The 56268-nt window shown below is 64.5% G+C and carries 54 protein-coding genes and 1 pseudogene (2 of these 55 running past the window's edge); 29 read left to right on the top strand and 26 right to left on the bottom strand.

Annotated elements, in window-relative coordinates; genetic code table 11:
- The 5 genes from FG91_RS14170 to FG91_RS14190 all read left to right on the top strand — a co-directional run.
- A protein-coding gene (locus tag FG91_RS14170) for a TonB-dependent receptor domain-containing protein (protein WP_081940612.1) crosses the window boundary here: on the top strand, positions 1–4 show its final stretch. 3089 nt of this gene lie to the left of the window's left edge; 4 of the gene's 3093 nt are visible here — the last part of the coding sequence; the start codon falls outside the window, past its left edge; the stop codon is at positions 2–4.
- Between the two features lies 1 nt (position 5).
- Positions 6–935 carry an SGNH/GDSL hydrolase family protein gene (locus FG91_RS14175; RefSeq protein WP_037516026.1) on the top strand — a complete coding sequence of 310 codons (930 nt, stop codon included), beginning with the start codon at positions 6–8 and terminating at the stop codon, positions 933–935.
- 218 nt (positions 936–1153) lie between these two features.
- A complete protein-coding gene (locus FG91_RS14180) occupies positions 1154–1579 on the top strand; it encodes a hypothetical protein (protein ID WP_235212048.1) in 426 nt (141 codons plus the stop codon).
- Between the two features lie 94 nt (positions 1580–1673).
- Positions 1674–2252: a hypothetical protein gene (locus FG91_RS14185; RefSeq protein ID WP_037516030.1), complete on the top strand. Its 579-nt coding sequence runs from the start codon at positions 1674–1676 to the stop codon at positions 2250–2252.
- Positions 2252–2734 (top strand): DUF421 domain-containing protein, encoded by a 483-nt coding sequence (locus FG91_RS14190; protein ID WP_037516032.1) that lies wholly within the window; start codon positions 2252–2254, stop codon positions 2732–2734. The genes FG91_RS14185 and FG91_RS14190 overlap by 1 nt, the downstream gene beginning before the upstream one ends.
- Here the strand turns inward: FG91_RS14190 and FG91_RS14195 are convergent.
- Entirely contained in the window at positions 2731–4656 is a 1926-nt protein-coding gene (locus FG91_RS14195; protein WP_037516034.1) for a patatin-like phospholipase family protein, read from the bottom strand. The genes FG91_RS14190 and FG91_RS14195 overlap by 4 nt on opposite strands.
- Before the next feature lie 149 nt (positions 4657–4805).
- On the opposite strand from FG91_RS14195, the gene FG91_RS14200 reads away from it, so the two are divergent.
- A complete protein-coding gene (locus FG91_RS14200) occupies positions 4806–6872 on the top strand; it encodes a transglycosylase domain-containing protein (RefSeq protein ID WP_081940600.1) in 2067 nt (688 codons plus the stop codon).
- An 18-nt stretch (positions 6873–6890) separates the two neighbouring features.
- Here FG91_RS14200 and FG91_RS14205 read toward each other — a convergent pair whose 3' ends face one another.
- From FG91_RS14205 to FG91_RS14220, 4 genes are read right to left on the bottom strand one after another with little or no spacing between them, the layout of a single operon-like run.
- Complete coding sequence (locus FG91_RS14205) at positions 6891–8000, bottom strand: DNA alkylation repair protein (protein WP_037516035.1); 1110 nt, start codon at positions 7998–8000, stop codon at positions 6891–6893.
- A gap of 18 nt (positions 8001–8018) precedes the next feature.
- Positions 8019–9419 (bottom strand): efflux transporter outer membrane subunit, encoded by a 1401-nt coding sequence (locus FG91_RS14210; protein WP_081940601.1) that lies wholly within the window; start codon positions 9417–9419, stop codon positions 8019–8021.
- The gene (locus FG91_RS14215) at positions 9412–12576 is read right to left on the bottom strand and encodes an efflux RND transporter permease subunit (protein ID WP_037516037.1); all 3165 of its coding nucleotides are present in this window, start codon (positions 12574–12576) and stop codon (positions 9412–9414) included. Before FG91_RS14215 ends, FG91_RS14210 begins: the two co-directional genes overlap by 8 nt.
- A gap of 6 nt (positions 12577–12582) precedes the next feature.
- Positions 12583–13737 carry an efflux RND transporter periplasmic adaptor subunit gene (locus FG91_RS14220; protein ID WP_037516040.1) on the bottom strand — a complete coding sequence of 385 codons (1155 nt, stop codon included), beginning with the start codon at positions 13735–13737 and terminating at the stop codon, positions 12583–12585.
- Positions 13738–13877: 140 nt separating this feature from the next.
- On the opposite strand from FG91_RS14220, the gene FG91_RS14225 reads away from it, so the two are divergent.
- The 7 genes from FG91_RS14225 to rplA all read left to right on the top strand — a co-directional run bounded on the left by FG91_RS14225 (position 13878) and on the right by rplA (position 19113).
- Positions 13878–14483, top strand: a complete 606-nt coding sequence (locus tag FG91_RS14225) for a TetR/AcrR family transcriptional regulator (protein WP_037516043.1) — start codon at positions 13878–13880, stop codon at positions 14481–14483.
- A gap of 85 nt (positions 14484–14568) precedes the next feature.
- Positions 14569–15885, top strand: a complete 1317-nt coding sequence (locus FG91_RS14230) for an MFS transporter (protein ID WP_152568118.1) — start codon at positions 14569–14571, stop codon at positions 15883–15885.
- A 185-nt stretch (positions 15886–16070) separates the two neighbouring features.
- On the top strand, positions 16071–16268 hold the full coding sequence (secE, locus tag FG91_RS14235) for a preprotein translocase subunit SecE (protein ID WP_037516049.1): 198 nt from the start codon (positions 16071–16073) through the stop codon (positions 16266–16268).
- Positions 16269–16302: 34 nt separating this feature from the next.
- Positions 16303–16839 carry a transcription termination/antitermination protein NusG gene (gene nusG, locus FG91_RS14240; RefSeq protein ID WP_037516051.1) on the top strand — a complete coding sequence of 179 codons (537 nt, stop codon included), beginning with the start codon at positions 16303–16305 and terminating at the stop codon, positions 16837–16839.
- Between the two features lie 48 nt (positions 16840–16887).
- Positions 16888–17823 (top strand): acyl-CoA thioesterase, encoded by a 936-nt coding sequence (locus FG91_RS14245; RefSeq protein ID WP_081940603.1) that lies wholly within the window; start codon positions 16888–16890, stop codon positions 17821–17823.
- Positions 17824–17978: 155 nt separating this feature from the next.
- Entirely contained in the window at positions 17979–18410 is a 432-nt protein-coding gene (rplK, locus tag FG91_RS14250; RefSeq protein ID WP_037516054.1) for a 50S ribosomal protein L11, read from the top strand.
- Between the two features lie 4 nt (positions 18411–18414).
- The gene (gene rplA / locus FG91_RS14255) at positions 18415–19113 is read left to right on the top strand and encodes a 50S ribosomal protein L1 (RefSeq protein ID WP_037516057.1); all 699 of its coding nucleotides are present in this window, start codon (positions 18415–18417) and stop codon (positions 19111–19113) included.
- A gap of 221 nt (positions 19114–19334) precedes the next feature.
- Here the strand turns inward: rplA and FG91_RS14260 are convergent, their stop codons facing one another.
- From FG91_RS14260 to FG91_RS14270, 4 genes and pseudogenes are all read right to left on the bottom strand, one after another.
- Positions 19335–19745: a VOC family protein gene (locus FG91_RS14260; RefSeq protein WP_037516060.1), complete on the bottom strand. Its 411-nt coding sequence runs from the start codon at positions 19743–19745 to the stop codon at positions 19335–19337.
- Positions 19745–20389, bottom strand: a pseudogene (locus tag FG91_RS21495) (heme exporter protein CcmB); the annotation flags it as partial. The pseudogene FG91_RS21495 and the gene FG91_RS14260, both read right to left, overlap by 1 nt.
- Entirely contained in the window at positions 20386–20970 is a 585-nt protein-coding gene (gene ccmA / locus FG91_RS14265) for a heme ABC exporter ATP-binding protein CcmA (RefSeq protein ID WP_037516063.1), read from the bottom strand. The pseudogene FG91_RS21495 and the gene ccmA, both read right to left, overlap by 4 nt.
- The gene (locus FG91_RS14270; protein ID WP_037516066.1) at positions 20967–21395 is read right to left on the bottom strand and encodes a metallopeptidase family protein; all 429 of its coding nucleotides are present in this window, start codon (positions 21393–21395) and stop codon (positions 20967–20969) included. Before FG91_RS14270 ends, ccmA begins: the two co-directional genes overlap by 4 nt.
- Positions 21396–21446: 51 nt before the next feature.
- Here FG91_RS14270 and FG91_RS14275 point away from each other — a divergent pair, with 51 nt between their 5' ends.
- Entirely contained in the window at positions 21447–21734 is a 288-nt protein-coding gene (locus FG91_RS14275) for a 4a-hydroxytetrahydrobiopterin dehydratase (protein WP_037516068.1), read from the top strand.
- Between the two features lie 91 nt (positions 21735–21825).
- Positions 21826–23226 carry an amino acid permease gene (locus FG91_RS14280; protein ID WP_037516070.1) on the top strand — a complete coding sequence of 467 codons (1401 nt, stop codon included), beginning with the start codon at positions 21826–21828 and terminating at the stop codon, positions 23224–23226.
- A 2-nt stretch (positions 23227–23228) separates the two neighbouring features.
- Here FG91_RS14280 and FG91_RS14285 read toward each other — a convergent pair whose 3' ends face one another.
- The 6 genes from FG91_RS14285 to FG91_RS14310 form a co-directional block, all read right to left on the bottom strand.
- Complete coding sequence (locus FG91_RS14285) at positions 23229–23537, bottom strand: TFIIB-type zinc ribbon-containing protein (RefSeq protein WP_268746381.1); 309 nt, start codon at positions 23535–23537, stop codon at positions 23229–23231.
- 139 nt (positions 23538–23676) lie between these two features.
- Positions 23677–23886, bottom strand: a complete 210-nt coding sequence (locus FG91_RS14290) for a helix-turn-helix domain-containing protein (protein ID WP_037516075.1) — start codon at positions 23884–23886, stop codon at positions 23677–23679.
- Positions 23886–24410, bottom strand: coding sequence for a DUF2975 domain-containing protein (locus tag FG91_RS21065; RefSeq protein WP_052187621.1), 525 nt, complete (start codon positions 24408–24410; stop codon positions 23886–23888). Before FG91_RS21065 ends, FG91_RS14290 begins: the two co-directional genes overlap by 1 nt.
- Positions 24411–24627: 217 nt before the next feature.
- Positions 24628–24945, bottom strand: coding sequence for a DUF2218 domain-containing protein (locus FG91_RS14300; protein WP_037516078.1), 318 nt, complete (start codon positions 24943–24945; stop codon positions 24628–24630).
- Complete coding sequence (locus tag FG91_RS14305) at positions 24945–25538, bottom strand: PadR family transcriptional regulator (protein ID WP_235212049.1); 594 nt, start codon at positions 25536–25538, stop codon at positions 24945–24947. Before FG91_RS14305 ends, FG91_RS14300 begins: the two co-directional genes overlap by 1 nt.
- Before the next feature lie 100 nt (positions 25539–25638).
- Positions 25639–26082 (bottom strand): acetyltransferase, encoded by a 444-nt coding sequence (locus FG91_RS14310; protein WP_037516084.1) that lies wholly within the window; start codon positions 26080–26082, stop codon positions 25639–25641.
- 369 nt (positions 26083–26451) lie between these two features.
- Between FG91_RS14310 and rplJ the strand changes: the two genes are divergently transcribed.
- Both rplJ and rplL read left to right on the top strand, forming a co-directional pair.
- Entirely contained in the window at positions 26452–26967 is a 516-nt protein-coding gene (gene rplJ, locus FG91_RS14315) for a 50S ribosomal protein L10 (protein ID WP_037516086.1), read from the top strand.
- Between the two features lie 59 nt (positions 26968–27026).
- Entirely contained in the window at positions 27027–27398 is a 372-nt protein-coding gene (gene rplL / locus FG91_RS14320; RefSeq protein WP_037516187.1) for a 50S ribosomal protein L7/L12, read from the top strand.
- A gap of 123 nt (positions 27399–27521) precedes the next feature.
- Here the strand turns inward: rplL and FG91_RS21070 are convergent, their stop codons facing one another.
- Positions 27522–28526, bottom strand: coding sequence for a hypothetical protein (locus tag FG91_RS21070; protein ID WP_052187622.1), 1005 nt, complete (start codon positions 28524–28526; stop codon positions 27522–27524).
- 319 nt (positions 28527–28845) lie between these two features.
- Here FG91_RS21070 and FG91_RS14330 point away from each other — a divergent pair, with 319 nt between their 5' ends.
- The gene (locus FG91_RS14330) at positions 28846–29874 is read left to right on the top strand and encodes a D-alanine--D-alanine ligase family protein (RefSeq protein WP_052187623.1); all 1029 of its coding nucleotides are present in this window, start codon (positions 28846–28848) and stop codon (positions 29872–29874) included.
- Positions 29871–30731 carry a nucleotidyltransferase family protein gene (locus tag FG91_RS14335; protein ID WP_081940604.1) on the top strand — a complete coding sequence of 287 codons (861 nt, stop codon included), beginning with the start codon at positions 29871–29873 and terminating at the stop codon, positions 30729–30731. Before FG91_RS14330 ends, FG91_RS14335 begins: the two co-directional genes overlap by 4 nt.
- On the opposite strand, the gene FG91_RS14340 is transcribed toward FG91_RS14335, so the two are convergent.
- Positions 30652–32091 (bottom strand): 8'-apo-carotenoid 13,14-cleaving dioxygenase, encoded by a 1440-nt coding sequence (locus FG91_RS14340; RefSeq protein ID WP_037516088.1) that lies wholly within the window; start codon positions 32089–32091, stop codon positions 30652–30654. The genes FG91_RS14335 and FG91_RS14340 overlap by 80 nt on opposite strands.
- Positions 32092–32176: 85 nt before the next feature.
- Here FG91_RS14340 and FG91_RS14345 point away from each other — a divergent pair, with 85 nt between their 5' ends.
- The 5 genes from FG91_RS14345 to rpoC all read left to right on the top strand — a co-directional run bounded on the left by FG91_RS14345 (position 32177) and on the right by rpoC (position 44246).
- Complete coding sequence (locus FG91_RS14345) at positions 32177–32788, top strand: TetR/AcrR family transcriptional regulator (RefSeq protein WP_037516090.1); 612 nt, start codon at positions 32177–32179, stop codon at positions 32786–32788.
- Positions 32789–32877: 89 nt separating this feature from the next.
- Positions 32878–34662 carry a sensor domain-containing diguanylate cyclase gene (locus tag FG91_RS14350; RefSeq protein WP_037516093.1) on the top strand — a complete coding sequence of 595 codons (1785 nt, stop codon included), beginning with the start codon at positions 32878–32880 and terminating at the stop codon, positions 34660–34662.
- 169 nt (positions 34663–34831) lie between these two features.
- Positions 34832–35500: a DUF4197 domain-containing protein gene (locus FG91_RS14355; RefSeq protein ID WP_037516096.1), complete on the top strand. Its 669-nt coding sequence runs from the start codon at positions 34832–34834 to the stop codon at positions 35498–35500.
- Positions 35501–35728: 228 nt separating this feature from the next.
- A complete protein-coding gene (rpoB, locus tag FG91_RS14360; RefSeq protein WP_037516099.1) occupies positions 35729–39907 on the top strand; it encodes a DNA-directed RNA polymerase subunit beta in 4179 nt (1392 codons plus the stop codon).
- A gap of 55 nt (positions 39908–39962) precedes the next feature.
- Positions 39963–44246, top strand: coding sequence for a DNA-directed RNA polymerase subunit beta' (gene rpoC, locus FG91_RS14365; RefSeq protein WP_037516101.1), 4284 nt, complete (start codon positions 39963–39965; stop codon positions 44244–44246).
- A 327-nt stretch (positions 44247–44573) separates the two neighbouring features.
- Here the strand turns inward: rpoC and FG91_RS14370 are convergent, their stop codons facing one another.
- Positions 44574–44753: a PspC domain-containing protein gene (locus FG91_RS14370; RefSeq protein WP_037516195.1), complete on the bottom strand. Its 180-nt coding sequence runs from the start codon at positions 44751–44753 to the stop codon at positions 44574–44576.
- 58 nt (positions 44754–44811) lie between these two features.
- Positions 44812–44940 carry a hypothetical protein gene (locus FG91_RS22510; RefSeq protein WP_268746382.1) on the bottom strand — a complete coding sequence of 43 codons (129 nt, stop codon included), beginning with the start codon at positions 44938–44940 and terminating at the stop codon, positions 44812–44814.
- Between the two features lie 242 nt (positions 44941–45182).
- Here FG91_RS22510 and recF point away from each other — a divergent pair, with 242 nt between their 5' ends.
- Positions 45183–46292, top strand: coding sequence for a DNA replication/repair protein RecF (recF, locus tag FG91_RS14375; RefSeq protein ID WP_037516103.1), 1110 nt, complete (start codon positions 45183–45185; stop codon positions 46290–46292).
- Here the strand turns inward: recF and arsC are convergent.
- Positions 46289–46633 (bottom strand): arsenate reductase (glutaredoxin), encoded by a 345-nt coding sequence (gene arsC, locus FG91_RS14380; protein WP_037516104.1) that lies wholly within the window; start codon positions 46631–46633, stop codon positions 46289–46291. The genes recF and arsC overlap by 4 nt on opposite strands.
- 226 nt (positions 46634–46859) lie before the next feature.
- Here arsC and FG91_RS14385 point away from each other — a divergent pair, with 226 nt between their 5' ends.
- Positions 46860–47549 carry a murein L,D-transpeptidase catalytic domain family protein gene (locus FG91_RS14385; protein ID WP_235212050.1) on the top strand — a complete coding sequence of 230 codons (690 nt, stop codon included), beginning with the start codon at positions 46860–46862 and terminating at the stop codon, positions 47547–47549.
- Positions 47550–47716: 167 nt separating this feature from the next.
- On the opposite strand, the gene FG91_RS22130 is transcribed toward FG91_RS14385, so the two are convergent.
- From FG91_RS22130 to FG91_RS14415, 6 genes are all read right to left on the bottom strand, one after another.
- Entirely contained in the window at positions 47717–49321 is a 1605-nt protein-coding gene (locus FG91_RS22130) for a transferrin-binding protein-like solute binding protein (RefSeq protein WP_037516106.1), read from the bottom strand.
- 349 nt (positions 49322–49670) lie between these two features.
- Positions 49671–50990, bottom strand: coding sequence for a surface lipoprotein assembly modifier (locus FG91_RS14395; RefSeq protein WP_235212051.1), 1320 nt, complete (start codon positions 50988–50990; stop codon positions 49671–49673).
- A 247-nt stretch (positions 50991–51237) separates the two neighbouring features.
- A complete protein-coding gene (locus FG91_RS14400; protein WP_081940606.1) occupies positions 51238–52602 on the bottom strand; it encodes a L,D-transpeptidase family protein in 1365 nt (454 codons plus the stop codon).
- 72 nt (positions 52603–52674) lie between these two features.
- A complete protein-coding gene (gene accC, locus FG91_RS14405; RefSeq protein WP_037516108.1) occupies positions 52675–54036 on the bottom strand; it encodes an acetyl-CoA carboxylase biotin carboxylase subunit in 1362 nt (453 codons plus the stop codon).
- Positions 54037–54046: 10 nt separating this feature from the next.
- Positions 54047–54526, bottom strand: a complete 480-nt coding sequence (gene accB, locus FG91_RS14410; RefSeq protein WP_037516109.1) for an acetyl-CoA carboxylase biotin carboxyl carrier protein — start codon at positions 54524–54526, stop codon at positions 54047–54049.
- Between the two features lie 69 nt (positions 54527–54595).
- A complete protein-coding gene (locus FG91_RS14415) occupies positions 54596–55048 on the bottom strand; it encodes a type II 3-dehydroquinate dehydratase (protein WP_037516113.1) in 453 nt (150 codons plus the stop codon).
- Between the two features lie 81 nt (positions 55049–55129).
- Here FG91_RS14415 and thiS point away from each other — a divergent pair, with 81 nt between their 5' ends.
- The 3 genes in view from thiS to FG91_RS14430 are tightly spaced (at most 2 nt apart) and all read left to right on the top strand, a layout consistent with a single transcriptional unit that may run on beyond the window.
- Positions 55130–55330, top strand: a complete 201-nt coding sequence (gene thiS / locus FG91_RS14420; protein ID WP_081940607.1) for a sulfur carrier protein ThiS — start codon at positions 55130–55132, stop codon at positions 55328–55330.
- Entirely contained in the window at positions 55330–55680 is a 351-nt protein-coding gene (locus tag FG91_RS14425; protein WP_037516116.1) for a VOC family protein, read from the top strand. The genes thiS and FG91_RS14425 overlap by 1 nt, the downstream gene beginning before the upstream one ends.
- Before the next feature lie 2 nt (positions 55681–55682).
- On the top strand, positions 55683–56268 hold the 5' portion of the coding sequence (locus FG91_RS14430) for a bifunctional sulfur carrier protein/thiazole synthase protein (RefSeq protein WP_327195839.1). Its footprint extends 191 nt past the window's final position; only the first 586 of its 777 coding nucleotides appear in the window; it begins with the start codon at positions 55683–55685; the stop codon falls past the right edge of the window.

Below are 56268 nucleotides of genomic sequence, written 5' to 3' on the forward strand. Positions count from 1 at the left end.
CTGATATGAAACACGGGCACGGCATCTGGTTCCTGATCGGCGCTGCCGCGCTCGCCGTCGCGCCGGCGGCAACGGCAAAGGAGAGCGCGCCCGCGCCGACTGCCGCCGGCGCGACTTCCTCTGTCCCAACGAAAGCGGCGCCGAAGACGATCCTGTTCATCGGCAACAGCTTTACGCAGGGGGCGCATTCGGCGGCGCGCAACTGGCGCGCGGGGACGGTCACCGACCTCAATAATGCGGGCTATGGCGGCGTGCCCGCGCTGTTCAAGCTGTTCGCCGAGCAGGCGGGGCTCGACTATCGGGTCAGCCTCGAAACGCAGGGCGGCAAGTCGCTGGGCTTTCACTATGACGAGCGGCGCCAGCTCTTCGACCGGTCGTGGGACATCGTCGTGCTGCAGGAATTCAGCACGCTCGACCGCGCAAAGCCCGGCGATCCCACGGACTATATGCGCAATGTCGGCCGGCTCGCCGCGCTGTTCAAGGCGCGTAATCCGGCGGTCGATATCCGCCTCGCGGCGGCATGGACGCGCGCCGACCAGACCTATAAGTCCGGGGGCCATTGGTACGGAAAGCCGGTGACGGCGATGGCCGATGACCTCCGCGCCGCGGCCGACCGCGCACGATCCGTTAATCCGTCCGTGGCGGGTGTCGTGCCGGTCGGCCAGGCATGGAACCGCGCGATGGCGGACGGCGTCGCCGATCCCAATCCCTATGACGGGATCGGTTACGGCCAGCTCGATCTTTGGGCTTACGACCATTATCACGCCAGCGTCGCGGGCTATTATCTCTCGGCGCTCGTGACCTTCGGCGCGATCACGGGCATCGATCCCACGACGCTCGGGCCTAAGGAAAAGGGTGCCGACGAACTCGGGCTTTCGGACGCCCAGGCCGCCGCGCTCCAACGCGTCGCGCGCGATACGCTCGCGAACGGATAACCGGGTTTCAGGAAAACGGGGGCTCGGCAAGCCCCTCGGCCGCCAATTGGCCGGTGGGCGAGGGGCTTGCCGAGGCGTTCGTTTCGGGCCGCGGTCGAAGGATGACTCGCCCATCCCCGGTTCCGATGGCAAGCTCGGCTCCACACGCTTCGGCCGGTGGCTCAAACGTCGCGCGCCGCTGAAGAAACAGCCGTCAGCGATCCAAGGGGGAGACTATAATGCTCAAGTCGATTTGTATCTGGACCGCCGTCATCCTCGGCATCGGCGCCGACGCGAACGCGCTTTTCATGCTCTGGTCGCCCGCCGACTGGTATCTCGCGGTCCCGGGCGTCACGACGACCGGCCCGTTCAATCAGCATTTCATCCGCGACATCGGGCTCATCTACCTTTTCGTCGGCACGGCGCTCCTCGTCGGCGCCTTTCGCCCGCAATATCGTGTGCTGCTGTGGATGAGTGCGACGCTCTGGCTCTGCGGCCATGCGCTCTTCCACTTCTGGGAGGTCGCGGTCGGCATCTGCGGTCCTTCGGCCCTCGCGCGCGATTTCGCGGGGGTCACCTTGCCCGCGATTCTGACAGCATTGCTGAGCATCTGGGCCGTCGCCGACGCGCGGCAGGAGCGGACGCGCTCCGCCTCCCTATTATAATCCTCGCAGGAAACCCGGGCAACGCCTTCGCGGGGCATAGCCAGGCTGGCGGAACGAACCGCCGCTCCAAGCGTCCAATAGGCGCCCGTTTCTGATGGAGGCGGGCGTGCTCGGCTATTGCGGCCGCAGGACATTTGCGATCAGGCCGGAGGATCGGATGCAGGCGCTGGAAGGACTCGACGCCAAGCCATCGCACCAACGTCTGTGGGATAGGCACGCAAGCCCGATCTCGATCCTCGTCCTTGGCGGCCTGTTGCTGGCGGCGGGCCTAGGCCTCGCCGGTGGGCAGCCAAGCCCGCCGCGTACCGTCGATTTCGGCGATGCGCGCCTGACGGTGAAAACGCCGACGACTATCCGCAACGGCGAGTTTTTCGAAACTGACATCACTTTGACCGCGGACGCTCCGCTCGATGACGCGGTGGTGGCGGTAACTCCAGCGCTCTGGCACGACATGACCGTCAACACGATGATCCCGGCGCCCGCCGAAGAAAGCTTTGAGGACGGCCGCTTTCATTTTTCTTATGGCCCGCTGGACGCCGGCGATAGCCTTCACATCAAGATCGATGGCCAGATCAACCCGCCGCTGTTCGCGGGGACCACAGGTGACATTGCGGTCTTCGACGGCAAGCGGCGCATTGGCACAATGCCGCTTTCGATCCAGGTGCTGCCCTGATGGATATCGTCCTTCGCGCCACGGTGATGTTCTTCATCCTGTTCCTGCTGATCCGGCTGCTCGGCAAGCGCGAGCTCGGCCAGATGACGCCGTTCGAATTCGTCGTGCTCGTCGTCCTCGGCGACCTGATCCAGCAGGGTGTGACGCACAACGACTTCAGCCTGACTGGCGCGACGCTCGCCATCTGTACCTTCGCCTTCTGGGCGCTGGTGCTTAGCTGGACCGCCTATCTGTTTCCGCGTGCCAAGGATTTGCTCGAAGGCGCGCCGCGCGTGATCGTGCGCGACGGCGAAATCGTGACCGAAAATCTGCGGCGTGACCGGCTGACGCGCGACGAGATATTGTCCGAAATGCGGCTCGCGGGGATTGGGCGGATGGCCGACGTCGCATGGGCGATCCTCGAGCCGCAAGGCAAGATGAGCTTCATCAAGAAGAAAGACGGCGCGTCGCCGCAGCAGGATCGCGAGGACCCCGCGAACTAATAGATCGGGGTGATCTGCATTAGCGGAAGCGGGCGCGGCGTCCCGTCGCTGAGGTCGGGGCCAAGGTCGTCCCATTCCTCGCCGCGCGACACCAGGTCGGCGAACAGATTCTGAGCGGCGGTTTGCGTCTCGGCCGACCGGAATTTATACGAAACCGGTGGCGGCGTTCCCGTGCGCACCGTCGCAAAGGCCGCCTCATAGGCCGGGATCGGGGGCACGACTTTCGCGCTCGCCGCAATCCGGATCGTATAACGCTGCAGTCCCGAGGCGACGTTCCGCCATCGCACCCAATAATGATTGTCGAACGAGAATTGGTAGAGGCGTTCGCCGGCGACCGTGCCTTTCAGCGAAATGCTGTCCAATATGTCCTGCGACATGTCGAGGTTCATGCCGCCCTCGACCTTGTCGAGCGCGACATGGACGATCCGGTCGCGTTGGCCGGGCGCGCGCGATTGCAACAGGTCGCGCCAGTTCTGCATCGTGCTGATGATCCCGAACACGAAGCCGGACACTTCGGCCAGCGCGAGCGGCCGGGCGATCGAGCTATAGCTGCGTTGCCAGCCGCGATTGTTGTGCAGCGGAAGCCACACCGCGGCCTCGGCCTCGTCCCGCGGATTGCGGGGTTCGGGGTTCTCGACCTGCGGATCGTCGCTGCTTTGGGGATAGACGAGGTTGATCGCGAACGTCGGCCAGCGCGGCAGTGGCGCGTCGAACAGGTGGAGCGGAAAATTGCTCGAAACGCCGCCGTCGGAAAACCAGCAGATGCGAAAGCCCTCGATCAGCGACAGCGGCGCCTCGCCGCCGGTGGCCAGACTGTCGGTGCTCTGGCTCAGCGTCGTCTCCTTGGCGTCCCCGCCGTCATCGAGCGTTTCTCCTTCGGTCTCGCTGCGGAGCGTTCGCTTCCCGACGGGCTCGTGGAGCGGCACCGCGCTGATCAGCAGCGGAAAGCTGAGGCTCATCCGCATCGCCACCAGCACGGGCATCCGGCCCTTGCCGGGCAGGCGGAAGTAATCCTTCTCCCCGACCCGATCGGGCGACCCCGCCATCGCCACCATCGCGTCCACGACTGGCTTGGGGAACAGCAGGTCGAACTCCTCGCGCAGGAACCAGAAGGACGCGTCGGTAAAGGGCAGTGTCCGCGGCTCGTGATGCGAGACACCCGTCGTGATCATCTGGAGCGAGATCGCCGTTTCGGTGTTCGGCTCACCGGGGTAGCGCGGCGCGGCCCAGAGATCGTCGAACAGCAGGGGCTTGGCGATGTCCTTGCCCGACAGCGATTGCAGGACCTCGTGCAGCCATTCGGTCAGCGCCGGCTTGCTATCCTTCCGCACGCTCAGGCCCGAACAAAGCCCGAGCAGATTGCGCCGCGTGACGCGCGCAACACGCAAAACGGCGGCAATCGCGGCGCCGAGATAGGCGCATATCGCCGACGGCAATAGCACCGCGGCAATTCCGGGCGCGCCCGCAAGCCAGTAACCGCCCGTAAGGAACAGGCCGAGCAGAAGCAGCGCTTCGAGGGGCGCGATCGCCACCACGGCTACCGCAGCCGCCAAGGCTTTCCGCAGCATGCTCGCATTCCCGGCGAGGGTAACGATCAGGCGATAGGCGTTCCGCCCGCCACGCGCGGGCTGGAAGAGGCCGAAGATGAAGCCCTCTGACGAAAGTTGCGCCGCTATGCGCTCAAGACCGGCAAAACCGAGCGTTGGGGGGCAGGGTGCCGTCGATCCCGATGCGACATGCTTGCGGTCGCCCAGCGCCGCCGCCGCGGTGGCAGCCGCGGCGATCGCGCCGGCCGACGTCCCACCGATATTCTTGAACCGGAAATCGCGCGCGAGCGCCAGGACGGCGTTGGGATAGACGATCCCGCTCGTGATGCCGCCCTTCATCACCAGGTCGCAATAGCGGGTGGCTGTTTGGCTCATGTCATCGCTCTCCGGATGGGCGGGCTTTTCCCTTTATTACCCCGGCGCGCCAGTCAAGTCGCTGTCCTTCTTGATGAATAGGTCCGATCGAGCGCACCAGATAACGCAATTGCTTATGCTGTGTTGGGGTTGTAATACGGGCGCTGCGCATGAAATGGTTCCGTAAACCCGAAGGCCCCGATCCCACCCTCGCCGCGACGCCGGGTGGCCCGTTCGCCGATATAGCAGCCCCGCCGCCGCCCATTGAACCCGAGACACGCGGGCGCAAATGGATGCGCCGCATCTCGCGCGGCTTTGCGATCTTCGCCGTGGCTTTCATCCTGCTCGTCGGCTGGCTCGCGCTCACCGCACCGCTCTCGAAATCGCTCGAGCCGATCGCGCCGCCGCAAATCACCTTGCTCGCATCTGACGGCACCCCGATCGCGCGCATCGGGGCGATCGTCGACACACCCGTGAAGGCGGCGGATTTGCCTAAGCATGTGACCGGCGCCTTCCTCGCGATCGAGGACCGGCGCTTCTATACGCATTGGGGCGTCGATCCGCGCAGCATCGAGCGCGCCGTCTGGAGTAACCTCACCGGCGGGCGCACGCAGGGCGGCAGCACGATCACGCAGCAGCTCGCGAAATTCACCTTCCTGACGCCCAAACGCACGCTCGGTCGCAAAGCGCGCGAGGCGCTGATCGCCTTCTGGCTCGAAGCTTGGCTCAGCAAGGACGAGATCCTCGAACGCTATCTTTCGAACGCCTATTTCGGCGACAACACCTATGGCCTGCGCGCCGCCTCGCTCCATTATTTCTATCGCCAGCCCGAGAAGCTGACCCCGGCGCAAGCGGCGATGCTCGCGGGACTGGTACAGGCGCCGTCGCGCCTCGCGCCGACCAAAAATCCCGACCTCGCCGAAAAGCGCATGAAGCTGGTGCTGAACGCGATGGTCACGACGGGCTATCTCACCGAGCAGGAGCGGAAGGCGCTGCGCACCCCGCGCATCGACGTGCGCAGCCGCAACACGCTGCCCACCGGCACCTATTTCGCCGACTGGGCGCTGCCCGCGGCGCGGAAATTGAGCGACGTCGGCTATTCGCGCCAGACGATCGCGACGACGCTCGACGCGCGGTTGCAAGGCGTCGCGCGCCGCGTGACGGGGCGCGCGGGGCTGGGCAAGGCGCAAGTCGCGCTCGTCGCGATGCGCCCGAATGGCGAGGTCGTCGCGATGATCGGCGGCAAGGATTATGCCGCATCGCCCTTCAACCGCGCGACGCAGGCGCGGCGCCAACCCGGTTCGACCTTCAAGCTCTTCGTCTATCTTGCCGCGCTGCGCGCCGGTTGGGACCCCGACGACATGATCGACAACAGCGCGATCGAGACCGGCTCCTATCGCCCCAAAAATTCGGGCGGCGCCTATTCGAAGGAAATCAGCCTCGAAGACGCCTTCGCCTCGTCGAGCAATGTCGCTGCGGTCCGCCTGCTCCGCGAAATCGGCGACGACAAGGTCATCGACATGGCGCGCGACCTCGGCGTCACCGCGCCGATGGCCAAGGGCGATCCCAGCCTCGCGCTCGGCACGTCGAGCATGACCTTGCTCGAACTCACCGCTGCCTATGCCGCGGTTGCGGCGAACAGCTATCCGGTCGAACCGCACGCGTTCGAGGCCGAGGAAAAGGGCTGGTTCGAAAATCTGATCTCAGGCCCGTCGAGCTTCGGGTCGCGCGAGCATGAGGATATCGAGCAAATGCTGCGCGCCGCGGTCAATCGCGGCACCGGCCGCGCCGCGCGGCTGCCGCAGGCCAATTTTGGCAAGACGGGCACCAGCCAGGACAATCGCGACGCGCTGTTCGTCGGTTACGCCAACGGCCTCGTCGTCGGGGTGTGGATCGGCAATGACGACAATACGCCGCTTCAGGGCATTTCGGGCGGCGGGCTGCCGGCGCGCATCTGGCGCGACTTTATGACCGAGGCATCGGGCAAAAAGGCCGCGCCGCGGCCGAAGAAGGTGGTCGATCCGACCGGTCCCGTCGAGCCGCTCGATATTCCCGACATCGGCGACATCCCGATCGGCGACCGGACGCGCATCGGCATCGAGGGTGACAATGCCGTCATCTCGACCGAAATCAACGGCAGCCGAATCGACCTGCGCCTGCCGATGCCGGAGGGGCGCCCGACGATCCAGGAAGGGCGCCCGCCGCCCGAGGCGGCCACCGTGCCGCCACCGGGATAGGCCAACTCATCGCCGGGATCAGGCGGCCGACAGGATCTCGAACGCTGCGGTCGCCATCGTCTGCCCGTTGACGATCAACTCGACTTCGTGCCTCCCCGGATGATGGCGGCGGGTGCTGAAGTCGCGGATCGTCTGGCTGATGCCGAGCGACGCGGTCTCTCCCGCCGCAAGTTCGAACGTTTTCAGCTTGAAGACCTTGGCGGCGCTCTTGCCGCCCGCGCGTGCATAATGGACGCGATAATCGACCACCAGTCGCTGATTTTCCGATGAATCCGATGCGAGGTTGGCCGTGATGGCAATCCGGTCGCCAAGATGGACGGCCGACGGCGCAATGCTGAAATCGCGTACGCTTACCGCGGCCCCATGGCCGACCCCAATCAGCGCCAAGGCGGCGGGATCGCCCTTCTTGATCAGCGTGCGCAGCGCGTGGCGGACGATCCAGACCGTGCGTGCATTGTCCTGCGGCCACGTCGCGAGGCGATCCAGCAACCAGTCGGGCCGGTCCTTGGCGATATCATTCAGATGGTTCGCGACCGATTTGCGAACATACAGGCTCGGATCGGCTTTCAGTATTTCGAGGATCGGCGCCGCCAGTGTCGGGTCGGACTTCAGCGCCGGGATGCGCGCCGCCCACGGCAAGCGCGGCCGCGCGCCTTCGCTCGCGAGCCGGCGGACATGCTCGTCCTCGTTGCTGGCCCATCGCGCCATGACGGTCAGCGCGCGGCGCGTATCCGCGGCCAGAAACGGGCGGATCGCAAATTCGGCCGAGCCGAAGCGCGTCAGGTCGGCGAGGGCGTCCATCGACGGGTCGAAATCATCGAGGCCATAGCGCGCAACATATTCGGTGACCGCCATCGCCTGAAAAGCGTGGGTGAGCCGCGGCGCCATCGCGCGGACGACATCGAGCGCCGCCGCATAATCACCGGGCAGCGCCGCATGGAGCGCGTCGGCGATATGGCGCACACGTTCCATGATCGACAGTGCATCGAGTCCGTCCGACGCCGCGGACAAAAAGGCGGCGTGATCGAAATGTCGCGACGCCGCCACCCCCGCATCGCCGATCGTTTCGAGCGCTTGCGGGCCGAGAATATCCTTGAGCAGGGCAGGGGACGCGGCCTCGTTCGTCATGCAGTTTTGCTTGGCGCCTTAGCGTCGCTCGACCAGTCCGCCGCCCAGCGCGACATAGAGCGTCACCAGATTGTCGACCTGCGCACGCCTCAGCTCGATCAGCGCCTGTTCGGCGGCGAACAGATTGCGTTCGGCGTCGAGCACTTCGAGATAGGTCGAGACCCCCTCGCGGTACCGCTTGCGCGCCAGATCGGCGATCTGCCGGGTCGCGAGCGTGCCGCGCTCCTGCGCTTCGACCTGCTCGGCGAGGTGGCGGCGTCCGGCGAGCGCGTCGGCAACTTCGCGGAATGCGCCCTGCACGGTGCGTTCATAGGTCGCGACCGCGATATTCTCGCGCGCCTCGGCAACCGTAAGATTGCCCTTGTTGCGCCCGAAGTCGAAGATCGGCAGGCTGATCGAGGGGCCGAAGCTCCACGTCATACCGTTGTCGCTGAACAGATTGTCGAGCGACCCCGAGGCGAAACCGAAATTGCCGGTCAGCGAGATCGACGGGAAGAAGGCGGCGCGCGCGGCGCCGACATTGGCGCGCGCGGCACGCAGCCGCTCTTCGGCCGCCACCACATCGGGCCGCGCGACGAGCAGGTCCGACGGCAGACCAGCAGTCAGCGTCGGCGACTGGCTCTGCGCGACGAGCGGTAGCGGCGCGGGCAGGGGGCCGGTCACCGGTCCGCCGGTCAGCACGGCGAGGAAATTGTCGGCCTGCGCCTTGCCGAGCTTCAGGCTGGCAAGTTGCGTTTCGGCCTGCGTCAGCAGCGTCTCCGACTGGCGATAGTCGAGCGCCGAGGTGACTCCCGCGTCGAGGCGGCGCTTTGCGATCCGCAGCCCTTCCTTGCGGCTCGTCACCGTGGCTTCGGCGAGCTTGATCTGCTCCTCGGCGCCGCGCGACGCGAAATAGGAGGAGGCGACGTCGCGGACGAGCGCGAGACGGAAGGCGCGTTCGGCCGCCTCGGTCGCGAGATACTGGCTGCGCGCGGCTTCGGAGAGATTCTTGACGCGGCCCCAGAAATCGAGCTCGAACGAGGTCACGCCCACACCGACCGAATAGCGATTGGACGTGTCGGTGCCGGGGCCGGTCAGCGAGGCGCCACGCGTGCGTGTCGCGGCGGCGCTGGCGCCCACGGTCGGCAGGCGATCGGCGTCCTGGATGCGGTACAGCCCGCGCGCTTCCTCGATTTGCGCGACCGCGACGGCGAGGTCACGATTGCGCTCGATCGCCTGCGCGATCAGCACTTCGAGCTGCGGATCGGCAAAGAAGTCCTGCCACGACACTTCGGTCGCCCGCTGCCCCAGCGTCACATCGCCCGCGAACTCGGCCGGATAGGCGGGCGCGGTGGGTAGCGCCGGGCGCTCGTGCTTCGGCGCCATATTGACGCATCCGGCGAGCGTCGTCGCTGCGAGCAGCGCGATCAGATTACGCATGACCGGGTTCCTCATGATGTCCTTTTTCGGCGGGTGCGGGCGGCCGCTTGCGGCTGATCCACTTGCGCACCGAGAGATAGAAAAGCGGGATGAAGAAGATGCCGAGCAAGGTCGCCGCGATCATCCCGCCCATCACGCCCGACCCGACCGCGATGCGGCTGGCGGCGCCGGCTCCGCTCGCGATGACGAGCGGCACCATGCCCAGGATGAAAGCGAGGCTGGTCATGATGATCGGCCTGAGGCGCAGCTTCACCGCTTCCATCACCGCGTCGAGCGTCGATTTGCCCTCGGCCTCCTGTTCGATCGCGAATTCGACGATCAGGATCGCATTCTTGGCGGCCAGCCCGATGATCGTGATCAGGCCGACGTTGAAATAAATGTCCGCCGACAGCCCGCGCAGCATCGAGAAGAGCACCGCGCCGAGCACGCCGAGCGGCACCACGAGCAGCACCGCGACGGGCACCGACCAGCTTTCATAAAGCGCCGCGAGCAGCAGGAAGACGACGACGAGCGACAGGCCGAGCAGCATGCCGATCTGGCCCGCCGACTGCTTTTCTTCATAGGAGATGCCGGTCCATTCGAAGGAGAAGCCGGCGGGCAGCGTCTGCGCCAGCCGCTCCATTTCGGCCATCGCTTCGCCGGTCGACTGGCCGGGTGCGGGTTCGCCTGAAATCGTCATCGCGGGATAGCCGTTATAGCGCTGGAGCTGCGGGGCTTCGGCCGACCATTCGGCGGTGCTGAACGATCCGAAGGGCACCATGTTCCCTGCCGCGCTGCGCACGCGCAGGTCGAGCACGTCCTGCGGCGTCATGCGGCTCGCGGCATCGGCCTGGAGCAGCACGCGCAGCACGCGGCCTTCGCGGGTGAAGTCGTTGGCGTAGGCGCTGCCGAAGCTGATCGCGAGCGTCGCGTTGACGTCGCCGATCGACAGGCCGAGCGCGCGTGCCTGAATCCGGTCGATATCGACCTTCAGCACGGGTGCATCTTCCTGCCCTTCGGGGCGAACGTTGGCGAGCAGCTTGCTCTGCATCGCGCCGCCGAGCATCTGATTGCGCGCGGCGATCAGCGCGTCGCGCCCGTTGCCGCCGCGGTCCTGCAGCTTGAAGGTGAAGCCGCTCGACGTACCGAGTTCGGGGATCGACGGCGGGCTCAGCGAGAAGGCGAAGGCTTCCTTGATGTTCGCATAGGTGCCCATAGCCTTGCCCGCGATCGCGTCGGCGCTGTCGCCTTCGCCCTTGCGTTCTTCCCAAGGCTTCAGCGGGGTGAACATGATTGCGTTCGCCTGTCCCTGTCCAAAGAAGCTGAATCCGTTGACCGTCACGACATTGGCGACCTGCGGCTGCTCGGCGAAGAAGGCCTTCACCTGCTTGGTCGCTTCGTTGGTGCGCTGTGTCGTCGCGCCCGGGGGCGCCTGGATCACGGTCACCAGATAGCCCTGGTCTTCCTGCGGCAGGAACGAGCCCGGCAGGCGGGTGAAGAGCAATGCGGTGATCGCGACCATCGCGACGAACACGCCGAGCCAGCGCAGCGGCGTCGCCAGCATCTTGCCGACGCCGCCTTGATAGCGGTCGGTCGTGCGCCCGAACCATTCATTGAACCGGCCGAAGAAGCGGTCGAAGAATGCGCCGATGCGGCCCTTGCGCGCGGTCTGGTCGTGCGGCTTCAGCAGCGTCGCGCACAGCGCAGGCGTCAGCGTCAGCGCGAGCAGCGCCGAGAAGGCGATCGAGATCGCGAGCGTCATCGAGAATTGACGATAAATGCCGCCGGTCGACCCGGGGAAGAAGGCCATGGGGATGAACACCGCGATCAGCACCAGCGTGATGCCGACGATCGCCGAGGTGATCTGGCTCATCGCCTTCACCGTCGCGTCATAGGGCGACAGATGCTCCTCGTTCATGATGCGCTCGACATTCTCGATCACGACGATCGCGTCGTCGACGAGAATGCCGATCGCGAGCACCATGCCGAACAGGGTCAGCACGTTGATCGAGAAACCGAACATCCAGAGGCCGAGGCATGCGCCCGCGAGCGCGATGGGAACCACGACGGTGGGGATGACGGTCGCGCGCCAGTTCTGGAGGAACAGGAACATCACGAGGAAGACGAGCAGCATCGCTTCGCCCAGCGTCTTCACCACTTCTTCGATCGACAGGCTGATGAAGGGCGTTGTGTCGTAGGGGATTGACCAGGTGATGTCGGGCGGGAAGCCCTTCGACAGCTCGTCCATGCGGTCGCGAATGCCCTGGGCCGTCGACAGCGCGTTTGCGCCGGGGGTCAGCTGGACCGCGAGGCCCGCCATCGGCTTGCCGTTGAGTTCGGACGAAAAGAGATAGCTCGCTGCGCCCAGTTCGACGCGCCCGACATCGCCGAGCGTGACCGCCGACCCGTCGGGGTTGGCGCGCAGGATGATGCTTTCGAACTGCTCGGGCTTGGTAAAGCGGCCTTGCGTCGTGATCACGGCGTTGAGCTGCGCGCCCTTGGCGATAGGTTGATCGCCAAGCTGGCCGCCCGGCGTCTGGCTATTCTGTTCCTGCACCGCGCCGAGCGCTTCGGCCGCCGACAGATTGTAGGAGGCGAGCTTTTGCGGATCGAGCCAGATGCGCATCGCATATTCGGGCGCAAAGGCCTGAACGTTGCCGACGCCGTTCACACGCCGCAGCTCGTCGAGCACGCGCGTGTTCGCGAAGTTGTTGACCTCCATCGGGTCGGTGTTGCCGCTCTTCGACGTGATCGCGACGATCAGCAGGAAGCCCGAATTGGCCTCGGTGACCGAAATGCCCTGGCGGCGCACATCTTCGGGCAAACGCTGCTCGACGCGGCGCAGGCGGTTCTGCACCTCCATCTGCGCATTATCGATGTCGGTCCCCGCCTCGAAGGTCAGGTTGATCGACGCGGTGCCGTTCGATTCGCTGGTCGAGGCCATGTAGAGGAAGCCCTCGACCCCGTTCAGTTCCTGCTCGATGACCTGCGTGACATTCTGCTCGAGCGTCTTGGCGTCGGCGCCCGGATAGGTGACGCCGATCGTCAGCGACGGCGGCGCCACCGACGGATATTGCTCCACGGGAAGCCCGCGCAGCGCGATGATGCCCGACAACAGGATGCCGATAGCGATGACCCACGAAAAGATGGGCCGGTCGATGAAGAAGCGGGGTGTCATATCAGGTCAGCGCTTTGTCGTCGGCGCGGACTGCGCCCCTTTTGCCGGTGCGACGCGCACCGGCTGGCCCGGCTGGACCTTTTGCAGCCCGTCGACGATCACCCGGTCGCCGGGTTTCAGCCCGTCGAGGATCGCCCACTGGCCCGCGACCATCGTGCCCAGCTTCACCGGGCGCGGGGTCGCGATATTCTTGGCATCGAGCACCATGACGCTGGCATTGTCGGCGGCCAGCTTGACCGCGCGCTGGGGGATCAGGACGCCGCCGGCACGGTCGCCCGCAAAGATGCGCGCGCGAACGAACTGGCCGGGCAGCAGCGCCGCGTTCGGGTTCGGGAATTCGGCGCGCAGCGCCGCGGTGCCCGTCGCCTCGTCGATCGACAGGTCGAGGAAGTCGAGATGGCCGACGACCGGAAAGGCGGTGCCGTCCTCGAGGATCAGCTGGACTTCGACGCGTTCGAGTTGCGGCACGCTGACCTTGCCCGATCCCATCTCGCGGCGTGTCGCGAGCAGGTCCGAACTCGACTGGCCGAAATTGACATAGACGCGGTCGATCTGTTCGATCGTCGTCAGCAGGGTGCCCGCACCCGCGCTGACGAGTGCGCCCTCGGTCACTTCGGCGCGCCGCGCGCGGCCCGAAATCGGTGCGGTGACCATCGAATAGCCAAGATTGAGCCGCGCCGATTCCAGATTGGCCTGTGCCGCCGCGACGTCGGCCTCGGCGGTACGCTGCGCGGCAACCGCGGCGTCATATTCCTGCTTGCCGATCGCCTGGTCGGCGAGCAGCGGCTGGTAACGGCCGACGACCTGCCGCGCATTGGCGGCGGTCGCCTGCGCACGGGCGAGCTGCGCGCGCGCCGCGTTGGCCGTGGCGGTCAGCTGGCGCGGATCGATGCGGAACAGGGCCGTACCGGCTTGCACGAAGCTGCCTTCGTTGAACAGACGGCGTTCGACGATGCCGTCGACGCGGGCGCGGACTTCGGACGTGCGATACGCCTGAACGCGGCCAGGCAATTCGATCACATTCGGTACGGCCTGCGTGCGGACCGTCACGATATTGACCTCGGGCGGCGGCGGCGCGGGCGGCGCCTCGGACGAGCAGGAAGCCAGCAATAGGGCCAGCGCAGCGCCGGCGGCGCAGCTGAGAGGACGAGAGCGACTCATAGGGACCCCTGAAAAAATCGCAGTTGTGCGGGATTTGTTTATACGCAAAAGCTTGCGTTGGGACGTCATGTAATTTAAATTACAAAAAAGCGCAAGGGAGGGGGGAAATTTTGAGCATGTCGGAATCGGCCTTATGTCAAATGGATAGGCTATCGCCACGCGAACGGCGGCAGAATGCGATCCTCGATGCCGCCGAGGCGCTGTTCCTCGAACAGGGGTATGAGCGCACGAGTCTCGCCGAAATCGTCAAGCGTTCGGGCGGCTCGCTCGCGACGCTCTATGAATTGTTCGGCAACAAGCAGGGGCTGCTTCGCGCGATCGCAACGCGGTGGTGCGACGAAGCGATGCTGCGGTCGCTCGACGACGACGCGACCCGGGGGTTGTCGACCGTCGAAATTCTGAAGAGTTACGCGCATCGCCAAAGCGAACTGATGGAATCGCCGCACGCCGTCGCGCTGATGCGCATGCTGATATCCGAGAGCCTGCGCGACCATGAATTCGCGATGCAGATATACCGCGACCTGCACGTGCCCGCGCTCGAGGAACTGATCGAGCTGTTCGCGGAATGGGCGGCGACCGGTAAGGCCGACATCGACCGCCCGGAAGCAGCCGCGCGCCTCTTTTTCGATATCGTCGTCGGCGATTCGATGCTGAGCACGCTGATGGGGATCGAGGACGAATGGCTCGACCCGGAAGAGATTGACTGGCGGCTCCAGCCGTTCCTGTCCCATTTCAATATCCGCTAGCGCCGCCCAGCGGGCAGCGGCGATCTGTTGACATGGCTGTCAATAACTGAAAGCGTGCCGGCTCCTGTTTCGGGAGCATCGCGCCTTGGCCAGTACCGCCCTGCCTTCGGCCGCCCGCGCCGACGAAACCCCGGCATTGCGGCCACGGACGGTCGCCGCCTATGCCGCGACGGCAGGGCCGACGGTTATGCTGGGCTTGCCATTCAGCGTCTACTTGCCGCCCTATATCGCCGAGGGCGGCGTCATTTCGGTGGCGCTGGTCGGGCTGCTCTTCTCGCTCACGACGATATGGGACGGCGTCGTCGACCCGCTGATCGGCACGATGGTCGACCGCGTGCGCACCGGGCTCGGCGCGCACCGGCGCTGGATGCTGCTCGCGATCGTGCCGCTGGCGCTGCTACTGCTCGCGCTTGTGACCGTCGGCGACCGGCTGCCCTTCGCAGCGCTCTTCCTGATGATGATATTCTTTTATTCGAGCTACAGCCTCTACGAGGTCGCGCAATTGTCGTGGGGGTCGGCGCTGGTGCGCACGCCCGCCGACAGCGCGCTTCTCTATGGGATGCGCGACTGGTTCGCGAAGATCGCGCTGATCTGCGCCTTTGCCGCGCCCGCAGCGGCGCAGCTCCTGATTCCGGGGATCAGCCTGCAGGGACGGATCATGGCCTATGCCAGCCTTTTCCTGCTCATGGCGCCGGTCGCGCTCTTTGCGATCCGTCTCGTCCCGCCGCGTGCCGTGGTGGCGGAAGCGGGTATCGGCTGGCGGCACGAGATTCGCGCGTCCTTCTCCTTCCCGCCGCTGATGCTGCTGCTCGGCGTGCAGTTCCTCAACAGCTTCGCGTTCGGGTCGCTGACCGCGCTGTTCGTCTTCTTCGCCGCCGCGGTGCTCGATCTCGACGCGCAGAGCGCGGTGCTGCTCTTCGCCAGCTTCCTTGGCGGGGCCTTCGCGTCGCCCGTCTGGACCTTCCTTGCGCGCCGCTTCGGCAAGCCGCCGATGATGATCGCGATGGGGCTCCTGATATCCAGCCTGCTTGTTGCGACCTTGTTCCAGCAGCCCCGTGGTCTTGCGCAGGCCGTCGGCTTCTCGCTGATGCTCGGGACGGGGTTCGTCGGATTGCTCTTCACTTACTCGATGCTCGCCGACCTGATCCCGCAGGATGCCCGCCGCTGCGGCCGCAACCGATCGGCCTTTCTCTTCGCGCTGCTCAACCTGATGCAGAAATTCGGCGTCGCCGCCGCGATCGCGGTCAGCTATCTCTTGCTCGACCTCGTCGGCTTCGATCCGCAGAACGGTGAGGCCGCGGCTCGCGAACTGCACCTGCTCTTCGCGCTACAACCGACACTCAGCTGGATTGTCATGGCGGGGTTGCTGCTCGGGATGCAGCGCGCGCTGTCCCGCCTTTGACTTGCAATCGCCGCAACGCCCAAGTAAAGGCCGCGTTCATTCGGACAGATGCGCCGTTTTCCTTCCGCCTTTCGCCGACACGCTCGGGGAGGGTGGGCGGACTATTGCCCCAAGCGCGCTTGACGCGTGGGGGGCGGCAACCCATCTGGCCCGGATCATTGACGTAAAAAGACAGGACGATCGACATGGCGAAGACCAGCCCGGCTGAGTTCATCAATCAGGTACGCGCCGAAGCCCGCAAGATCGTGTGGCCGACCAGCCGCGAAACGGTGCAGACGACGATCATGGTGCTGATCATGACGACGATCCTTTCGCTGTTCTTTTTCGGCGTCGACACGGTTTTCAACGCGATCGTCAGCTGGCTGACGTCGCTCGCGCGCTAACGCCCGCGGTTACAGGGACAGGATACGGATACACATGGCGCGCTGGTACATCATTCACGCCTATTCGGGTTTCGAGAACAAGGTTCGCGATTCGGTGCTTTCCGAAGCCGAACGCATGGGCCTGACCGATTTCGTCGAAGCTGTCGAAGTGCCGGTCGAAACCGTCACCGAGGTGAAGCGCGGCAAGAAGGTCCAGGCCGAGCGTAAATTCTTCCCGGGCTACGTCCTCGCCAAGCTGACGATGACCGACGATGTCTATCACCTCGTCAAGAACACGCCGAAGGTCACGGGCTTCCTCGGTTCGATGGGCAAGCCGCAGGCTATCAGCGAAGCCGAAGCCGCGCGCATCCTGAACAGCAAGGAAGAGGCCGCGGCTCGTCCGAAGCAGGAAATCCGCGTCGATTACGAAATCGGCGACCAGGTCAAGGTGCTCGACGGTCCTTTCGCCAGCTTCAACGGGCTGGTCGAGGAACTCGATTTCGAAAAGGCGCGCGTCAAGGTTTCGGTGTCGATCTTCGGTCGCGCCACTCCGGTCGAACTCGACTTCGAACAGGTCGAACGCTTCAAATAACATCGCGGCGCGCCTTTGCGGGTGCGTCCCAGCCAACGGATCAAAACTATGAGCCTCACTCCCGAAGAGATGCAGGCTCGGCTTGATCGCGTGCGCGAAATTCAGGCGAGCTTTTCACCGGAAAAGGTTGTTCGCGGGGTGACCCGGCTGTTCGACCTCGTCCCGGCCGACGAGCCCGACGAATTCACCTTTCCAGCGTTCGACAAGCCGACCCGCCAGCGCATCTTTGGCGGGCAGGTGATCGCGCAGGCGCTGGTGGCCGCCGCGCGCACCGTCGATTCCGGCAAGACGGCGCATTCGCTTCATGCCTATTTTCTGCGCGGGGGCGACGAGGCGAAGCCGCTCCATTTCCGTGTCCACCGCGATTTCGACGGACGCAGCTTTGCAAACCGCCGCGTCGTCGTACGGCAGGACGGCAAGGTCATCTTCAACTTGACCGCCTCGTTCCACGCGCCCGAGCCCGGCGCGGCGCACCAAGCCCCGATGCCCGACGTGCTGCCGCCCGAGGAATGCGCCGAGCTGGTCGAAAATCTGGCGGCCGATCCGAACGTCAGCGATGCGCAGCTTGAGCGGATGGCGCGGCTGCGGCCGTTCGAGACGCGCAATTTCCGCCCATCTTCGACCGAGCGAGGCACGACGCACTATCAATGGTATCGGCTCGCGGCGCCGATCGGCGACGATCCGCTGCTCCACCGTGCTTTCCTGGCCTATGTGTCGGACATGGGGCTGTTGTCCTCGTCGCTGCTGCCGCACGGCTTCACCTGGTCGACGCCGGGGCTGTTCTCGACCAGCCTCGACCATGCGATGTGGTTCCACGACGACATTCGCGTCGATGACTGGTTCGTCTATGTGATGGACAGCGACTGGACGGGCGGCAGCCGCGGGATCAACCGCGGGCTGATCTATCGCCGGGACGGCACGTTGATCGCCTCGGCGATGCAGGAAGGGCTGCTGCGCATCACGCCACCTGCGCCCGGCGCATAAGGCTTGTTTTCTGCGGCGTTTGCGCTTATGCGCGGCGCTTCGCGTCAGATAAGGGCGTGATTCCGCGCGGGAGGAAGGGGTGATGCCCTTCTGTTCGACCGCTAATTTTGAGTCCCGGATCGAGGTCCGGGGCGACAGAAAGACAGGAGGCCATCATGGCTAAGAAGATTAGCGGCTACATCAAGCTGCAGGTGCCCGCCGGCACCGCCAACCCGTCGCCGCCGCTTGGGCCGGCATTGGGTCAGCGCGGCGTCAACATCATGGAATTCTGCAAGGCGTTCAACGCCGCGACCGACGGTATGGAAAAGGGTACGCCTACCCCGACCATCATCACCGTGTTCGCCGACAAGAGCTTTTCGTTCGTCACGAAGACGCCGCCGGCAACCTACCTGATCAAGAAGGCCGCGAACCTGAAGTCGGGTTCGAAGGAGCCGGGCAAAATCAGCGGTGGCAAGATCGCGCGCTCGAAGCTCGCCGAAATCGCCGAGATCAAGATGAAGGATCTCAACGCGAACGACATCGAACAGGCAACGAAGATCATCGAGGGCAGCGCGCGCTCGATGGGCCTCGAAGTGACGGAGGGCTGAACCGATGGCAAAGCTGACCAAGAAGCAGAAGGCCCTCGAGGGCAAGGTTGACAGCCTCAAGCTGCACACCGTCGACGAAGCGCTGAAGACCGTTCGTGAACTGGCCTCGGCCAAGTTCGACGAAACGCTCGAAATCGCGATGAACCTTGGTGTCGATCCGCGCCACGCCGACCAGATGGTCCGCGGCGTCGTGACGCTGCCCGCCGGCACCGGCAAGGACGTCAAGGTTGCCGTGTTCGCGCGCGGCGACAACGCCGACAAGGCGCTGGCCGCCGGCGCCGACAAGGTCGGTGCCGAAGACCTGATGGAAGACATGCTCGCGGGTAACCTCGACTATGGCCGCGTCATCGCGACGCCGGACATGATGGGCATCGTCGGCCGCCTGGGCAAGACGCTGGGTCCGAAGGGCCTGATGCCGAACCCGAAGCTGGGCACCGTGACCCCGAACGTCGCCGAAGCCGTGAAGGCCGCCAAGGGCGGTCAGATCGAATTCCGCGTCGAAAAGGTCGGCATCATCCACGCCGGCCTCGGCAAGCTGTCGTTCGGCGAGGAAAAGCTCCGCCAGAACTTCGACGCCTTTGTCGACGCGATCGTCAAGGCGAAGCCGGCCGGCGCGAAGGGCAAATATGTCCGCAAGATCGCGCTGTCGTCGTCGATGGGCCCCGGCGTGAAGGTCGATACGGCCGACGTGACCGGCGCCTGATTGGCACGCCACTGAATTAGGGAAGGGCCGGGGGAAACTCCGGCCCTTTTCTTATGTCTGCCTTGGTGTGGGGAGCGGACGTCAGCTCAATTCCCTTCGGCACCCCGGACTTGATCCGGGGTCCCGCTTGAAATCGAAGGCGGTGAGTGGGTCAAAAAGCGGGATCCCGGATCAAGTCCGGGATGACGATGAAAGATAGGGCAGCTTCCGGTCGCTAGCGGTCACTCCGCCCGCCGAAACTCGATCAAATCCCATTTGTTGCCGTAGAGATCGAGGAACACTGCGACGGTGCCATATTCCGCCTCCAGCGGCTCGCGCTCGATCCGCACGCCTTTGTCGAGCAGGCGCTGATAGTCGCAGGCGAAATCGTCGGTCTCGAGGAACAGAAAGACGCGGCCCCCCGCCTGGTCGCCGATATACTTGACCTGTTCTTCATTGGAAGCCCGCGCCAGCAGGATCGTCGCCCCGCCCGGCGGGTTGCCCGGTGGTGCGACGAGTACCCAGCGCTTGCCCTGCGCCGGCTGATACTCGTCGGCAACGAGCGTGAAGCCCAAGGTCCCGACGTAAAAGTCGATCGCCTCGTCATACTCGCGCACGACGAGCGCGATATGGGCGAGCGATTGGCGGGGCATTCGCGGGGGGCGCGCCGCGCCGCGCCCGCCGCGAATGGCCCGATCATGGTGAGGAGCAGGCTCGTCGCCGCCAGCAGCTTGATCGCGCCGCGCCCTGACGGATCGAGCATGCCTGCGCCGAAGATCAGCATTGGTACCGCCAGCGGCAGGACGAGCAGTCCGCCGATCGCACTGCCGCCCTTGTGGTTCGCGGTCAGCGCGGCGCTTAATACAGCCAGCGAGGCCAGCGCCGGAATGGCGATGGCGATCCCGGTCGCGAGCAGTCCGAGGCGCTCCGCGTCCTGCGCCAGCAGCGCCGCCGCGGGGAACAGGGCGATCATCAGCGGCAGCCCGAAACCGATGGCATGCGCGCCGATCTTCATCGCTGCGATCACCTCGTCGGCAAAACCGCGCACCGCAAGCTGGTCGAGCACGCCCGCGTCCTTGTCGGGACGCACCAGTCGGTCGATCGGCAGCAGCGCCGCGAGCAGCGCCGCGACCCACACCATCCCGCCGCCGGCGCGCCGCAGCAACGGTGCGTCGGGACCCACGGCGAACGGGAAGGCGGTCGCGACGAGCAGGAAGAACAGCACCGGCAACCACAGTGCCCCGCTGCCCCACGCACGGCGGAGGTCGCGCCAGAAGAGGGCGATGAGCGCAGTCAAGCAAGCGCCCCCATGTCGAGCTCCGCCAGATCGGGGATGCCGAGCGCAAAGTGCGAGGCGAGCAGCACCGCGCCGCCGTTACTGCGGTGCTTTGCGATCGCTGCGACCAGCCGCGCCTGCGCCGCATCGTCCATCCCGTTCGCGGGCTCGTCGAGCAGCCAGATCGGCGCGCCGCTGGCGATCACGCGCACCATCGCCGCGCGCTTGCGCTGGCCGGTCGAGAGCATCGACACCGGCACCTCGGCGAGCGGCGCGAGCGCCATCTCATCCATTGCGCGGTCGACCGTGTGGCCGTCGACGGTGTCGACCCGCGCCCAGAAGTCGAGCGCGCGGCGCAGCGGCAGTTCGGTGTCGAGCGCCGATGCTTCGTCGATCAGTGCAATGCGTTCGCGGCGCTCGACGGTTCCGGCAGCGGGGCGCAGCAGTCCCGCGACGAGGCGGATCAGGCTCGACTTGCCCGCGCCATTGGGGCCGCGCAGCCACAGCGCGTCACCGCGGTTCAGCACCAGCGACAAATTCTCGAACAGCAGCCGGTCGCCGCGAATGCACGCTACGTTGTCCAGCCGCAGCAGTTCGGTCACGCCATATCCTCGAGCGCGTGCATATCGTCGTCGGAGAAGCCGAAATGATGGCCGATTTCATGGATCAGCACATGACGCACGAGCGTGTCGAGCCGTTCGCCGGTCTCGATCCATTCGACGAGGATCGGGATGCGATAGAGCGTCACCCGATCGGGCATCCCCCCGCTTTCGCCGATGCTCCGCTCGGTGAGCGGGCGACCCTCGTAGAGCCCCGTGAGCTCGTAGGGATGCTCGATGTCGAGCGAGGCGAGCACTTCGTCGTCGGCGAATTCCTCGATCGAGACGACCACTCCCTCGATATGCGGGACAAAGACCGCGGGCATATTCGCCAGCGCCGCCTCGGCCATCGCGAACAGTGCGTCGGCGTCGGGAGGACCGCCGGTCCATCCGGCAGGCAAATCGGGCAGGGCAGACTTGTCGCTCATCGCGCCCTTCCTTATGGCGGCGGCACGATATTGACCAGCGGGAGAAAGAAGATGGTGCAGAAACTCGACGATGCAGCGCGCGGCGCGCTGCTGGCCCGCTTTCCCGAATGGACGCACGAACCGGTGCGCGACGCGATCACGCGCCAGTTTAAATTCGCCGATTTCGCGCAGGCGTTCGGTTTCATGGCGAGCGTCGCGATCATCGCCGAGAAGATGGACCATCACCCCGAATGGTCGAATGTCTATAATCGCGTCGATATTCTGCTCACGACGCACGACGCCGACGGATTGTCGGACCGCGACGCGAAGCTCGCCGAGGCGATCGAGGCGCTACTGTAACCCGCCTGTGATTGTTGTTATCTTGCGCTGACGCCTCATGTCCTTACAAGCGGCGCAAAGCACAGCATAACACCCCAGGGGAGCCCACCGCATGACCGATAGCCTGTTCCGCCGCAAACCGATCGTTCCGGAACGGCGGGAGGGTGAGCAGGTGCTGGCGCGGACGCTGGGCTGGCCGCATCTGATCGCGCTCGGCGTCGGGGCGATCGTCGGCACGGGCATCCTGACCCTCATCGGCGTCGGCGCCGACAAGGCGGGGCCTGCGGTCATCCTGTCCTTCGGTATCGCGGGGCTGATCTGTGCCTGCGCCGCGCTTGCCTATGCCGAAATGGCGACGATGATCCCCGCCTCGGGCAGCGCCTATACCTACTCCTATGTCGTGATCGGCGAATTGCTCGCGTGGATCGTCGGGTGGAGCCTGATCCTCGAATATTCACTGGTGGTGAGCGCAGTCGCGGTCGGCTGGTCGGGCTATGCCGCGCCCTTGCTACAGGCGTGGGCGGGCTTCCCGATGGCGCTGATGCAGGGACCCGAACTCGGCGGCATCGTCAACCTGCCCGCGATCGCAATCATCGCGGTGGTCGCGGGGCTGCTGCTCGTCGGCACGCGCGAAAGCGCAACGCTCAATGCGATCCTCGTGCTGGTGAAGATCGTCGCGCTTGTCGTATTCGTCGCGGTTGCGCTGCCCGCCTTCAACGCCGCCAATCTCGAACCCTTCAGCCCCTATGGCTTTGCCAAGCATATGGGTCCTGATGGCGTCGAGCGCGGCGTGATGGCCGCGGCGGCGATCATCTTCTTCGCCTTCTACGGCTTCGACGCGATCGCGACGGCGGCCGAGGAAGCCAAGAATCCCGACCGCGATCTCAAGATCGGGATCGTCGGGTCGATGTTCGCCTGCGTGATCATCTATATCGCCGTCGCGGTCGCCGCGGTCGGCGCCATCGCCTACACGCGCTTTGCCAACAGCCCCGAGCCGCTCGCGCTGATCCTGCGCGAACTCGGCAGTCCGCTCGCGGCGCAATATCTCGCCGTTTCGGCGATCATCGCGCTGCCGACGGTCATCCTTGCCTTCTTCTATGGGCAGAGCCGTATCTTCTTCACGATGGCGCGCGACGGGCTGCTGCCCGCCAGCCTCGCCAAGCTGTCGTCGCGTGGGACGCCGGTGCGGATCACCATCTTCACCGCGCTCGTCGTCGCGGTGCTCGCGGGCTTCATCCCGCTCGGTGAACTCGCCGCGCTCGCCAATGCGGGGACGCTCGCGGCCTTCACCGCGGTGTCGATCTGCATGCTCATCATGCGCCGCCGCGCGCCCGATGCGCCGCGGACCTTCCGCGCGCCAATGCCGTGGGTGGTCGGCGGCATCGCGGTTCTCGGCTGTATCTACCTCTTCTTCAGCCTGCCGGTGCAGACGCAGTTCTGGTTCCTCGTGTGGAATGTCGGCGGGCTGGCCGTCTATTTCCTCTACGCCCGCCGACACGCCATCGTCGGTTAGTCCTAGTCGAACAATTCGCTGAGGAAGCTCTTCTTATAGTGCTTCTTGTACGGCTTGCCGCCGTAATGGCGGTCATCATAGCCGTGTTCGCGATATTGCGGCTGTGACGGCGGCGGGGGCGGGGCCGACGCGCGCGGCGCGGGAGCAGGCGCGCTGGCGGCTTCGCTGCGCTCGATGATCTTGTCGAGTTCGCCGCGATCGAGCCATACGCCGCGGCATTGGGGGCAATAGTCGATCTCGATTCCCTGCCGTTCCGACATGGTCAGGTTCACGCGGCAGGTCGGGCAAAGCAGCCCTTGGGCATCGGACACGAAATTTCCTTTCATCGCAAAGGCGACCGGGTGAGCCGCCGTCCCTCTAACGTGTCATGGCTATGGTGCGTTCCGCAAACAGAAAAGGCCCCGCTCCGACCGGGGAGGCGGAGCGGGGCCGAGTTTTGCCGTGCTCTGTTCAGCTGTCGGCTTCGAACGCCAGCAAGTCGCCGGGCTGGCATTCGAGTTCGGTGCAGATCGCCTCGAGCGTCGAGAAGCGCATCGCCTTCGCTTTGCCGGTCTTGAGGATCGACAAATTGGCGAGCGTGATGCCGATGCGGTCGGACAGGTCGGTCAGCGTCATCCGCTTCGCGTAGAGCAGGTCATCCAGTTTCACGACGATCGCCATCACACGGTCCCTTCCAGCTCGTCGCGCATCGCGGTGCCCTGTTCGAACACCGCCGCGAGGACGAAGGCGAGCAGGATCGCGAGCAAATTGCCGAGCGAGATGCCACCCATGTCGGCGAACGCGCTGCCCGCTTTCGCGATGCTGCTGGCGGTCCAGTGCAGCGGGATCGCCAGCAACTGGACGGCAACGAGCGCCCAGCCGACCCGGCGCAGCCGGGTCGCGTTCGCAGCGATGAAGGGATCGCGCGCCGCGCTAGCCACGAGCGCCTGAAACTGACGGATTATGTAAGCCGCCCCGGCGAGGATGGCGAAGAGCAGCCCCAGCAGCAGGCCAACCGGGAGCCGAAGCGTCGTGACATCGACGAATTCGGGGCTGTCGCGGAATCCGGCCATGACTTCGGGCCAGGCGACGACCAGCGCGACCGCGATGCCGGCGACGAGCAGCGCGGACGCCACGATCAGCCCGAGGATCAGCCAGAGCAGCCCGCGCGTCGCGCCGAGCAGGGTGTAGTTGGGAACAGGCATATCGTTCTCCGATAGATTGCTTATCGAAGAACAATATATCAAGTCCGACTTATCGTCAATCGATATTATCGAAAAACGATAACTGGCCGCCCTGGCGACCAGCCGTACCTCCCCCCTTCATCACTCCGGACTTGATCCGGGGTCCATGACGGCATGTGCCGTGCTTCCGATCGAGGGCGTTGTGGATCCCGGATCAAGTCCGGGATGACGAAGGGGGTCAAGCCGCCTGCCAGTCGAACGCCAGCGGCGCTTCGCGAAAGGCGAAGCGGTCGAGGTGGCGCGCCACCACGCCCTTCATCGCCTCGACATGGTCGGCGCTGCTGGCGTCGATGCGGACCGACAGCGCGTCGGGTCCGGCATCGAACGTCACCAGCGCATCGCCCGCCCATGTCGCGCCGCGTGCGTCCTTGGGGAAGGCCACGGTGCCGTGGTCGGGTGTGAATTCGACCGCGAGATTATGCTGCCAATGCTTGCACAGTTGCTGGAGATATTTGCTCGCGTGCGCCGTGGGCACGTTGGCGACAGCGCTGCCCATCACAGCCGCTCGATCTTTTGCGCCGCCTCGTCGATCAGCGCGACGATGTCGTGCAGCGCCGCATTGTCGAGGTCGCGGTCGCCGAGCCGGTTCATCAGGACCTGGCGCAGGTTGCCCATCGCGCGGCGCACCGATGCCGAGTCCGTCCGCTGCGTTTCCTCGCCGACCGCGGTCAGGCGGGTGATCGCGGCGTCGACGATCTCGCTATTCGCTTCGAGTTCGGCGCGTCCCGCATCGGTGATCGCGAACAGCTTTTTCGCGCCGTCGCTCTCTTGCGCTTCGATCAGGCCCATGTCGTCGAGCATCGTCAGCGTTGGATAGATGACGCCGGGGCTCGGCGCATAGCTGCCGCCGGTGAGTTCCTCGATGTGGCGGATCAGGTCGTAACCGTGGCGCGGTTCGTCGGCGATCAGCTTGAGCAATACGAGCCGAAGCTCGCCGCCGTCGAACATCCGCCGTCGCTCGCCCCGGCCACCGCCACGACGGCCACCGCCAAAGCCATGCCCGAACCCGTGGCCAAAGCCGCGACCGCCGCGATGCATCGCATGCCGCCCGCCGCAACCGTGGCCTTCCATTTTCGCATAGAATATCATTTTTCGTTCCTTAGAGTGATTCTAGATGCGTCTAAGATATATCTTAAGATGCGATATGCAAGAGGCTTCAGGAAAAATTCTCGACGGAAATGCGGGGCGATCAGCCTTGGCGTGCGAAGCGCAAGTGAATCAGCGGATAGGCCCGCTCTTGGCCATCGCGCTCCGACCGGCCGGTGGGTACGAAGCCCAAGCGCTCGTAAAAGCCGACGGCTTGCCCATTCTGTTCGTTCACTTCGGTCGTCAGCGTCGGATGGTGTTCCAGCGCATGCGCGACCAGCGCTCGCCCGACACCGGCACCGCGATATGCGGGATCGATGAACAGCGCCTCCATGCTCGATCCGTCGAGCAGCATGAAGCCGATCGGCCGATCATCGGCATCGACCGCGAGCCAGAGCGATGCTGCGGGAAGGAATGACTGGACTTCGGCTTCGATTGCGACGCGATCCTCGGCCGTCAGAAAGTCGTGCGTCGCATCGACGGCGTCGCGCCAGATCTCGACAGCGCGGTCGCCGTCGGCGGGCGTCGATTGTCGGATCCGTATCATGACCGGGGCTTTAGTCGATCGCGACAAGGCTCGCCAAGTCCGAAGGCGACCGAAATCCCGCCATCGGCCTTGACTCTGCGCCCATCGACGCTATTAGCACCCCCGTGTTGTCCCGGTCTCGGCCGTGGCAATTCCGTCCGAGACAGTTGGTGAAGGGGATTTGCCCTTCTTAATTTCCAGCCGAGACGGGGAACAGTCTTTTTCGGTCGCCCGCCTGTATTCAGGCGACGCGTCTTGACCGACCCCATCGGACATCGTTGCGCAAATGCAGGCGAGCCTTGGCTCGCGTCTGTCTTTGCGTGTGTTAGCCGCCCGGCGGCGCATGCGTTTCGGCGTGGGCGCATCCGGGCAGATGAGTGGAGTATAGGCATGGATCGTACGGAAAAGGCCGAAGCCGTATCCTCGCTGAACGCTACGCTGGGATCAGCTGCTGCTGTTGTGGTCGTCCGCAACCTCGGCATGACCGTCGCTCAGTCGACGGTGCTGCGCCAGCAGATGCGCGATGCAGGGGCCGACTTTCGCGTCACGAAGAACCGTCTTGCCAAAATCGCGCTCGATGGCACGTCCTACACCGGTATCGGCGAACTGCTGACCGGTCCCACGGCCCTCGCAACCTCGACCGATCCGGTCTCGGCTGCGAAGATCGCCGTGGAATTTGCCAAGACCAACGACAAGCTTGAAATCGTTGGTGGCGGCATGGGCGACGTGGTCCTCGACGTAGATGGCGTGAAGGCGCTTGCTTCGCTTCCCTCGCTCGACGAGCTCCGCGCCAAGATCATCGGTCTGGTGCAGGCTCCGGCCACCAAGGTTGCGCAGATTGCCGCAGCCCCGGCGGGCCAGTTGGCGCGGGTTTTTGGCGCATATGCCGCCAAAGAAGCAGCGTGATTTCGAACTAACCCTTTAAACTTACTACCGGGATATCCCGGTTCTGATGGAGAATGAACATGGCTGATCTTGCAAAGATCGTTGAAGAACTGTCGGCGCTGACCGTCCTCGAAGCGGCTGACCTGTCGAAGCTGCTCGAAGAAAAGTGGGGCGTTTCGGCTGCCGCTGCTGTTGCTGCCGCTCCGGCTGCTGCCGCTGCTGGCCCGGCTGCTGAAGAGCAGACCGAATTCGACGTCATCCTGACGGGTGACGGCGGCAACAAGATCAACGTGATTAAGGAAGTCCGTGCGATCACCGGTCTGGGTCTGGGCGAAGCCAAGGCACTCGTCGAAGGCGCACCGAAGGCCATCAAGGAAGGCGTGAACAAGGCAGAAGCTGAAGAGCTGAAGGCCAAGATTCTCGCTGCCGGCGGCACCGTCGAACTGAAGTAATTCGGTTGGATGGGTTCCGGCCGGATCATCCGGCCGGGTTCCAGCGAAAAAGAATAAGGGCGGCGCCGCGAGGCACCGCCCTTTTTCTATGCGGTGAGGGGACCACCGCGGATGATCGGGCGCTCAGCTCTTGGAATAGCCCGGGCGGAAGCTGGTCGACGTGCGGACACGCGCGGGTTCGGGGCGGCGCACATCCTGTTCCTGCGTCGCGGGGGCAGGGCGCTGGGCGATTTCCCAAGCGCTGACCGGCTTGCGGGTCATGTCCTTCTGCGCGCCGAGCGTCTCGTCATAGACGGTGCGTTCCTGGCGATCGAGGAAACGCGCATGCTTCAGCCGCTTGCTGAGCGTCGCAAAGGGATTGTCGTCGGTCGGCCCGGCCATCGCCATCGCTTCGTGACGACCCATGCTTCCGCTCGGCGCGGCGACGAAGGCCGGAACCGTTCGCGGCGCGACTTCTTCCTCTTCGGGCGGGGCATAGGCGGGCGTGATCCACGGCTGCGTCTCGCCGGTCACCGGCTCGGCTGCGGCAACGGACGCGGGCTCATATTCATACGCCGTGGCTTCCGCACCGACCGCGCGGCGGCGGCGAGCGAAGGCCAATCCGGCGCCGCCGATGATCAGCAGCGCGGCTGCGCCGCCGGCGATCTCCCACGGGAACGCATCGCCGGTCGTGCTCGCGGTTTCGGCGGGCAGCGGTGCCGGTTCGGCGATCGGTTCGGCCGGCGCTGCCATCGGTGCGGCGATCGGCGTGGCTTCCTCGATCAAGGGAGCCTCGGCGGCCGGTGCCGCGACAGGGGTGGCAGCCGCTGCGACGGGCGCCGCGGGGCGCGCACGCGGCGCCGCGCGTTCGGCGCGCGCCGGAGCGGGCGCTGCGGCGCGTTCTGCGGTCTTGGGTGCGGGTGCAGTCTTTTCGGCGGGGATGTCCAGCGGGACGCGGATGACCGGGGCGGGCGCGGCAGGCTGTGCGGTCTGCGGGGTTGCGACCGGGGCGGTGGTGCTCGGTTCGGGGACCGTCGGCGGGGTCTGCGGCGTCGGCGCCGCGACCGGCGGAGTCATCGTAACGGTCGGGGCTTCCTGCGCAAAAGCGCCGGGGGTGGACAGAACCAGGAACGCGGCAATCGCGCTCATGGCGGGGCGGGAGAGGGCGATATTTCTTGTCATAGTGAAGCACGAACGAGCCACTCGCCGAAAATGCTGCTCGGACAACGCGGTTTCCGGGATGAGCCGTGGCTGCCGAACGGCGCGGCGAGGATTCCGGTGCGGCTGGTCGTGCCGTCACACCATTTTTGCGATCGGGCGGACCGGTGCGATCGATCGCCCGGGCCGGGTCCGCGAGCACGCATTCCCAGGGACGTGCGCTTCAATATGACAGGGGTTTTGCGTTTTGGTGTCGGCCGGGTCACCAATCCGTCATTCGCGCGCAACCTTGCCGTGATCAACGCCGCACATGGAAACCACCGACCTTGCCCCGACCCGGCTGCCGAACCAGCTGCGCGAAACGCAGCGGCTGCTGTTCATCGCCAAGCATGCACGCTGGACCGGCGGGCTGCATGCCGATGACGGCAATCACGCGCTTTATCACCGCGAAATGCGCGAGACGCTCGAAGCGATCGGCATCGAACTGCTGATCGCCGATAGCTACGCCGCGCTGTTCGACCGGCCTGCCGCCGATTTCGTCTTCCCGCTGCTCAATCGCGGCGGCTTCTTCAATTCCGAAATGCTGCTGCCCTTGCTCTGCAACCAGCATGGCCTGCCCTACCTTGGCGCCTCGCCGATCGTGCGCGGCCTGTCCGACGACAAGCATCTGACCAAGCTCGAGGCCGCGGCGCGCGGCGTGCCGACCGCGCCCTGGGCGCTGTTCCGCCGCGGCGCGCCGGTCGACGTGTCGCGCTGCCCGCCGGCGCGGCGCTGGGTGATCAAGCCGAACAACAGCTCGGCCTCGTGGGGCGTCCGCGACGCGCACGACCGGGTGCAACTTGCGCAGGCGGTCACCGAAATCCATGCGCTCGACCATGATGCGCTCGTCGAGCCCTTTATCGACGGCAGCGATATCGAGGTGCCCGTGATCACGCTCGATGGCGAACCCGCGATGCTGCCGATGATGATTTTCGAGCAGGACGATCCGACCCAGCTTCGTACCTATCAGGAAAAGCGCGACCTCGTCGGCAACGTCGGATATTGCATCAAGCGGTTCGGCGATCCGGCGATTGCGGCACGGATTATCGACTATACGAAGCGGATGGCCGATATCTTCCGCCCGTTCGATTATGGCCGGTTCGAGTTTCGCGTCGATCACACGACCGGCGACGTCCGGCTGCTCGAGGTCAATCTCAACTGCAATCTGTGGTCCGAAAAACTGTTCTCGCGCTCCGCCGTCGCGGCGGGCTTCACCCACGCGGCGCTGATCGAAACGATCGTCGCCGAAAGCATGATCCGTCAGATTGCGCCCGCCGCGGCGCGGCGGAGCGCCGCATGAGCGGGTCGATCCTGATCCTTGCCGGGCGCCGCGCCGGGGCCATCGATGCGCTCGCCGAGGCATCTGGCGTCGGCGACAAATGCCTTGTGCCGGTCGCGGGGCGGCCGATGATCGCGCATGTTCTGGAAAGCGCGGCCGATAGCAGTGCGCGGCAGGTGTTCGTTTCGACGCATCACGCGGCGCTGCTCGCCGAATTGAACGACCCGGTCGTCGATCTGCTCGGCGACCGGCTGATCATCGTACCTGCGGCCGATAATCTGGCGGATTCGGTTCTCGCGGTCGCGGTCGTGGCCAGCTTCCCGCTGCTCGTCACGACCGCAGATAATTGCTTGCTGACCTCCGCGACGATCGCCGAGATCGAAACCGAGGCGGAACGGCTCGGCGCCGATGCCGGGGTCGCGCTGGCGCGGCGCGAGGATGTGCTGGCGGTCCATCCCGAAGGCCAGCGGCGCTTTTACGAGTTTTCCGACGTAGCGGTATCGAACTGCAATGCCTATTGGATCGGGCATCCGAACGCGCTCCGCGCGGCCGAGGCGTTTCGCGGCGGCGGCCAGTTCGTCAAGAAGCCGTTTCGCGTGATGCAGGCGTTCGGCCTGATCAACCTGCTCCGTTTCCGCTTCGGGCTCGGTCCGATCCACCACATCTTCCAGCGCATTTCGCGCCATCTGGACGTCGAAATCGCCCCGCTGCTGGTGAGCAACGGGGCGACGGCGATCGATGTCGACAATGAAAGGTCGCTGCGCGTGACCGAGGCGCTGATGAAGCGCCCCGACATCGTCAATCCGCGACCCAGTTCCCGTGAAAGCCGGGGGGAACCCGGTGCGGCAGATGCACGACAGCTTGCGGTGACCCGGTAAAGTCGTCGGCGTTGAGGATGACGAGCGCGGTCGTCTCGTCATTCATGTTCACGACCAGCCCGATCAGCCAGCCGTCGTCTTCTGCACCATCGTCGCTACGCGGGACAAACACGAACTCGCCCGGATGGCGGCCGGGGCCGAAGTCATGGATGTCGGTTGAGGCCTTTGCGAGGTCGTGACGGAACAGCCGGGTGTCGGCCATCGCCCATTCGATGCTCTCGCCGTCGGGCATCGCGACGCTGTAGACATAGCGATAAGGCTTGGTGGTCAGCCGTTCGTCATAGCGAGGAAATTCCTGCGCATGATCGTGGATCACCGAGCGGACCGTCGTTTTCGTCACCGGGTCAATCGTCCAGCGTTCCATGCGCGACTTTTCGCTATCCGGGCCGCGCGTTGAATGGGCGAACATCGTGTCGTGCACGACCACGTCGACGATCACCTTGCCATCCGCGGTTTCAAACGCGTTGGCGGGGTGGAAGACATAGCAGGGTTCGACGGGAACCCAGATGACTTCGTCACCGCGGCCCTTACGGGGGAGCAGGCCGACGCGTGCCTGATGCGCGTCGTTCCACGCATAGGGGAAACGATAGCCCGCGAGCAGCATCTTCATCGAGAAGGTGACAGGCAGGTCGAAGATAAGGGCATAGCTTGCAGTGATCGCGCAATCGTGGATCGACGGGCCGTCGCTGACTGCCACCGCTTCTTCGCGGACGACATGTGCTTGGCTGTCGAGCACGACGTGCCAGACCTTGTTCGGTTCGTCGCCGCGATAGGTGATCGCGTGCATTTCGTCGGTAAGCGGGTCGTGATGCGGGTGCGCGGTGTAGGCGCCGGCCAATGTGCCGTCGAACGGGTTGTGCGCGATCGTGTTCAGTTCATAGCCGAGCTCGACGGGCTTGCCGCCGGCTTCGACGATCGCGAAGGTGCGGCCCGCGAGGCCGACGACATTGGTGTTTGGCGCGTCGCTGGTTTCGCGCGGCCCCGGGGGCAGTTCCTCGCCGAGCACGGCGCATGCCTCGCTGCCGCGGACCCAGCGATTGCGATACCAGTCGGCCTTGCCGCCTTCGATGCGGAGGCCGTGGACCATGCCGGCGCCGGTGAACCAGTGGTAGCTGGCGGGATCGGGGGCGGCCGCGGGGTTCGGCCCGTTGCGCAGGTAGCGGCCGGTCAGCGCCGCGGGGATTTCGCCCTCGACGCGCAATTGCTCCAGCGTGACCTCTTCGGTCATCGGTTTGTGGATGCCCGTCAGGAACGGGTGCGCGTCGGTGGGGCGGGGGAGGCGCTTGCGGTTGAAGTCGGCGACCTTGCCGATGCCTTTGACAACCGCGCCGCGGATCAGGGTTTCGACGTTGCTTGCCATGATATTGCTCCTTACGGATGTTGGCGAAAGTACCGCGTGGCGGGGGCTTGTGCGGACGACTCGATATGTTTACAGTGACAACATGATGGCAAGCAAAGATAACAGTGTCAACATAAAAAGCGACGGCGCGAAGGCGGCGGGCGCTTATCATCATGGCGACCTGCGCGCGGCGGTGATCGCGGCGGGGCTGAAGCGGCTGGAGGAAGGCGACAGCGCCGAACTCGGCCTACGCGCGCTGGCGCGCGACGTCGGGGTGAGCGCGACGGCGCTTTACCGGCACTTCCCCGACAAGGAGGCGCTGCTCGACGCGCTCGCCGACGAGGGGTTGCGGCGGCTCGGGGCGCTTCAGGCCCAGGCGTGGCTGAAAGCGGGGGGCGCGGTTGCGGGCTTCAAGGCGACCGGCATTGCCTATGTCCGCTTCGCCCACGACGAGCCGGCGCTGTTTCGGCTGAGCTTCACGCGCCAGATGTCCGAACGCTGTCCCGACGGCAGCAACGACGGCGGCGACGTTGCATATAATCTGCTCCGCGCCGGGGTCGGCGAGGCGCTGCCCGGCGTCGAAGACCCCGATACCGCGGCGCTCCACGCGTGGGCGCTGGTGCATGGCCTCGCGATGCTGATCCTCGACCGGCGCATCGAATGGGACGAGGCGAAGGTCGCCGAAGTGGTCGGGCTGACCTTTGGCGGGGTCGGCTGAAGGGTCGCGAGATATATTGGCGCGACCGGGCGCAGACACAGTCGGCATAATTTAGCGGTTTCTTTTCTTGTTTTTGGTTATCTGGCCGCATGACCCGATCGCTGCCCCCCAGAGTCGAAGCGATCTTTTGGCTCCTTCTGACCGCAACGGGATATTTCCTGCTGGCCAGCCTGTCGCTGTATGCGACGAAGGGAGCAGACAATATCGCTGCGGTGTGGCCGCCCAGCGGATATTTCCTTGCCCTTCTCCTGATGATGCCCGCGCGCGGGCGGATCGCGTCCTTCACCGGCATGGCGGTGTCCAGCATGGTCGCAAACATGCTCGGCGGCACGGCGTTCGCGATGTCGGCGGCCTTCGTTCTCGCCAATGCCGTCGAGGCTGCCGTCGCGCTGTGGCTGTTGCGTCGGCGCGAACCGGCCGAGCTATCTTTTACGACGCCGCGCGATGTTGTGCGTTTCTGCGGCGCCGCGCTGGCTGCAAGTTTCGTCGGCGCGGGAATAGCGACACTATTTGCCGGCACGGGCTTCGATTTTTTCCTGTCCTGGCTGACGACGGTCGCGCTCGGCATATTGATTGTCACGCCGCCGATTGTCATGCTCGCGCGGCTCATCGTGTCGAATGCGTTCAGCAATGCGCCGGCCGGCATGAAAACCGAAGCGACGGCGATATTGACGGGTGCCGCCGCGATCACGGCTATCTGTTTTTCGCAATCGCAGTTTCCGGTCAATTTCCTGCCCTATGTGGCGGTCATTGTCGCATCCTACCGCTTAGGGCCTTTTGGCGCCGCCGCCGGCATATTGATTGTCACGATCATCGCTTCGTTGCTGACAGCTCAGGGTTTTGGCCCGATCGCGGCCATCGACGGTGAACCGAAGGTCAAGATATTCTTCCTGCAATTCTACCTGCTGTCGATGCTGGTCGTCGCGCTGCCGCTCGCCGCGTTGCTCGTTGTGCAGCGGCGGCTTTCGAGACGGCTCGAGCAAAGCAACCGCTGGCTGCTCCAAGCCGAGGCCGCGGCGCTGGTCGGGCATTGGCGCGTCGACTTGGTCCATTGGACGATCACCTGGTCGGACCAAAGCTATCGCATCCACGGGTTGGAGCCCGGTATGCCGGTCGACGTCAACTATAGCGTCAAACAATATGTGGCCGAGGACCGGTTGGCGGTGCGCAAGATTTTGGCGGAGGCCGTGCGGACCGGCCAGCCTTTCGAATTTCAGGGACGGATATTGCGCGCCGACGGCAAGATCCGGCATGTCAAATCGCACGGCTCGATCGAAATGGGGCGCGGAGGCAAGGCGGCCGCGATTTTCGGCACAGTCCAGGACGTGAGTGAGACGGTCGAGAATGCCCGGATCCTCGAGGCCGCGCGCAGCGCCGCTGAACGCGTCGCCAACACCGATATGCTCACCGGGCTGCCCAACCGCCGCCATACGCTCGCGTTTCTCGAAAAGGCACTGACCGGCGCGCGCGACCATGGTGCGCCGCTCGCCGTCGCGATTTTCGATATCGACCATTTCAAGCGGATCAACGACGCGCATGGTCATGTGGTCGGTGACGATGTGATCCGCCGCGTCGCCCAGCGCGCCAAGGCGGCGCTTCGCGACGCGGACATGCTCGGCCGCATCGGCGGCGAGGAGTTCGTCTGCATCCTCCAGCGATCGAGCGCGCAGGCCGCCGAAATCGTTGCCGAGCGCGTCCGCAAGGCGGTCGAGACCGGGACCGCCGCTGAAGACGATCTCCCGAACGCGACGATCAGCGTCGGCCTCGCGATCTATGACGGCGAGGCTGATATCGAGGAACTGCTTCACCGCGCCGACAAGGCGCTCTATGTCGCCAAGCGCGAAGGACGGAACCGGCTACGCAGCGCGGCGTGACATGATCGAGTGCCGGCTAACGACCGGAAGTTGCCGCTATCCCTTCTTACTTCGCCATTCCCGCGAAAGCGGGGCATGGCAGCTCACCACCCCAAACACCCGTTGCGCTTTGGCGTCGACGGTTTTGCTGATAGGCTCGGCATCGGTCACGGGCAGGGAAGGTCGCATCATGGAATCGGACGAAGCAATGATGGCGCGGCGGGTGCTGCTCGCGGGCGCGATCGGGACGCTCGCGTTGATCCACGCGCCGTGGGCGGTAGCGAAGCTGCCGAAGAGCGGGGTGAAGGGACTGATCGCGGGTGCATCCGATGGCGCGCTCGACAAGCTCGCAGAGCCCGGCGCCTTTTATCGCGATACCGCAGTGCGCATCCTGCTGCCCGGTGCGGGCGGAAAGCTCGCCTCGAAACTCTTTGGCATGGGCGACAAGCTGGGGCTCACGACCAATCTGACCAAAAGCCTGAACGACGCGGGCGGCAAGGCCGCGGGCGAGGCGAAGCCGGTGTTTCGCGCCGCGATCGACAATCTGCGCTGGACCGACGCACCGGGGCTGGTGACGCAGAACGACGGCGCGACGCGTTATCTCCAGTCGAGCGCGGGCAGCGTGCTATTTACCAAGGTGACGCCTCTGATCGGATCGGCGCTGGAGAATGTCGGCGCCTATCGCCAGCTTGACCAGCTGTCGAAGGGCAATCAACTGATGGCGTCGGCCGGGCTGACGCGCGACGGTCTGACACGGTCGGTGACCGAACAGGCGCTCAAAGGCATCTTTCATTATATGGCAGGTGAAGAGGCAGCGCTGCGCCGGAACCCCGCGAACCTCCTGAAAGGTATTTTCTAGGATCTCAATCGGGTGCTCCCGTTGACACCGTGCCCCCCAAATCCTATATCCCCGGCATACCCCTTCGTCCGAGATAGAGCCTGACTTTGCGCAGCGGGCTGTACGGATAGGGCGGCGGGGATTTCGACAGCGTTGAAAAGCTGCGGTAAACCGGCAACGGTTGGCCTGCGGCTTTTTTCGCGTCGATGCGCTCGCGACCTGATTTTTCTTAAGGCGAGACAATCACTTATGGCGACCAAGGCGAAGTCGGTGGGCAAGGCCCTCGAAGCAACCGCAAGCAAGCGAATCCGTAAGCTGTTCGGCAACATCCACGAAGCGGTGGACATGCCCAACCTCATCGAGGTGCAGCGCGAATCCTATGAACAATTCCTGCGGTCCGACCCCTCGGTCGGCTATGTTTCGGGCCTCGAAAAAACGCTGCGCAGCGTGTTCCCGATCCGCGATTTCGCCGGCACCGCCGAGCTCGACTTCGTCCATTACGAACTCGAAGCGCCGAAGTATGACGTCGAGGAATGCCGTCAGCGCGGCATCACCTATGCGGCGCCGATGAAGGTCACGCTCCGCCTGATCGTCTTTGAAGTCGACAGCGAAACCGACACCCGTTCGGTCCTTGATATCAAGGAGCAGGACGTTTACATGGGCGACATGCCGCTCATGACCGAGAACGGCACCTTCTTCGTCAACGGCACCGAGCGCGTTATCGTGTCGCAGATGCACCGTTCGCCGGGTGTGCTCTTCGACCATGACCGCGGCAAGACCCACTCGTCGGGCAAGTTCCTGTTCGCCGCGCGCGTGATCCCGTATCGCGGTTCGTGGCTCGACTTCGAATTCGACGCCAAGGACATCGTCAACGTCCGTATCGACCGCAAGCGCAAGCTGCCGGTCACCAGCCTGCTCTACGCGCTGGGCATGTCGGGCGAGGAAATCCTCAACCACTTCTATGACCGCCTGGTCTTCGAGCGCGCCGAAAACGGCTGGCGCGTGCCCTTCATGGTCGAGAACTGGCGCGGTGCGAAGCCGGCGTTCGACGTCGTCGACGCCAAGACCGGCGAAGTCGTCTTCGCCGCCGGCCACAAGATCAGCCCGCGCCTTGCCAACAAGGCGGCGAAGGACGGTCTCGACACGCTGCTGATCCCGACCGAGGAAATCTTCGGCCGCTACAGCGCCTATGACCTCATCAACGAGTCGACCGGCGAGATCTACATCGAAGCCGGCGACGAAGTGAGCGCCGACAATCTCGAGAAGATCGACGGGGCCGGTATCGACAAGCTCGTCCTGCTCGACATCGACCACAACAACACCGGTCCCTGGATCCGCAACACGCTGAAGGCCGACAAGGCCGAAGACCGCGACCAGGCGCTTTCGGACATCTACCGCGTCATGCGTCCCGGCGAACCGCCGACGCGCGAAACCGCGGAAGCGCTGTTCGGCGGCCTGTTCTTCGACGCCGAGCGCTACGATCTGTCGGCCGTCGGCCGCGTGAAATTGAACATGCGCCTTGGCCTCGACGCCGAGGACACGGTCACCACGCTGCGCAGCGAGGACATCCTCGCCGTCGTCAAGGAACTGGTGAACCTGAAGGACGGCAAGGGCGAAATCGACGATATCGACAACCTCGGTAACCGTCGTGTCCGTTCGGTCGGCGAGCTGCTCGAAAACCAGTATCGCGTCGGCCTGCTCCGCATGGAGCGCGCGGTGAAGGAGCGCATGAGCTCGGTCGACGTGTCGACCGTGATGCCGAACGACCTGATCAACGCGAAGCCGGCTGTCGCCGCGGTGCGCGAATTCTTCGGTTCGTCGCAGCTCAGCCAGTTCATGGACCAGACCAACCCGCTGTCGGAAGTGACGCACAAGCGCCGCGTGTCGGCGCTCGGGCCGGGCGGTCTGACGCGCGAACGCGCGGGCTTCGAAGTCCGCGACGTTCACCCGACCCACTATGGCCGCATCTGCCCGATCGAAACGCCCGAAGGCCCGAACATCGGTCTGATCAACTCGCTCGCAACCTTTGCGCGCGTCAACAAATATGGCTTCATCGAAACCCCGTACCGCCGCATCGTCGACGGCAAGGTGACGAACGACGTTGTCTATCTGTCGGCGATGGAAGAGCAGAAGCACACGGTTGCGCAGGCGAACGCCGATCTCAACGCCGATGGCAGCTTCATCGACGAACTGATCTCGGCGCGTGAAGCGGGCGAGTTCCTGATGGCCCCGCGCGATCAGATCACGCTGATGGACGTGTCGCCGAAGCAGCTCGTTTCGGTCGCGGCATCGCTCATCCCGTTCCTTGAAAACGATGACGCCAACCGCGCGCTCATGGGTTCGAACATGCAGCGTCAGGCTGTGCCGCTGATCCGGGCCGAGGCTCCGGTCGTCGGCACCGGCATGGAAGAAACGGTTGCGCGCGACTCCGGCGCCGCCATCGCGGCGCGCCGCGGCGGCGTGATCGACCAGGTCGATGCGACGCGTATCGTTATCCGTGCGACCGATATGGTCGAACCCGGCAAGTCGGGCGTCGACATCTATCGCCTGCAGAAGTTCCAGCGTTCGAACCAGAACACCTGCATCAACCAGCGTCCGCTGGTGAAGGTGGGCGAGATCGTCCGCGCGGGCGACATCATCGCCGACGGTCCGTCGACCGAGCTCGGCGAACTGGCGCTCGGCAAGAATGTGCTCGTCGCGTTCATGCCGTGGAACGGCTACAATTATGAGGACTCGATCCTCATCAGCGAACGCATCGTGAAGGACGACGTCTTCACCTCGATCCACATCGAGGAATTCGAAGTCACCGCACGCGACACGCGCCTTGGGCCGGAAGACATTACGCGCGACATCCCGAACGTTGGCGAGGAAGCGCTGCGCAACCTCGACGAAGCGGGCATCGTCTATATCGGCGCCGAAGTCGGCCCGGGCGACATTCTGGCCGGCAAGATCACCCCCAAGGGTGAATCGCCGATGACGCCGGAAGAAAAGCTGCTGCGCGCGATCTTCGGTGAAAAGGCCAGCGACGTGCGCGACACCTCGCTTCGCCTGCCGCCGGGCGTGTCGGGCACGGTCGTCGAAGTCCGCGTCTTCAACCGTCACGGTATCGACAAGGACGAACGCGCGATCGCGATCGAACGCGAAGAGATCGAACGTCTGAAGCAGGACGCCGACGACGAACGCGCGATCCTCAACCGTGCGACCTTCTCGAGCCTCAAGGAACTGCTCATCGGTCAGGCGACCAGCGCGGTGCCGAAGGGCCTGAAGAAGGGCGACGTCGTCACCGAAGAGATGCTCGTCGATCTCGACCGCGCCGACTGGTGGAAGCTGGCCGTTGTCGAAGACAATGCCCAGGCCGCCCTCGAAGCGATCAAGGCGCAGTATGACGACGCGATCAAGCGGATCAGCGCGAAATATGAAGATCGCGTCGAAAAGCTGCAGCGCGGCGACGAACTCGCCCCGGGCGTGCTCAAGATGGTCAAGGTCTTCGTCGCGGTGAAGCGCAAGCTGCAGTCGGGCGACAAGATGGCCGGCCGTCACGGCAACAAGGGCATCATCAGCCGCATCCTGCCGATCGAGGACATGCCGTTCCTCGAAGACGGGACGCACGTCGATTTCGTGCTCAACCCGCTGGGCGTGCCGTCGCGTATGAACGTCGGGCAGATTCTCGAAACGCACCTCGGCTGGGCATCGCGCGGTTTCGGTCGCACGATCACAGCGGCGCTCGAGGATTGGCGCATGGCGAACCCCGATCCCGAGGCGGGCGCCCCGCCCGAGGCGGTGCGCGAGGCGCTGCTTCAGGCCTATGGCGATGAATATGCCGACGAAATCAAGGCGCGCAGCACCGATGAAGTCGTCGAACTCGCCGGAAATCTTTCGGTGGGCGTGCCCTTCGCGACCCCGGTGTTCGACGGCGCGCGCGAAGGCGACGTGTCGGCGATGCTGGAACGCGCCGGTCTCGACCGGTCGGGTCAGGTCGATCTGTACGACGGCCGCACCGGCGACCGGTTCGACCGCAAGGTGACGGTTGGATATATGTATATCCTGAAGCTGCATCACCTGGTCGACGACAAGATCCACGCGCGTTCGATCGGGCCGTACTCGCTCGTCACTCAGCAGCCGCTGGGCGGTAAGGCGCAGTTCGGTGGCCAGCGCTTCGGTGAAATGGAAGTGTGGGCGCTGCAGGCTTATGGCGCGGCGTACACGCTTCAGGAAATGCTGACGGTGAAGTCCGATGACGTGATCGGACGCACCAAGGTTTACGAAGCGATCGTCAAGGGCGACGACACCTTCGAGGCCGGCATTCCCGAAAGCTTCAACGTGCTCGTCAAGGAAATGCGCTCGCTGGGCCTCAACGTCGAACTCTCTTCCTATGCGGAAGAAGACCCCGACAACGCCCCGGATGCTCTTCCGGAAGCCGCCGAATAATGATTTTCCTCACCCCCTTCGCCTGCGGCGAGGGGGGAAGAGTGGAGCTTAGAATATGAACCAGCTTACCAACTTCATGAACCCGGTCGCGAAGCCCGAAACCTTCGACATGATCAAGATCGGCATCGCGAGCCCCGAGCGGATCCGCTCGTGGTCGTTCGGCGAGATCAAGAAGCCCGAAACCATCAACTACCGCACGTTCAAGCCCGAGCGTGACGGCCTGTTCTGCGCGCGCATTTTCGGTCCGATCAAGGATTATGAATGCCTGTGCGGCAAGTATAAGCGCATGAAATACAAGGGCATCGTCTGCGAGAAGTGCGGTGTCGAAGTCACGGTGACCAAGGTTCGCCGCGAGCGCATGGGCCATATCGAGCTCGCCGCGCCCGTCGCGCACATCTGGTTCCTGAAGTCGCTGCCGTCGCGCATCGGCCTGCTGCTCGACATGCAGCTGAAGCAGCTCGAGCGCGTCCTCTATTTCGAAGCCTATATCGTTCTTGAGCCCGGCCTGACCCCGCTCGAGAAGTTCCAGCTTCTGACCGAAGACGAACTGCTCGACGCGCAGGACGAATATGGCGAAGACGCCTTCTCGGCCGGCATCGGCGCCGAAGCGATCCGCGTGCTCCTCGAAAATCTCGATCTGGAGCAGGAACGCGTCGACCTGATGGAAGATCTCGCGACGACGAAGTCCGAGCTCAAGCCCAAGAAGATCATCAAGCGTCTGAAGGTCGTGGAATCGTTCATCGAATCGGGCAATCGTCCCGAGTGGATGATCCTCGAAGTCGTGCCGGTCATCCCGCCCGAACTGCGCCCGCTGGTGCCGCTCGACGGTGGCCGCTTCGCGACGTCGGATCTGAACGACCTCTATCGCCGCGTGATCAACCGTAACAACCGCCTGAAGCGCCTGATGGAGCTGCGTGCGCCGGACATCATCGTCCGCAACGAAAAGCGCATGCTGCAGGAAGCCGTCGACGCGCTGTTCGACAACGGCCGCCGCGGCCGCACGATCACGGGTGCGAACAAGCGTCCGCTGAAATCGCTGTCCGACATGCTCAAGGGCAAGCAGGGCCGCTTCCGTCAGAACCTGCTCGGCAAGCGCGTCGACTATTCGGGCCGTTCGGTCATCGTGACCGGTCCCGAACTCAAGCTGCACCAGTGCGGTCTGCCGAAGAAGATGGCGCTCGAACTGTTCAAGCCGTTCATCTACGCGCGCCTCGACGCCAAGGGTCTGTCGATGACCCTGAAGCAGGCGAAGAAGTGGGTCGAAAAGGAACGCAAGGAAGTCTGGGACATCCTCGACGAAGTCATTCGCGAGCACCCGGTCCTCCTGAACCGCGCCCCGACGCTTCACCGTCTCGGCATTCAGGCGTTCGAGCCCGTGCTGATCGAAGGCAAGGCGATCCAGCTCCACCCGCTGGTCTGCGCCGCGTTTAATGCCGACTTCGACGGTGACCAGATGGCGGTCCACGTGCCGCTGTCGCTGGAAGCCCAGCTCGAAGCGCGCGTGCTGATGATGTCGACGAACAACATCCTCAGCCCGGCGAACGGCAAGCCGATCATCGTTCCGTCGCAGGACATGGTCCTCGGTCTCTATTATCTCTCGCTGGAGCGCGAAGGCGAACCGGGCGAGGGCATGCTGCTCGCCGACATGGCCGAAGTGCATCAGGCGCTGTTCACCGGTTCGGTGACGCTGCACACGAAGGTCATCAGCCGCGTTCCGCAGACCGACGAGCAGGGCAATGAGTATCTCAAGCGCTTTGAGACCACTCCGGGCCGCATGCTGATCGGCGAATGCCTGCCGAAGTCGCACACCGTGCCCTTCGACGTCGTCAACCGCCTTCTCACCAAGAAGGAAATCGGCGACGTGATCGATCAGGTCTATCGTCACACCGGCCAGAAAGAGACCGTGCTGTTCGCCGACGCCATCATGGCGCTGGGCTTCCGCAACGCGTTCAAGGCGGGCATCTCGTTCGGCAAGGATGACATGATCATTCCGGCGTCGAAGGAAGGGATGGTCGACGAAACCCGCGCGCTGGTGAAGGATTTCGAGCAGCAGTATCAGGACGGCCTGATCACGCAGCAGGAAAAGTACAACAAGGCGATCGACGCCTGGTCGCAGTGCGGCGACAAGGTCGCGACCGCGATGATGGACGAAATCCGTGCGACGCCGAAGCTGGAAGACGGCCGTCTGGCCCCGATCAACTCCATCTACATGATGGCGCACTCGGGTGCTCGTGGTTCGCAGGCCCAAATGAAGCAGCTCGCCGGTATGCGCGGCCTGATGGCCAAGCCGTCGGGCGAGATCATCGAAACGCCGATCATCTCGAACTTCAAGGAAGGCCTGACCGTTCTCGAGTATTTCAACTCGACGCACGGTGCGCGTAAGGGTCTGGCCGATACGGCGCTCAAGACGGCGAACTCGGGTTATTTGACTCGCCGTCTGGTCGACGTGTCGCAGGACTGCGTCGTGATCGAGGAAGATTGCGGCACCGAACGCGGCATGGAAATGCGTGCGATCATCCAGGGCGGTTCGACGATCGCTTCGCTGGGCGAACGCATCCTCGGCCGTACCACGCTCGAAGACGTCGTCGACAAGGACGGCAATGTCATCGCGCCGGTGGGCACTTTGCTCGACGAACCGACGACGCAGCGGATCGAAGATGCCGAAGTCCAGTCGGTCAAGATCCGTTCGCCGCTGGTCTGCGAAGCGACGCTGGGTGTGTGCGGCAAATGCTATGGCCGTGACCTTGCCCGCGGTACGCCGGTCAACATCGGTGAAGCTGTTGGCGTTATCGCCGCGCAGTCGATCGGTGAGCCCGGCACGCAGCTGACGATGCGTACGTTCCACATCGGTGGTGCGGCGCAGGTCAACGAGCAGTCGAACGCCGAAGCAATTTCGGACGGTACGATCGAATATCGCGACATGGCGACGATCGTCGACCAGCGCGGCCGCCGTCTGGCGCTGTCGCGTTCGGGCGAAATCGCGATCATCGACGCCGAAGGCCGCGAGCGCGCGACGCACAAGCTGCCCTATGGTGCACAGATCATGCACAAGGACGGCGAGAAGGTGAAGAAGGGCGACCGGATTGCCGAATGGGATCCGTTCACCATGCCGCTGATCACCGAAAAGCAGGGCGTCGTGAAGTATCAGGATCTGGAAGACACCAAGACCCTGATCGAACAGGTCGACGAAGCGACGGGCATCGCCCAGCGCGTCGTGATCGAATATCGCTCGGCGGGCCGCGCCAAGAAGGAAGACCTTCAGCCGCGCCTGACCTTGCTCGACGATCAGTCGGGCGAAGCGGCACGTTACCTGCTCGCGGTCGGCACGATGCTGTCGGTCGAGGACGGTCAGGAAGTGCAGGCGGGCGACGTTCTGGCGCGTGTCAGCCGCGAAGCGTCGAAGACGCGCGACATCACCGGCGGTCTGCCGCGTGTTGCCGAGCTGTTCGAGGCGCGCATTCCGAAGGACAACAGCGTTATCGCGAAGATCAGCGGCCGCATTGAATTCGTCAAGGATTACAAGGCGAAGCGCAAGATCGCGATCGTTCCGGAAGAAGGCGATTCGATCGAGTACCTCATTCCCAAGTCGAAGGTCCTGGAAGTGCAGGAAGGCGACCAGGTCAAGCGCGGCGACGCGCTGATCAGCGGTTCGCCGAACCCGCACGACATCCTCGACGTCATGGGCGTGGAAGCGCTGGCCGAATATCTCGTCGCGGAAATCCAGGAAGTCTATCGACTGCAGGGCGTGAAGATCAACGACAAGCACATCGAGGTGATCGTTCGCCAGATGCTGCAGAAGGTCGAGATCACCGCTGGTGGCGACACCACGTTGCTGCCGGGCGAACAGCTCGATTATCTGGAGATGATGGAATATAACGCCAAGCTGCCGAAGAATGGCGTTCCCGCGGAGGGCCGTCCGGTCCTTCTCGGCATCACCAAGGCGAGCCTGCAGACGCGCAGCTTCGTTTCGGCGGCGTCCTTCCAGGAGACGACCCGCGTTCTCACCGAGGCTTCGGTGCAGGGCAAGATCGACTCGCTGCAGGGCCTCAAGGAGAATGTCATCGTCGGCCGCCTCATCCCGGCGGGTACCGGCGCTGCTATGAACCGCGTCCGCGTCACCGCCTCGTCGAAGGATGCTGCTCTCCGTGCCGCGATGCGCGCCGCGAACCAGGAGCATCTGATCGCCCCGGCGACCGCTGCCGAAGAGCATGCCGCCGAACTGGCGCAGGGCCCCGAAGCGGCGATCGGCGACGATCCGCTCGGCAAGGTGCAGGGCGAAGACTTCACCACCGACGACGTGATGGTCGAAGAACGCCCCGAAGGCGAAGGCGAGGAATAAGTCCCCCAAACCTTTTGGCTGACAGAAAAGAGCCCCGCCGGAGCGATCCGGCGGGGCTTTTTCTTTGGCAAGCACCGACGTCCACTTAGGGATGGGAAGCCGCCCTTGTGCACCCCGGCGAAAGCCGGGGCCCAGTGCGGAAACACGCTAGGTTCGCGTTAGAATTCTGGACCCTGGCTTTCGCCGGGGCATACATCTCTATCGTCCACAATCGGTCGCTAGCCGACAAATAGATAAGGGCCCACCGGGGTGGCCGGTGAGCCCTTGGTCTTGGGAATATGCGGGCCGGTGCGACTGCGCCTTGAAGGCGTCCGGCCCTTGGCTGTCCTAGGGTGCGAGGATCGCGACGGCGAGGTACAGCAGCAGAGGCAGGCCGAAGCCCAACAGCGTCAGGGCGACAAAGCCGACGCGCGTCCACAAGACGTCGATACCGAACTGGTCCGATATCCCGGCGCACACACCGAAAATCATCCCGTCGCGACGATTCTTGCGAAAACCCTGTTTCATTTCTTTCCTTTCGATCCCGGCCATCAAGCCGGCGTTATTGGCGGGGTACGGGGGCTGGTCAGGCGACCAGCCCACCGAAATGTGCAGCGTTCGGGCCGACAGCGGCCAGGAACATCATCGAGCAGTAAAGCGAGGCAACAGCGGCGATCGCGTAGCTCTTGAACGAGTCGACATTGAAATGGGCCATGATTTTTTCCTTCCTTGAACCTTCCATTCCGGGCCATCCGGTGGATGCCGACACCTTTGCAGGGACCGTGCCAATTTCATTCATTGGCGGTTAAGCGGGGTTTTCGGGTTTGCGACAGATTATTTCTTCGCGAAAAATGCGCCAAGATGGTGAAAATTCCCGCTAGTCGGAAAATATTCAACGGAACCTCGGTTGGCGTTGGACTGGAATCGCGCGAGGGGCTGGGGTAGGCGGACAGGCAGATGACGCTGACCCGCCTTTCGCTGACCGATTTTCGCAATCATGCCGGCGCGGACATGGCGGCCGCCCCCGGGCTTGTCGCGCTGCACGGCGACAATGGCGCGGGCAAGACCAATATATTGGAGGCGATCTCGCTGCTCGCGCCCGGCCGCGGCCTCCGCCGTGCGGCGCTGTCCGATATGGTGCGCGATGGCGCGAGCGGTGGCTTTGCCGTCTTTGCCGAGGTTCAGGTGGGCGCGGACCTGGCACCGGTGGCGCTCGGCACAGGGATCGAGGCCGCGCAGCCGGGGCGGCGGATCGTGCGCATCAACGGCGCGACCGCGGCGGCGACCGCGCTGGGCGACTGGCTGGCGGTGTTGTGGCTGACCCCCGCGATGGACCGGCTGTTCGTCGAGACCGCGGGCAACCGCCGGCGCTTCCTCGACCGGCTCGTGCTGGCGCTCGACCCGCGCCACGCGCAGCACAGCAATCGGTATGAGGCGGCGCTCCGCGCGCGCGGCAAGCTGCTCGCCGATCCCGGGCACGCCGACCAGCAATGGCTGACGAGCCTCGAGGCGCAGCTCGCCGAACATGGCGCGGCGATGGATGCGGCGCGGCAGAATATGCTCGCTGGGCTGTCAGCCGAACTCGCCGAGCAACCCGACGCGCCGTTCGCGCGCCCGCTGCTGACGCTGGTCGACAGCGAAGGCGCGGCGCGGAAGGGGGCGCACGACACGGAGGCGCTCAAAACACTATTTGCCTCTCGCCGCCGTATCGACGCCGCCGCGGGGCGTGCGACCGCCGGGCCGCACCGCGACGATCTGTCATCGGTCCACGCCGCAACGGGCCGCGCCGCGGCACGCTGTTCGACCGGCGAGCAAAAGGCGATGCTGCTCTCGCTCGTCCTCGCGCACAGCGACAGCGTCGCGCGCGCGCGCGGGCAGCGCCCCGTGCTGTTACTCGACGAGGTCGCGGCACATCTCGACCCACTACGCCGCGGCGCGCTCTATGAACGCCTCGCGGGGCAGGGCGGGCAGGCGTGGCTGACGGGAACCGAGGCGGCGCTGTTCGACGACATGCCCGGGCCGGTGACGCGCTTCTGGATTGCGGGCGGGCGAATTGCGGCGGGTTAGAGGATTTCGAGCACCCGGTCCTGCGGGCGGCACAGGCGGACACCCTTGTCGGTCTCGACGATCGGGCGTTCGACATAGGCCGGGTTTGCGGCCATCGCGGCGATGATCGCGTCCTCGCTGGCGTCCTTCAGTCCGCGTTCCTCCGCGTCGGTCCCGCGCAGGCGCAGCGCGTCGCGCGCGGTCAGCCCGGCATCCTGAAGCAGCTGGCGCAGCTTGTCCGCGGTATAGGGGTTTTTGAGATATTCGATCACCGTCAGCGCGACGCCGGGCGTTTCCTGAAGAATCGCCAGCGTCTTGCGCGAGGTGCCGCAAGCGGGGTTGTGCCAGATGGTTGCGTTCATGGCGCGTGTCCTAACGCAGCCTTGCAGCAGCGTAAACTCGCTATTCATGGCATATATGGCACATCTTCCCGCATGAAGGGGAACCATCCGCTTGCCTTTCGCGGCCAACATACGACTTATGGAAAGTCGAAGGACCGTAAAAGGCGGCCAATGCGGGGTTGGGTTGCAAGTGAATGAATTGATCGATCGACGGGCGATGTTGGCAGCGATGGCTGGGGCGGGGGCGATGGCCGCCGTGCCCGCGCGCGCACAACTCCCCAACTGGATTCAGCAGCCGGTGGCGCCTTTGCCGCCGCCGGTCGATTATCTCGCCGTGGCGAAGAAGCAGCTCGCGATGCAGGGGCGCAATATCCCGCAGAGCGACCGCGTCGGCGTCGTCGATTTCGGCCTGCCGTCGTCGCGCCCGCGCTTTGCGCTGGTCGACATGGTCGCGGGCAAGGTCGAGATGTTCCCGGTGACGCACGGACGCGGATCGGACCCGCAGCACGACGGCTGGCTCAAGAATTTCTCGAACCGCGTCGGCAGCCTCGCGACCTCGCGCGGGGCGTACCGCACCAGCGATTATTATTGGGGCGCCAACGGATCGTCGATGCGGCTCGCGGGCCTCGAGCCCGACAATTATTCCGCCGACCAGCGCGCGATCGTCGTGCACGGTGCCTGGTATGCCGACCCGGCGCTGATCGCGACGCAGGGCAAGCTGGGGCGCAGCGAAGGCTGTTTCGTGTTCGGCGAAGAGCTGCTGCCGATGATCCTCTACAAGCTCGGGCCGGGGCGCTTGCTGTTCGCCGACCGGCTGAGCCTGCCGCCGCCGATGCCGGGGCCGTTCGAGTTGCCGCCCTCCGACCCGCTTCCGGGTATGGAGAATCTGCGGCGCGCGAGTTCGATCAGCGGGCCGTTGCCGAAGACGGCGGACTGAGCGCTTCCACCTATCACAGCGCCGTTCCCGTGAAGGCATGACACCGATATGGTCATCCGGCGCGTGGGGGTTCTGAACTCGCGCTCGCAAGCAGGGAAGTCGCAGGTCGCCAAGGTGTTTGGCGACGCTGCTTTCTGAACGGGTATATCTGACTGTTTCCCGGGCGTTTAAGGCACGGTTTGCTTCCCTATGGCGATGCCTGTCATATTGCCCGCTGCCGGGTCGTTGATATTGAATACAGCCGCATATTCCTGGGCAGCATTGCCGTAGAAACGACCGATCAGGCTTCCCGTACCCGAGTTCCACGCTCCGTTGAATGCAGCCGTGAAGGCGTCGATCGACCCGGCGAAATCATACCGGCCAAGCGCCGTCGAGACGCCGTCGAGCCCAACCCGGTTGGGGAACAGGCTCGCCGCCAACACGCCGGTTCCGAAATTCGCTGTAAGGTCGGATCGGCCGTTCAGCGAGGCGACGATTTTCGAGCCGTCATTGACGTCGCCGAAAAGGCGGCCGGCATAGGTGGCGCTGCCGCTCCGCGGTAATTGATCGGGCGGGGTGAAGCTGCCGAAGCCGATATATTCGAGGCCGTCGCCGCCGCTATCGCGATGCGTGAAAACACGCATGAAGCTGGCATATGTCAATTCGATGCCATCGGTATTGCCATCGAACAGGCCAACCGAATAATCTATCTTCGTACCGGCGACCACCTCTGTCCCCGTATGGGCGCGCAGGTCGCCCGCATCTTTGTCTGCAGCGCGATTGGCGGGGCCGACTGTAAGAAAAAGCCCCGCATTTCCTCCGGCGGGGAACGTATAGGTGCCGGTGTCGGCATTGTAACGGATCGTTTCCGCCAACGGCGGCGGATTCAGGAACCCCGAGCCAGGCAGCGAGAGGGTCGTCCGGACCGTTCGAAAGCGCGTCATCCCTTTCAGATTGGCGAGCGTATCGCCGACCGCGGTTTCGGGCAGACCATAGCCGGCGAAAGCGAGGCTGTAATAGAGCGCGCCCGAGGCTCCATAGAGCGCCCCGCCGATATCCTCGGCGGCAGGTCCGAAAAAGGATCCGGTCATGTCACCCGCATAACTATCGGATGCGCCCGCCTGTGCGATGAACCTGCCCGTAAAGCGGTTCTCGCCCGCGACGATTGCGCCGACAGCCTTCACCTCTCCATCGCTTTCGGTGCTGATGACGCCGCCGCCGAAAAAATTGAACGTGAAAGTCTTGGCGGCGATTTCGAGCCGTCCGGTTCCGAAGTTGACCAGCGCGGTTCCGTGCCCTGCCACATCCAGCAGATTGGCTGAGGCATTGGAGGAGCGCGTGCCGCTGAAGGTCAGGTCATAGGCGGCATTGCCGGACCTGGGCACGGCGGACGCGGCACTGGGCAGGCCGAAAGCGAAATCGATCGCGCGATAGCGATCAATACTGGTGGCAACGTCGCGCTGCCGGGAAATGAGCTGGGCAAGCACCACATAGCCAGGGGTGGTCGTGAAGTCAGTCTGCGCCCCCCAATCGAGGTCGAGTTGGGTGATCTTGTCCCCATCGATTTTCTCGTGGCGCGTCCCCTTGGAGGACAGGACCTTAAAATCGCCCGGTCCGAAGACGAGCTGTTCGGAACCGGCTTTGAGGGTAAAGCTGTCCGTGCCAGCGTCATAGGCCAGGCTGGCATCCGTCACCGCACCGCCGGACGCGGGTTGGGCACGACCGGCATCATAATCGACGCTGACCGCGTTGGCTAAGGCCGCAAATGTCGAACTGATCGTTGGCTTTCCCAAGATTTTGGGCGGCGTTGGGGTAGGCGTCGGGATCGGAGTAGGCGTGGGTGTCGGCGTCGGCGTCGGCGTGGGTGTGGGCGTCGGCGTGGGTGTCGGCGTCGGTGTCGGCACGGGCGTAGGCGTGGGCGTAGGCGTCGGAGTCGGAGTAGGAGTAGGTGTCGGGGTCGGCACGGGCGTGGGCGTCGGCGTGGGCGCGGGTGTCGGTGTCGGCGTAGACGTCGGCGGCGGGGGTGTTGAGTTGACGCCCCCGCTCCCGCCGCCGCAGCCAGCCAGCATCAAGCTCAGCGCCGTCAACGAAACCATCGCCGTCGCCTTTTTGGAACGTATCGATCGCATAAACATATCCCCGTCAGAATGCCGATGTGACGCCAAATTCGGCGGCAACGCGGCGGTAGTCGTAAATTTCGATCGAGGAGCGATTGCGCTCCCATTTGAGGCGTATCAGCGGTGCGAAACTGCCGAGGCGCAAGGACCGCAGCGTCATCGCGAGACTGGCATTATAGCGGTCCTCGACCCGGCGTTTGGGATAGAGGAACAGCCGTGCGTCGGCCTCGAGATGGCTGTACCCCAATGTGCCGACCAGAGTGGCGCGCCCAAGTTCGCGAAACAGGTAGATCGTGGTCCCGCCGCTCGCCAGCGAATAGCCGGGATCGCGCGCGGCCTCCCGGAAACCGTAGACCTGTATTCCTCCGCCCGTTCGCGCGCTGAACGCCCGGTCGAAGCTCGCCGCGAGGGTGAAGTCGTCGGCAGTCTGCAGCGCGTTGCGCTTGTTGGTCTGATGCGCGATCCCGCCTTCGAGCCGCAATTGGCTTCGCTTGCCCAACGGACGCTGCCAACTCACATTGCCGCCGATCGTCGTGCTGTAAGGATCGCGTCCATACCAACGCCACGACGGCCCAAATGAAAAGGTCAGTTGGTTACTGCCCCAAGTATATTGCGGGCCGGCCTGAATGCCGATCGTGACATCATTGAAGTCGGCTTCGCGATAGAGCGTCGCGCTACCCGACGCGCGCACCATAAGATCCACCCCGGGTTCGATACCGAGACGGAAATAACTCTGGCCCTGCAAATCGAGCCCGATACCCGACTTTGCCTGTGCATTCTCGTCGAGCACGAAATCGCCGATCACCGTGCCTAGCGTATCGGCCCGGGTGGCGCGGTTGATGTTGCTGTCGGGCGCTAGCGCCAGCTTGATCGAGCCGCCCAGCGGCTTTCGGGCGTCGAGTGCGCGCGAATAGAAGCGGACGAGTTGCTCGACTGCTGGCGGCAGGCCAGCGGCCTCGGCGGCGCGCAATTCCCTTCGCGCCGCGCCGAGATCGCCGAGCATGGCCTGCATGCGCGCCAGTTCCAGCCGTACCCGTGCCACATCCGGCTTTTCGTCGAGGATGCGGCGAAACTCGATCGCGGCATCCGAATAGCGCTTGAGGTGGTCGGCCAGCATCATGCCGAGGCGAAACCTGGCCTCCGTGCGCAGTTCGATGTCCGGATCCCTTGCGAGCGCGCGATAGGCTGTTTCCGCCATCGAAAAGTCGCCCCGTGCGCGCGCGTCATCGGCAAATTTGAAAAGCTGTGTGGCCGAAAGCGTAACATCGGTCGATTGCTCGGTTGAGCGCTGCGCGACGAACTCGCCCTGGTTCGTTGCGTCCTGCGCGTTGCCGGCCGTGGTCAAGATCGCCGCGACTATAGTCGCTACGAATTTCCGAATTGTAATCACTTGGCCCCCGTTTGAAGCTCCTCCTATCTGTCAAAAAGAACGCTTGTCCAGTAAAGACCATCTCCGCTTGCATATTTCTGGCAAGGAGTTGGGGATTGCGACGCAAGGCATCCGGCCAAGGGATTCAAATGATTGCGCCCAGCGAGCTATAATATAGGTAGTTCCGCGAAAGCGGGAATGCGGAAGAAAGTCGCGTTGTCGCTCAATAAATCCCGCTTGTCCCCGGCGTCGTCGCACGCGCGGTTGTCGTCACCGTCGGAACCACGGGCGGCGGCGTCGGCGCGATGATCGTCGCGGTCGGGCGGCCGGGCTTGGCAAAGCTCGCCACGACGGGCGCGTCGCGGCCATAGATGTCGGCGAGCTTCTTCACGCCTCCCTTGCCGTCGGGAATGACGGTCCAATAGGCGACATAGACGGGGAAGGGGTTGTCGAAACCGAAGCGCGTCGTCGCGCCGCTGGCGATCGCTTCGCCGAATTCCTCGGGGCTTTTCCCGGCGAACATCACCGCCATCAGGCCCGAGAAATGCAGGGCGCGCTCGGTACGGATGCAGCCATGGCTGAACGCGCGCGCCGCGGCGGCGAAGGCGCCCTTCGACGGGGTGTCGTGCAGATAGATGGCGTGCGGATTGAGCATTTCCATCTTCATCACACCCAGCGCATTGTTCGCGCCGGCCTTTTGCACGACCGACAGCGTCTTGCCGCTGCCCGTCCAGGTATAGCCCTGCGCGCGCGCGGCGCCCGGATTGCGCGCGATCGTTGCGCCGATGCCTTCGTTGATGATGCTGCGCGGCAGCGTCCAGGTCGGATTGACGATGATCCCGGTTGCCATCGGGTTGAGCTGCGGCGTCGGGGTCGCCGACTTGCCGACGACGGCCTTGTGCGTTGCGATGATCGTGCCGCCATGGACGACACGGGTCAGATATTCGGGGACATTGCTGACGACATAACGTTCGCCGAGCGCGCGCGGCATCCAGCGCCAGCGTTCCATGTTGACGCGGATCGCATTGGCGTCGGCGGTTGTCTTCGCCTTTTTGAGCGACGCCTTGAGCGCCGCGAAATCGGGGTGCACGGGGTCGAGCGTCGCGAGCGTTTCGCTCACCGTGCCCGCGCCGAGCGCCGCGGCGAGCAGCGACAGCAAGGGTTCGCTGTCGCCGTCGCTGTCGACCATGAACCACTGCTTGCGCGCCGCGTTCGGCGTGCGTCCGTCGCGCAGGTGCGTCGCGAGCAGCAGGAAGGTGTCGGTCGCGGTCTTGTCGAGCCGTGCCTGATCGCCGCTCATGATCGCGGCGGCGAGTGCGTCGGGGCTATAATCCTTCGCGAACAGCCCTTCGGAGCCGATGCTCTCGATCGATACCAGCAGCGCCTCGGCATTCTGCTTCGACCAGCTCGGCAAATTCGCTTCGGCCGCGGTTTCGACGACGGGGGCGTCGTCCTGCACCTTGTCGGGCTGGAGGATCACCGAATCCTCCTTGACCCCCGGCTGCGCGAAAGCGGGCCCCGCGAGCAGGCTCAGCGGAAGAAGAAGCGCCGCAGCGGGACGCGCCGAAAAGGGGGAGTTTTTGACCATGGTTAAAGCCCATAGCCAAAAAGCATCCACAGTTAAAGTGAGCTGCCGCACACTCCGTCGCAAGAATAGATGTCAGGCTTTCGCCGCTTCATCCTGCTTGGCCAGCCATTCCTCGAGCCACTTGATCGTATAGTCGCCGTGGATGACATCGGGGTCGGCGAGCAGCGCCTGATGGAGCGGAATGTTCGTCTTCACGCCGCTGATCACCATTTCCTCGAGCGCGCGGCGCATCCGCATCATGCAGCTTTCGCGCGTGCGGCCGTAAACGATCAGCTTGCCGATCATGCTGTCGTAATAGGGCGGGATCGAATAGCCGGCGTACAGCCCGCTATCGACGCGCACATGCATGCCGCCCGCGGCGTGATAATTGGTGACCTTGCCCGGCGAGGGCAGGAAGGTGCGCGGATCCTCGGCATTGATGCGGCATTCCATCGAGTGGCCGCGGAATTCGAGGTCTTCCTGTTTCACCGACAGCCCCATGCCGCCCGCGATGCGGATCTGTTCGCGGACGAGGTCGAAACCGGTGATCATTTCGGTCACCGGATGCTCGACCTGAATGCGCGTGTTCATCTCGATGAAGAAGAATTCGCCATTTTCCCACAGGAATTCGATCGTGCCGGCGCCGCGATAGTGCATCGCCGCCATCGCGTCGGCGCACACCTTGCCCATGCGTGCGCGTTCTTCGGCCGAAATGATCGGCGAGGGGGCTTCTTCGAGCACTTTCTGGTGGCGGCGTTGCAGCGAGCAGTCGCGCTCGCCGAGGTGAATCGCGCCGCCGTTGCCGTCGCCGAACACCTGGAATTCGATGTGGCGCGGGTTGCCGAGATATTTTTCCATGTAAACGGTCGGGTCGCCGAACGCGGCCGCGGCTTCGCTCGACGCCTGGCCCATCAGGCTTTCGAGGCTGTCGGCATCGGGGACGACCTTCATCCCGCGTCCGCCGCCGCCCGATGCCGCCTTGATCAGCACCGGATAGCCGATTTCCTCGGCCATTTTGCGGCATTCGTCGCCATAGGTGACCGCGCCGGGCGAGCCCGGAACGACCGGCAGGCCGAGCGCCACCGCGGTGCGCTTGGCCTCGACCTTGTCGCCCATCGTGCGGATATGCTCGGGCTTCGGCCCGACGAAAATCATGTCATGCGCTTCGATGATCTCGGCGAAGCGCTCGTTTTCGGACAGGAAGCCATAGCCCGGGTGGATCGCGTCGGCGCCGGTAATCTCGGCCGCCGAGATGATCGCGGGGATATTGAGATAGCTGTCCTTCGCCGCGGGCGGACCGATGCACACGGCCTCGTCGGCAAGGCGGACGTGCATCGCGTCGGCATCGGCGGTCGAATGGACCGCGACGGTCTTGATGCCCATTTCGTGGCACGCGCGATGGATGCGCAGCGCGATCTCGCCGCGGTTGGCGATCAGGAGCTTTTCAATGGCCATATGTGGGGGCTCAGCCGATGGTGAACAGCGGCTGGTCGAACTCGACCGGCTGGCTGTTCTCGACATGCACGGCCTTCAGCGTGCCCGACGCCGGCGCGGTGATCGGGTTCATCACCTTCATCGCCTCGACGATGAGGATCGTGTCGCCGGCCTTCACTGCCGAACCGATCGCGGCGAAATTGGCCGCGCCGGGTTCGGGCGAGAGATAGACGGTGCCGACCATCGGCGATTTGACGGCGTCGGCGAAATTGTCGGCCGCCGGAGCTGACGCAGCGGCGGGCGCTGCGGGTGCGGCCGGAGCGGCTGCGGCAACCGGTGCGGCGGCGGGAGCGTAAGCGACGGGCGCGGCGTTCAGCGTGCGCGCGACACGAATCTTGCGCTCGCCGTCCTCGACCTCGATTTCGGACAATCCGGTGTCGTCGAGCAGCTCGGCGAGCGCGCGCACATAGGCCGGATCGACGTTGATGCCATTGTCTTTATGGTCACCCATGAGAATTTTTCCTGTTGTTGCGGCGTCGGTGTTCCGACGCTCAGACCCCGTTTTTGATGCGCCCTATTGTCAGAGACGGGCGGCGGCGTCCAGCGCCAGCGTATAGCTGTTCGCGCCGTGCCCCGCAAAATGCGCCACTGCCGCCATGCCGACATAGCTGATGTGCCGGAATTCCTCGCGCTTCATCGGGTCCGACAGATGGACCTCGATCACCGGCACCTTGATCGACTTGATCGCATCGTGGATCGCGATCGAGGTGTGGGTATAGCCGCCGGCGTTGAGCAGCACCGCCTTGGCGCCCGCGATATAGGCTTCGTGCAACCAGTCGATCAGCACGCCTTCGTGGTTCGTCTGGCGGCATTCGACGCGCAATCCCAGCTCGTCGGCCTGCGCCTCGAGCCGCGCATGAATGTCGTTCAGCGTGTCGTGCCCGTAAATCTCGGGCTCGCGGGTGCCGAGCAGGTTGAGGTTGGGGCCGGAAAAGACAAAGACGGTCGGCTTGTCGGGACGCTCGTTGGTCAAGGGTTTGGCTTTCGGTTGCGAGGAAGCGCGCTCCCCCTATATGGGCTGCTCGGCAAAAGGCAAAGCAAGGCGGATTCCTCAGTGATCTCGGTCATCCTCAACGGCGAAACAAGGCAGGTGCGCGCAGGCAGCATCGCCGACCTCGTCGCCTCGCTGGGCCTCGACGTGAAGAAGGTCGCGGTCGAACGCAACCGCGAGATCGTGCCGCGCTCGACGCTTGCCGATGTGACGCTCGCCGAGGGCGATGCGCTGGAAATCGTGCATTTTGTGGGGGGCGGTTGATGCCGGTCGCTCGCATCATACCCAACCGCTATGCCGACGACGCGCGGACCGGCGAAGGTTTTTTCAACGATGTGCTGGGGCTGGAGACCGCGATGGCGATGGATTTCATCACCATGTATCGCTCGGGCACCCAGCCGATGGCACAGATCAGCATCCTGACCGAGGATCCGTCGGGGATGCGTCCCGCCTATTCGGTGGGTGTCGACGATGTCGATGCGGTGCATGCGCGGGCGGTCGCGGCGGGGCACGATATAGTCTACGCCCTGCGCGACGAGCCTTGGGGTGTCCGACGGTTTTTCGTTCGCGATCCGCTCGGCGACATCGCGAATGTGGTACAGAATAAGGATTGAACGTGGACAAGATCGACAGTTGGACGGTCGCCGGACGGACGTTTACGTCGCGGCTGATTGTCGGCACCGGCAAGTACAAGGATTTCGAGCAGAATGCTGCCGCGGTCGCGGCGTCGGGAGCGGAAATCGTCACCGTCGCGGTGCGCCGCGTCAATGTGTCGGACCCGAATGCGCCGATGCTGACCGATTATATCGATCCCAAGAAGATCACCTACCTGCCGAACACCGCGGGCTGCTTCAACGCCGACGATGCGATCCGTACCTTGCGGCTGGCGCGCGAGGCGGGGGGCTGGGATCTGGTGAAGCTCGAGGTGCTCGGCGAGGCGAAGACGCTTTATCCGAACATGCGCGAGACGCTAGAGGCGACCGAGGTGCTCGCGAAAGAGGGCTTCTTGCCGATGGTTTACTGCGTCGACGATCCGATCGCGGCGAAGCAGCTCGAGGATGCGGGCGCGGTCGCCGTGATGCCGCTCGGCGCGCCGATCGGCTCAGGACTCGGCATCCAGAACCGCGTCACGATCCGCCTGATCGTCGAGGGCGCCTCGGTGCCGGTGCTCGTCGACGCGGGCGTCGGGACGGCGAGCGACG

Origin of the sequence: Sphingopyxis sp. LC81, from assembly GCF_000756375.1 — a bacterium.
Lineage (GTDB): Bacteria > Pseudomonadota > Alphaproteobacteria > Sphingomonadales > Sphingomonadaceae > Sphingopyxis.

Coding starts and splice junctions, on each gene's coding strand:
- FG91_RS14175 (WP_037516026.1), top strand. CDS start 6: ATGAAACACGGGCACGGCATCTGGTTCCTGATCGGCGCTGCCGCGCTC.
- FG91_RS14180 (WP_235212048.1), top strand. CDS start 1,154: ATGCTCAAGTCGATTTGTATCTGGACCGCCGTCATCCTCGGCATCGGC.
- FG91_RS14185 (WP_037516030.1), top strand. CDS start 1,674: ATGGAGGCGGGCGTGCTCGGCTATTGCGGCCGCAGGACATTTGCGATC.
- FG91_RS14190 (WP_037516032.1), top strand. CDS start 2,252: ATGGATATCGTCCTTCGCGCCACGGTGATGTTCTTCATCCTGTTCCTG.
- FG91_RS14195 (WP_037516034.1), bottom strand. CDS start 4,656: ATGAGCCAAACAGCCACCCGCTATTGCGACCTGGTGATGAAGGGCGGC.
- FG91_RS14200 (WP_081940600.1), top strand. CDS start 4,806: ATGAAATGGTTCCGTAAACCCGAAGGCCCCGATCCCACCCTCGCCGCG.
- FG91_RS14205 (WP_037516035.1), bottom strand. CDS start 8,000: ATGACGAACGAGGCCGCGTCCCCTGCCCTGCTCAAGGATATTCTCGGC.
- FG91_RS14210 (WP_081940601.1), bottom strand. CDS start 9,419: ATGCGTAATCTGATCGCGCTGCTCGCAGCGACGACGCTCGCCGGATGC.
- FG91_RS14215 (WP_037516037.1), bottom strand. CDS start 12,576: ATGACACCCCGCTTCTTCATCGACCGGCCCATCTTTTCGTGGGTCATC.
- FG91_RS14220 (WP_037516040.1), bottom strand. CDS start 13,737: ATGAGTCGCTCTCGTCCTCTCAGCTGCGCCGCCGGCGCTGCGCTGGCC.
- FG91_RS14225 (WP_037516043.1), top strand. CDS start 13,878: ATGGATAGGCTATCGCCACGCGAACGGCGGCAGAATGCGATCCTCGAT.
- secE (WP_037516049.1), top strand. CDS start 16,071: ATGGCGAAGACCAGCCCGGCTGAGTTCATCAATCAGGTACGCGCCGAA.
- nusG (WP_037516051.1), top strand. CDS start 16,303: ATGGCGCGCTGGTACATCATTCACGCCTATTCGGGTTTCGAGAACAAG.
- FG91_RS14245 (WP_081940603.1), top strand. CDS start 16,888: ATGAGCCTCACTCCCGAAGAGATGCAGGCTCGGCTTGATCGCGTGCGC.
- rplK (WP_037516054.1), top strand. CDS start 17,979: ATGGCTAAGAAGATTAGCGGCTACATCAAGCTGCAGGTGCCCGCCGGC.
- rplA (WP_037516057.1), top strand. CDS start 18,415: ATGGCAAAGCTGACCAAGAAGCAGAAGGCCCTCGAGGGCAAGGTTGAC.
- FG91_RS14260 (WP_037516060.1), bottom strand. CDS start 19,745: ATGCCCCGCCAATCGCTCGCCCATATCGCGCTCGTCGTGCGCGAGTAT.
- FG91_RS14270 (WP_037516066.1), bottom strand. CDS start 21,395: ATGAGCGACAAGTCTGCCCTGCCCGATTTGCCTGCCGGATGGACCGGC.
- FG91_RS14275 (WP_037516068.1), top strand. CDS start 21,447: ATGGTGCAGAAACTCGACGATGCAGCGCGCGGCGCGCTGCTGGCCCGC.
- FG91_RS14280 (WP_037516070.1), top strand. CDS start 21,826: ATGACCGATAGCCTGTTCCGCCGCAAACCGATCGTTCCGGAACGGCGG.
- FG91_RS14290 (WP_037516075.1), bottom strand. CDS start 23,886: ATGGCGATCGTCGTGAAACTGGATGACCTGCTCTACGCGAAGCGGATG.
- FG91_RS21065 (WP_052187621.1), bottom strand. CDS start 24,410: ATGCCTGTTCCCAACTACACCCTGCTCGGCGCGACGCGCGGGCTGCTC.
- FG91_RS14300 (WP_037516078.1), bottom strand. CDS start 24,945: ATGGGCAGCGCTGTCGCCAACGTGCCCACGGCGCACGCGAGCAAATAT.
- FG91_RS14305 (WP_235212049.1), bottom strand. CDS start 25,538: ATGATATTCTATGCGAAAATGGAAGGCCACGGTTGCGGCGGGCGGCAT.
- FG91_RS14310 (WP_037516084.1), bottom strand. CDS start 26,082: ATGATACGGATCCGACAATCGACGCCCGCCGACGGCGACCGCGCTGTC.
- rplJ (WP_037516086.1), top strand. CDS start 26,452: ATGGATCGTACGGAAAAGGCCGAAGCCGTATCCTCGCTGAACGCTACG.
- rplL (WP_037516187.1), top strand. CDS start 27,027: ATGGCTGATCTTGCAAAGATCGTTGAAGAACTGTCGGCGCTGACCGTC.
- FG91_RS21070 (WP_052187622.1), bottom strand. CDS start 28,526: ATGAGCGCGATTGCCGCGTTCCTGGTTCTGTCCACCCCCGGCGCTTTT.
- FG91_RS14330 (WP_052187623.1), top strand. CDS start 28,846: ATGGAAACCACCGACCTTGCCCCGACCCGGCTGCCGAACCAGCTGCGC.
- FG91_RS14335 (WP_081940604.1), top strand. CDS start 29,871: ATGAGCGGGTCGATCCTGATCCTTGCCGGGCGCCGCGCCGGGGCCATC.
- FG91_RS14340 (WP_037516088.1), bottom strand. CDS start 32,091: ATGGCAAGCAACGTCGAAACCCTGATCCGCGGCGCGGTTGTCAAAGGC.
- FG91_RS14345 (WP_037516090.1), top strand. CDS start 32,177: ATGGCAAGCAAAGATAACAGTGTCAACATAAAAAGCGACGGCGCGAAG.
- FG91_RS14350 (WP_037516093.1), top strand. CDS start 32,878: ATGACCCGATCGCTGCCCCCCAGAGTCGAAGCGATCTTTTGGCTCCTT.
- FG91_RS14355 (WP_037516096.1), top strand. CDS start 34,832: ATGGAATCGGACGAAGCAATGATGGCGCGGCGGGTGCTGCTCGCGGGC.
- rpoB (WP_037516099.1), top strand. CDS start 35,729: ATGGCGACCAAGGCGAAGTCGGTGGGCAAGGCCCTCGAAGCAACCGCA.
- rpoC (WP_037516101.1), top strand. CDS start 39,963: ATGAACCAGCTTACCAACTTCATGAACCCGGTCGCGAAGCCCGAAACC.
- FG91_RS14370 (WP_037516195.1), bottom strand. CDS start 44,753: ATGAAACAGGGTTTTCGCAAGAATCGTCGCGACGGGATGATTTTCGGT.
- FG91_RS22510 (WP_268746382.1), bottom strand. CDS start 44,940: ATGGCCCATTTCAATGTCGACTCGTTCAAGAGCTACGCGATCGCCGCT.
- recF (WP_037516103.1), top strand. CDS start 45,183: ATGACGCTGACCCGCCTTTCGCTGACCGATTTTCGCAATCATGCCGGC.
- arsC (WP_037516104.1), bottom strand. CDS start 46,633: ATGAACGCAACCATCTGGCACAACCCCGCTTGCGGCACCTCGCGCAAG.
- FG91_RS14385 (WP_235212050.1), top strand. CDS start 46,860: ATGGCCGCCGTGCCCGCGCGCGCACAACTCCCCAACTGGATTCAGCAG.
- FG91_RS14400 (WP_081940606.1), bottom strand. CDS start 52,602: ATGGTCAAAAACTCCCCCTTTTCGGCGCGTCCCGCTGCGGCGCTTCTT.
- accC (WP_037516108.1), bottom strand. CDS start 54,036: ATGGCCATTGAAAAGCTCCTGATCGCCAACCGCGGCGAGATCGCGCTG.
- accB (WP_037516109.1), bottom strand. CDS start 54,526: ATGGGTGACCATAAAGACAATGGCATCAACGTCGATCCGGCCTATGTG.
- FG91_RS14425 (WP_037516116.1), top strand. CDS start 55,330: ATGCCGGTCGCTCGCATCATACCCAACCGCTATGCCGACGACGCGCGG.